The sequence below is a fragment of the Pseudomonas sp. H3_C08 genome (genome assembly GCF_054669455.1).
The window spans coordinates 2,803,790-2,860,413 of record NZ_CP162803.1; the positions used below are offsets into that span (position 1 = coordinate 2,803,790).

Sequence of the window (56,624 nt, forward strand, 5' to 3'; positions counted from 1 at the left end):
CAATGAAAAAGTGCAGCTTCTCGGTCACTGAACCCGGACTCATGTAGGCCTCGAATACCTTCTTCACATCGTGCACGCGATAACCGGTTTCCTCTTCGGCTTCATCGCGAATCCGCTGCTCCGGCGCAGCGCCCTCGAGCAAGCCTGCAGCCACCTCGATCAACAAACCATCATGACCATTGACGAATACCGGCAAACGAAACTGCCGGGTCAGTACCACCGTGCGCTTTTCACGGTTGAACAGCAGAATCGCTGCGCCGTTGCCTCGATCATAGACTTCACGAGTCTGACGCTGCCACTCGCCGTTGTTGCGGTGATAGTCGAAGGTGATTTTCTTCAGCAGGTACCAGTCGTGGGACAACACCTGAGTGTCGACGATGTTGACCCGCTCGGCTGTGTTGGACATGACGCTTGATCCTGTTTCCTGAATAAGCCGCCATGGTCGAATAATTGCGCCAACAAAAAAAGCCCGGCAGCGCTACCGGGCTTCTTTATTTGCAACTAACGAGCGACGTGCGACCGCGAGTCATCGACATCCTGCTCGACTGAACGAACCCCGTGAATCAACGGCCCATAACGCCGGCTGAACTCCCAGTTGTACGGCACGCCGTCCTTGCTGGTGCCGTTGTCCCAGTTTACCGACCAGGTCATCAGGCCTTTGATCGGCAGCCCTTTGATCGCCAGACGTTTGAGGACGTTACCGACCACGGTTTTGTCGATCACATAACCGGTTGCCGCCGCATCGTTGTTGGCCGGCAGGCCTATGACGAATTTGTCCGCCGCGATGCGGGTGAAGCCGCGTGTGCCGGTTACCAGACTTTCGGTCAGGTAGTAGAGGAAATCCTCTTTCAACGCATCGTTGTTCTGCGCAATCCACGCGCCCGCGCCGTTGTTGGCTTCCGGCACCCAGACTCCGTCACCGCCCTGGTTGTAGAACTGCGGGGCGATGAAGTCGTAGTAGCCTTCCAGCGCCTGCAGATAGCTCAGGTATTTGCCGGTGCTGGTCAGGTATGGAAACTCCGGGGCCATGCTGATGATGAAGTGCTTGCCTTGGCCTGCGTAGTGATCCTTGACCAGTTTCAGTGCGGTCGGCAGGACGGTCTTGTTGGCCGCGAAATCAATCGCGCTCTGTTCAAGATCGATGTCCAGGCCGTCGAAGCCGTAGGTTTCCACCAGACGGATGATTTCATTGGCCAGCGGTTGTTCCTGACCGCTGCGCAACTCGATGTGCGCATCGGCGCCACCGAGGGAGATCAACACGGCCCGCCCTTGGCTGTTGAGCACGCCGACCTGGCGGCGGAACTCGGCATCGGAAACGTTGAACGGCTTGAAGGTCGGAATGCCGCTGCCCTTCATAAAGGCTACCGCGACGACGTTGTATTCCTTGGGTACCTCTTCCAGCGACAGGCTGGCGAAGCGGCCCTGACGATAACCATCGCTCGGGCCTGCGGGCCAGTTGTGCCAGAAGCCCATGAGGATCTTTTTGCCGGCAATGCTCGGCATCAGCGAGGCGGCATCGCTCGCGGCGTTTTGCACTAAAGAGAAATCGATTTTTGACATGTTCTAATCCTTCAGAACGTGTGGGTTTGGCGGCGCAGCGCCGTTATTTGAAGTCGACGTCGAAGGCCTGATAGAAAGCGTTGCCGGTGTTGGCGACGATCCACATCAGCACGATCACGTGATGGCCTTTTTTGTTGGCCGGCAGTTTCACCGCGTGATTGACCTTGGCCTTCAGCTCATTCGGGTAGCTGTAATACGGCACCTGAGTGTAGAAGTCCTCGAAGAACGGTTGGCTTTCCAGTTGCGCACGGGTGATGCGCTGCTTCGAGTCCCAGCCGTCCTTGGTGATCAGCCAGCGATAGCCACGAGTGGTGTGCGGCGCGGTGTATTCCCACTTGATTTCGAGGGTTTGTCCCGGGGTGACATTGAGCAGCGGCCAGGTGAATGGACGACCGAGTTTCTTGCTCATTTCTTCATGGGTGAAGTTAACGCAGTCGCGGGCATCACTCTTGCCACCGCTGAGGATGTAGCCGTCGGCCGGTGGCGTGACACTGTCCGAGTCGCTCTGGTATGGCGCCGGAAACGGCCCCGCTGCCAGCGCCGGGAAATTTTTCCCGCCTTCCATTTCATTGACCTGCCAGGCACCGAGCAGTCCTTGCTCAATGGCCACCGCACCGCGGCTGGCAGGAGAGATGACGCGACCATGTCGCAGTTGGGTTTGTGCTTGTGGTTGATTCATGTTTTTCACTCCGTTGATTTAAGAACTCTCCTTTCCGAGGAGAGGCCTTCAAGCTAACGGAGGCGAATTTTTTGTCCATCGGCGGTTTTGTCGCAGTCAGCGGATGAAGGCCAGCAAAACACTGCAAATACTGGATGCATATCCAGTCATTTACGATAATACCCACCCGAGATGACGCCAAAAGATTACACGCCGATGCTGCAAAAACTGCCATTCAGTACTCACGGCAACTGTGCCTTGAACTCCTTTTCGTACTGCCCGGCGAGTTGTACTTTCTGTTTCTCGTTGAGCAATTTGCCAGCCATCTGGAAGAACTTCTGCTCTTCTTCCTTCAAATGATGATGAACCTTGTCCGACAGCTTCTTCGCGGTTGCCAACCACGCGGGACTGGACATCTCGGTCTCGTCGAGTTCTTCCATCATCTCGTCCATTTCATGGTGTTCAGCGATGGCATGGCGGCTCAGATCGACACCCTCGTCTAGCTCCATCAACGGAATGTAGAAATGGCGTTCTTCGGCGGTTTCGTGGGCTTGGAGTTCGGCTTTGAGTTGTTTGTACGCCTCGACCCGCTCCGGGGTGTCGCCGCTGGTTTCGATCAGGGTTTTGGCGTAGCTACGCTGGCGCTCATGGCTTTCGCGAAGGGCTTCGAAAATATTCATGGGGGATCCTCATCAACCGCGTGCTGGAATGACGCTGTAAAAGCTAGACCCCGGCGCGTGAGCGGCAGTTCCACCGGGTTGAGAGGGGCTTGGAAGATCACCGCCGGGCAGGATAGGCTGCGGGTTCAAACCACAAGGAAGTCAGGCATGAACTTGCGCATCGAGTTGTCACAACATTCCACAGAAGAAGAACGCCAAGCGATTCTCGCCCCCCTGCATGCCTATAACGTGGCCAAGGCCGGGATCGCGGTATCCGAACCGCTCACCCTGCTGGTGCGTGACGATCACGATCAGATTCTGGGTGGACTCTATGGCCGGCTGGTCTGCCAGTGGTTGTTCATCGATTTGCTGTCAGTGCCTGAAGCAGGCCGGGGCCAGGGTATTGGCTCGAAACTGATGCGCATGGCCGAAGAGCTGGCGCGGGAGAAAGGCTGCATCGGCGCATGGCTCGACACGTTCGACTTTCAGGCACCGGAGTTCTACAAGAAACTCGGGTACAGCCAGTTTGGTGAGATTGTCGATTATCCGCCGGGGCACAAGCGGCATTTTTTCCAGAAGCGACTTGTAGGTTGAATGTACCGACCCCTTCGCGAGCAGGCTCGCTCCCACATTTGGAATGCATTCCACGGTAGGATTGAGCCTGCTCCGGGCGGCGTTCCGACGATGCCGACAGCCACGTCAACGCATGATCAGAGGCAAGTCGCCAACGCGGCCAACCGGCGCTTGGCGACAAAATCATCCTTCTGCGCGTAGTAATTCAGCGTCGTCCCCGATGCTTCGGTGAGCACATCGACAAAAGACTCTGCCGAACGGGTATACACCGTCGTACCGCCCGATTTACGCGGTTCCAGATACGCCGCCGCATCCACGCCAAACACCGCTTCGTCCTGCCAGCCGAACTGCACACAACGCGCCACGTCTTTTTCGGCTTTGTCCGACGTCAATACCTTGTACGGGGTTTTCGTGCGAGCATCGTCCATCACCGAGCCTGCGCAACCGGCCAGCAGTGTCGCGGCCAGCGCTACCATCAGAATTCGCATTGCATTCGCTCATTCAGAAAAAAGCGGACTGTATCATCGCAGCAGCAGGAATCGTTCTGCTTTACTGCATTTATAGCGCGACAGGCGCAGGCCGCTGCGGCAACCTAAGGTCATCAGCCTCACAAGGAAAACACATGGCGCCTACCGACCAGCGACATGAACATGCCCTGAAAGTATTTCTCGACGCGCGTCCCGAACTGCGCGAATCCCTCGACCACCTCAACCCGCTACTGGCTCAGGCCAAAGGCGAAACTCAGGCGCAGTATCGTGAAGAGCGACTGCATGAAGCATTTGAGGCCGAGGCGGAAGAACAAGGTCTGTTTGCCTGGGAGCTGACACTGCTACTGACGGCCGCAACGCTTGAGGAATACCAAGCGCAGCGCCTTGAGGTGCATCGTGAAGTCGCAGAAATGGCTCATATGAGCTGGCTGGAATATTGCGATCTGTATGGCATAGAACCATAACCGCCGCCCAAGGACACTTCTACCGATGCTGCCATCCGCCTCGACTCACCGCGCCAGCCCCGGGCATCTGCACACTCAGAAGTGGCGCGGGCGGATTGGGCTGGCGCTGGTGGCCGGCCTCTCGGTACTGGCCGGCATGACCGACGCCATCGGCTTTATGGCCAGCGGCGACTTCGTCTCGTTCATGAGCGGCAACACCACCCGACTTGCCGTGGCGATCAGCGATGGTGATATCGGGCTGACCCTGCGTTTGTTGATCCTCGTCGCCACTTTTATAGCCGGGAACGCCTTGGGCGTTATCGTTGCCCGTTTCGGTGGCCGCCGGGCGCTGCCGTTGCTGCTGTGTATCGCCACCCTGCTGTGTGCGGCGGCCGCCTGGCCCTTCGACACACAACTGCCGGCGCTGATGGCGGCGATCATTGCGATGGGCATGCTCAACGCGTCGGTGGAAGAGGTGAACGGCTTGCCGGTCGGACTGACTTACGTGACTGGCGCATTGTCGCGGTTCGGCCGTGGTTTGGGACGCTGGATGCTCGGCGAACGACGCAGCGGCTGGCGGGTGCAACTGGTGCCGTGGAGCGGGATGTTTATCGGCGCGATTCTGGGAGCGGTGCTGGAACATCATTTGGGACTGAAGGCGATGTTTGTCAGCGGTTTGCTGGCGGCGGTGATCGGCTTGGTCTCGCTGAGAATCCCACGGCGCTGGCAGCTGGGCTATATGCCGCGCTAACCGAGGACAACAAAATCTTTGTAGGAGTGAGCCTGCTCGCGAAGACGCCGGCACATTCTTCATCTTCACCAACTGACAGACCGCTATCGCGAGCAGGCTCACTCCTACAAGGTTTCGCGGCTGTCGCGATAAAGCTTTATCATGGCCGCAGTTTTGCTGATCGAGTCCGTCATGAAGTTCGCCATTGCGCTGTTTTCCGCCGCCCATGCGCCCTCCTCGCGCCGCGCCCTGCTGTTTGCACAAGCCGCGCTGGCCGGCGGGCATGAAATTGTCCGGCTGTTTTTCTATCAGGACGGCGTTTACAACGCTTCGGACGCGGTGGTCACCCCGCAGGACGAACTGGACCTGCCCAAACAATGGCGCACCTTCATCACCGAACAAAAGCTCGACGGCGTGGTGTGCATCGCCGCCGCCCTGCGCCGTGGTGCGCTGAACGCTGAAGAAGCCAAGCGCTATCAGCGTGACGCCGTTTCCGTCAGCGCGCCGTGGGAATTGTCCGGCCTCGGTCAGTTGCATGACGCGGTACAAGACGCTGACCGCTTGATCTGCTTCGGAGGTGCGTAAGATGGCCAAGTCCCTGTTGATCATCAGCCGCCAGTCGCCGTGGTCAGGCCCCGCGGCCCGCGAAGCGCTGGACATCGTACTGGCCGGCGGCGCCTTCGATCTGCCCATTGGCTTGCTGTTTCTCGATGATGGCGTGTTGCAACTCGCCGCCGGGCAGAACGCCAAGGCCCTGCAACAGAAAGACCTCAGCGCCAACCTGCAGGCACTGCCAATGTTTGGTGTAGAAGAACTGTTTTACTGCGCCGACAGCGCCAGCACTCGTGGCCTCGGCACTCTGTCGCTGGACGAAGCGCAGCCGCTGGCCGCCGAGCAAATCACCGCCCTTATTGACCGTTACGACCAGGTGATCACCCTCTGATGTCGACTTTGCATGTGTTGTCTCATTCCCCGTTCGGCGATGATCGCCTGACCAGTTGCCTGCGCCTGATCGGCAGCGCTGATGCTGTGTTGCTGTCCGGCGACGCGGTCTATGCTCTGCAACCGGGCACCGCGCCGTTCACCGCCCTGCAAAGCCGTCAGATCAAATTATGGGTTCTGGCCGAAGATGCACAGGCTCGCGCCATCGAAGTCCCGGACTGGGCTGAGGCCATTGATTACCCGGCCTTCGTCGAGTTGTCGATCCATCACGACAAGGTCAACAGCTGGCTATGAATTCCATGACCGTCGGCGCCCGCGCCATCGAACTGGACAAGGACGGCTTTCTCGTCGACCTCAGCGACTGGTCTGCCGATGTTGCCAGCGCCCTCGCTGCCGCCGAAGAGATCGAGTTGACCGCCGAACACTGGGAAGTCCTCGAACTGCTGCGTAGCTTCTACGAAGAATTCCAGCTGTCCCCGGCCACCCGGCCGCTGATCAAGTACACCGCGTTGAAACTCGGCCCGGACAAAGGTAACAGCCTGCACCTCAACAGACTGTTCAAAGGCACCCCTGCCAAACTCGCCGCGAAACTGGCGGGCCTGCCCAAACCGACGAATTGCTTATGACCGACTTTCCAGCGCTTACCCTCGAAACGCCTGCCGAACACCCGTTCGCCCAATTCGTGCGCATTCTTGGCAAAGGCAAACGTGGCGCTCGCGACCTGACCCGCGAAGAGGCCCGCGAAGCCATGGGCATGGTGCTTGACGACAAGGTTGAAGACACCCAGCTCGGCGCTTTTCTAATGTTGCTGCGACACAAGGAAGAAAGCGCCGAGGAAATGGCCGGCTTCACCGAAGCCCTGCGCGAGCGCCTGCAGGCGCCGGCGCTGAACGTCGATCTGGACTGGCCGACTTACGCTGGCAAGAAGCGTCATCTGCCGTGGTATCTGCTGGCGGCCAAGTGTCTGGCACAGAACGGCGTGCGCATTTTCATGCACGGCGGCGGCGCACACACCGCCGGGCGTCTGTACAGCGAGCAATTGCTTGGGGAATTGAACATTCCGTTGTGCCGCACCTGGCAACAGGTCGGCGCAGCGCTGGACAACGGTGGCCTGGCCTTCATGCCGCTGGTGGACTGGGCGCCGCAACTGCAAAAGATGATCGATTTGCGCAACACCCTGGGCCTGCGCTCGCCGATTCATTCGCTGGCGCGGATTTTCAATCCACTGGGCGCGCGTTGCGGCCTGCAAAGCATTTTTCACCCTGGTTATCAGGCGGTACACCGCGATGCCAGCGGATTGCTTGGCGACACGGCGATTGTGGTCAAAGGCGATGGCGGCGAAATCGAGATCAACCCGGATGCCGACAGTCACTTGTACGGCACCACCGCCGGCGAGAGCTGGAACGAGGAATGGCCGCAATTGTCGGCGCAGCGCCACGTCAAACCGGCGACCCTGGACGTCGAACATCTGAAAGCCGTATGGCGTGGCGAGGTGGTCGACAGTTACCCGCAAATGGCGTTGATTGCGACCATGGCACTGGCCTTGCGCGGTCTCGGTCAAAGCCGTGAGCAAGCCTTCGCAACCGCCGAGCACTACTGGGCCGCGCGGAACAAATCGATTTAACCGATCATTCGCGCCTGATCTTTGCGCTTTTTGTTCGAACTCATCGGAATAGACTCGACTCCAACGATTATTGGTTTACGGAGTCTTGATCATGGGTTTACTCGTCGATGGCCACTGGCAGGACAAGTGGTACGAAAGCAGCAAGGACGGCGCCTTCCAGCGCGAACAGGCCAAGCGCCGCAACTGGGTAACCGCCAACGGCGAACCCGGCCCCAGCGGTGAAGGCGGTTTTGCCGCAGAGGCCGGGCGCTATCACCTCTATGTTTCGCTCGCCTGTCCGTGGGCGCATCGCACGCTGATCCTGCGCAAACTCAAAGGCCTGGAAAGTCTCATCGACGTCTCGGTGGTCAGCTGGTTGATGCTGGAAAATGGCTGGACCTTCGACACGGCGCTCGGCTCAACCGGCGACAAACTCGATGGGTTTGAATTCATGCATCAGCGCTATACCGCCGACACTGCCGATTACACCGGCCGCGTCACCGTGCCGGTGCTGTGGGACAAGAAGCTCAAGCGCATCGTCAGTAATGAATCGGCGGAAATCATCCGCATGTTCAACAGCGCGTTCGATGGTTTGACCGGCAGTGATCTGGATTTCTATCCGGCGCCATTACGCGGCGAGATCGATGCGCTGAACGAGCGGATTTATCCGGCGGTGAACAACGGCGTGTATCGCGCAGGTTTTGCGACGTCGCAACAGGCTTATGAAGAAGCGTTCGATGAGGTGTTTGCCGAGCTGGATCATCTGGAGCGGGTGCTGGGTGCCAATCGCTACTTGTCGGGTGAGTACTTGACGGAAGCGGACATCCGTTTGTTCACCACGATGATTCGTTTTGACGCGGTCTACCACGGCCACTTCAAGTGCAACCTGCGGCGGATTGCCGATTACCCGAATCTGTCAAACTGGCTGCGGGAGATGTATCAGATGCCGGGGATTGCCGAGACGGTGGACTTCCAGCACATCAAGAACCACTACTACGGCAGTCACAAGACCATTAACCCGACGGGAGTTGTGCCGAAGGGGCCGGAGCAGGATTTCAACGTCGTCCATGATCGGGCGCGGTTGAGCGGCAAAGGGGTTTGGCGAAAAGGTTGAGAGTTATAGGGTTTTGGAAGGCCTCTTCGCGAGCAAGCTCGCTCCCACACTGGATATGTGTCGTTCACAAATCCCCTGTGGGAGCGAGCTTGCTCGCGAATGGGTCAACTCGGTCTTTCAGACCTGTGCCTGAGCCCCTTCGAACCACGCCAGCTTCTCGCGCAGTTGCACCACTTCACCGACGATGACCAGTGTCGGCGCATGCACTTCATGCTCCGCCACCAGTCGCGGCAGATCAGCCAGCGTGCCGGTGAAGACGCGCTGATTGACCGTGGTGCCCTGCTGAATCAATGCCGCCGGGGTATCGGCTGAACGACCATGTTTGATCAGTTGTTCGCAGATGACCGGCAACCCGACCAGGCCCATGTAGAACACCAGCGTCTGCGCCGGCGCGACAAGGTCGGCCCAAGGCAGATCGGTGGAGCCGTCCTTCAGATGGCCGGTAACAAAGCGCACCGACTGCGCGTGATCACGATGCGTCAGCGGAATCCCGGCATATGCCGCGCAACCACTTGCCGCCGTGATACCCGGCACAACCTGAAACGGAATGCCGTGAGCGGCCAGCTCTTCGATCTCTTCGCCGCCACGGCCGAAGATAAACGGGTCACCGCCCTTCAACCGCACCACACGCTTGCCGGCCTTGGCCAGGTCGACCAATTGCTGGTTGATCTGATCCTGCGGCACAGCGTGATCAGACCGACGTTTGCCGACGTAGACCCGCTCGGCATCACGACGGCACAGCTCAAGAATCGCTGGCGCCACCAAGCGGTCGTACAGCACCACATCGGCTTGCTGCATCAGACGCAACGCCTTGAAGGTCAGCAGGTCCGGATCGCCCGGGCCCGCGCCGACCAGATACACCTCACCGGTCGTGACCATGGCTTCACCATCGATCTTGGCTTGCAGCAGACGCTCGGCTTCCGCGCCCTGCCCGGCCAGTTGCCGGTCGGCAATCGGCCCCTGAAACACGTCTTCCCAGAAACCACGACGCTGCTGCACATCCGGAAACAGGCTTTTCACCTGATTGCGGAAACGCGCGGCGAGCCCGGCCAATTGGCCGTAGGTCGATGGAATCCAGGTTTCGATCTTGGCGCGGATCAAACGCGCCAGCACCGGCGCATCGCCGCCGCTGGACACGGCAATGATCAGCGGCGAACGGTCGACGATCGCCGGGAAGATCACACTGCACAAGGCAGGCGCGTCGACCACGTTGACCGGCACGCAGCGCTTGTGCGCATCCGTGGAGACTTGGGCGTTCAGCGTCTCATCGTCGGTGGCGGCAATAATCAGCCCGCAACCGTCGAGATCCGCCTCGACGTAACCGCGCAACAGGCATTCACCGCCAGAGGCGACGACCAGTTCACGCAGTTGCGTTTCGATTTCAGGTGCGACCACCCGCAGCAGCGCACCGGCATCGGCCAGCAGGCGGGATTTGCGCAAGGCAATTTCCCCCCACCGACGACCAACACACGACTGCCGCGCAGGTTGTGAAACAGCGGCAGATATTTCATTTAGCCGATGACCTCAAGGCCACCCATGTACGGCTTGAGTACGTCCGGCACACGGATCGAGCCGTCGGCCTGCTGGTAGTTTTCCAGCACGGCGACCAGCGTACGGCCTACGGCCAGACCGGAACCGTTCAAGGTGTGCACCAGCTCAGGCTTGCCGGTTTCCGGGTTGCGGAAACGCGCTTGCATACGGCGGGCCTGGAAATCGCCGCAGTTCGAGCACGAGGAGATTTCGCGGTACTTGTCCTGGCTCGGGATCCACACTTCCAGATCGTAGGTCTTGACCGCGCTGAAACCCATGTCGCCGGTGCACAGCGCCAGGGTGCGGTAAGGCAGACCGAGCAGTTGCAGGACTTTTTCGGCGTTGGCGGTCAGGCCTTCCAGCGCTTCCATCGAAGTCGATGGCTCAACGATCTGGACCATTTCGACTTTGTCGAACTGGTGCTGACGGATCATGCCGCGCGTATCGCGACCCGACGCACCGGCTTCACTGCGGAAGCACGGGGTGTGAGCGACGAACTTGATCGGCAGCAGTTTCGAATCGACGATTTCGCCCGCAACGATGTTGGTCAGCGACACTTCAGCGGTCGGGATCAGGTACAGATCGGCTTCGCCTTCGCGCGCGATCTTGAACAGGTCTTCTTCGAACTTCGGCAGTTGACCGGTGCCTTGCAGCGCCGGCGCCTGAACCAGATAAGGCGTGTAAGCCTCTTCGTAGCCGTGCTCGTTGACGTGCAGGTTGATCATGAACTGCGCCAGGGCGCGGTGCAGACGCGCGATCGGGCCACGCAGCAGGGCGAAACGCGCGCCGGACAGCTTGGCGGCGGTTTCGAAGTCCAGCCAGCCGAACTTCTCGCCCAGGGCAACGTGGTCTTTCACTTCGAAGTCGAACGCGGTCGGCGTGCCCCAGCGGCGCACTTCGACGTTGTCGTCTTCGTCTTTGCCGACCGGCACGGATTCGTGCGGCAGGTTGGGGATACCGAGCAGGATCGAGTCCAGTTCGGTCTGGATCGCGTCCAGCTCGACTTTACCGGCACTCAGTTCGCCCGCCATGCGCTCGACGTCCGCCATCAACGGCGCGATGTCTTCGCCGCGCTGCTTGGCCTGACCGATGGATTTGGAACGCGCGTTACGCTCAGCCTGCAGTGCTTCGGTGCGGGTCTGGACGGTCTTGCGCTGTTCTTCCAGCGCTTCGATGCGCGCGGTGTCCAGGGCAAAGCCACGGGAAGCCAGGCGGTCCGCTACGTCCTGAAGGTTGCTACGTAACAGTTTGGAATCGAGCATGTCGGTTTCTCGTTATCAAAGTTTGGTCAAAGACAGGCCAGCCCACGTCGCGAGCAGCCCGCCGAATACGCTGAGTGCCGCATAGCCCAGAGCCAGCGGCACTTGCCCGCTTTCCAGCAGGCGCACCGTATCCAGTGAAAAGGATGAAAATGTCGTCAGCCCCCCAAGGAAGCCGACCATCAACCCGGCGCGTACCTCGATCGGCACTTCCGGGCGTATCAAAAACAGGCCGTACAACACGCCAATCAGCAGACAGCCCACGATATTAACGGCCAGCGTCGCGGTATAGAAGTGCCGCGGCCAATTGGCGTTGACCCAATTACCGGTGGCGAAGCGCAACAAGGTGCCGGCAACCCCGCCGGCGGAGACCGCAATGATCAATGGAAGCACTATTTTCTCCGCTGCCGAGGGCTTAAACGATCGAGTTGGGCGAGGTGGTTGAGCTTCTCGCCGATCTTCAATTCCAGACCGCGCGGCACCGGTTGGTAGAACGGGATGGGATCAAGCTCTTCCGGGAAATAGTCTTCGCCGGCGGCATAAGCGTCCGGCTCGTCGTGGGCGTAGCGGTATTCGTCACCGTAGCCCAATTGTTTCATCAGTTTGGTCGGTGCGTTGCGCAGGTGCAGTGGCACTTCCAGCGAGCCGTTTTCAGCGGCGGCGCGCAAAGCGGTTTTGAAGCCCATGTACACCGCGTTGCTTTTTGGCGCACAGGCCAGATAGGTGATGGCTTGGGCCACGGCCAACTCGCCTTCCGGGCTGCCGAGACGCTCCTGCACTTCCCACGCCGCCAGGCACAGGCTGAGGGCGCGCGGGTCGGCATTGCCGATGTCTTCGCTGGCCATGCGCACTACGCGCCGGGCCAGGTACAGCGGATCACAACCGCCGTCGATCATTCGCGCAAACCAGTACAGTGCACCGTCGGGGTTGGAGCCGCGCACGGACTTGTGCAGCGCCGATATCTGGTCGTAGAACGCTTCGCCGCCCTTGTCGAAACGCCGGCGGGTGTCGCCGAGCAGGCTCTGCAGCAGCTCGGTGCCGATTTCGCTGTTGTCTTCAGCCAGGTCCGAGGCGTTTTCCAGCAGGTTGAGCAGACGCCGGCCATCGCCATCGGCGGCGGACAGCAGCATCTGGAAGCCTTCATCGTTCAGCGTCAGGTTGCGCTTGCCCAGACCGCGCTCTTCGGTAAGCGCGCGGTGCACCAGTTTGCGCAGCGCCGCTTCGTCGAGGCTTTTCAGCACGTAGACGCGAGCACGCGACAACAAGGCGTTGTTGAGTTCGAACGAAGGGTTTTCGGTGGTGGCGCCGATGAAGATCAGCGTGCCGTCTTCAACGTAAGGCAGAAACGCATCCTGCTGCGACTTGTTGAAACGATGCACTTCATCGACGAACAAAATGGTGCGCTTGCCGTACTGGCCGGCCTGCTGCTTGGCGATTTCAACGGCCTGACGGATCTCTTTGACCCCGGCGAGCACCGCCGAGACCGTTTCGAAGTGCGCATCGGAGACTTCCGCGAGCAACCGCGCCAGGGTGGTTTTACCCACTCCGGGCGGGCCCCAGAAGATCATCGAATGCAGGGCACCCTGCTCCAGCGCCTCACGCAGAGGCTTGCCGCGAGCGAGCACGTGCTCCTGACCGACGTACTCATCCAGATTGGTCGCACGCAAACGCGCGGCCAGTGGCTGGGCAATCGGTGCACTGCGAAACAGATCCATCACGTAGCGTTGAAACCTCTATTTGATCAGGTCGATCATTTGCCCTTGTGGGAGCGAGCCTGCTCGCGAAAGCGGTGTATCAGCCACTATTAATGCTGGATGAAATATCGCTTTCGCGAGCAGGCTCGCTCCCACAGGGTTTACGTGTTTATTCCTGGATCACGTCGGCACCCTCGGGGATGTCGAACTTGAACTTCGATGCCGATACCGGCTCGTTGGCCTTGACCCCGGTAAACAGGATGTTGGTGCGCTGGCCGACGCTGTCGATCAGTTGCATATCGTTGAGCAGACCGTTGCGGAACGACAGACGCAGGTTATCGAACAGAGTGTCTTTGGTTTTCGGCTTGAGGGTGAAGTCGATCACGCCGCCCGCCTCTTTCGCGCTGATATCAAAGCTCTGGCTGATCTTCGACACATCACCGGACAGCAGCAGCGCCGGGGTTTGGGTCAGACGCTCGTCGAGCTTCTTGATGGTCGCCTGTTCCAGATCCGGGTCCCACAGGGTGACTTTCTTGCCATCGGAAACCATGGTCTGTTCGTTTGGCGCATTGGTGTGCCAGTAGAACAGGCCCGGACGCTGCAGGGTCATGTTGCCGGTGGTTTCCTGCAACTGCGTGCCGCTGCCGTCGAGGGTCAGCTGCGAGAAGTTCGCGCTCAGGGTCTTGGATGTTTCCAGCAATTGGGTCAGACGCGCCACGTCCTTGTCATCGGCGTGGGCCGTGAGAGTGGTCAGCGCCAGTACTGGCAGCAGCATGCGGATAAGACGCATGGGAGTCCTCTTGAATACTCGTTGGGAGAGCGGCGGCACATCATTGTCCCGCCTCTTGCGTTTGCAATCAGTCGCGTACCGGGCCCGGGGCCAGGACTTCACGGGAACCGTTGGTGTTCATCGAGGTGACGACCCCGGCCATTTCCATGGCTTCGATCATCCGAGCGGCGCGGTTGTAGCCGATCTTCAGCTTGCGCTGTACAGCGGAAATCGAGGCACGACGGCTTTCGAGAACGAACTGTACGGCTTCGTCATACAGCGCGTCGGCTTCCGGATCATCGCCGTCGCCGCCACCGCTGCTGCCTTCAAAACCGCTGCCAGCTTCTTCGACACCGTTGAGGATGTCATCGTTGTATTCCGGTGCGCCGCGCAGTTTCCACGCTTCGACCACACGGTGTACCTCATCGTCGGATACGAATGCACCGTGAACCCGAATCGGCAGGCTGGTGCCCGGCGGCATGTAGAGCATGTCACCGTGACCGAGCAGTTGTTCGGCGCCACCCTGGTCGATGATGGTGCGGGAGTCGATCTTGCTCGACACCTGGAACGCCATACGCGTCGGAATGTTGGCCTTGATCAGACCGGTGATCACGTCCACCGACGGCCGCTGGGTCGCGAGGATCAAGTGAATACCGGCAGCACGGGCCTTCTGGGCGATACGGGCGATCAGTTCTTCAACCTTCTTGCCGACGATCATCATCATGTCGGCGAATTCGTCGACCACCACGACGATGGTCGGCAGTTTCTGCAGCAGCGGCGCTTCGTCGTGAATGCTTTCACGCTTGTACAGCGGATCGCTCAACGGTTCGCCCGCGTCCTGGGCTTCCTTGACCTTGGCGTTGAAGCCGGACAGGTTGCGCACGCCCATTTTCGCCATCAGCTTGTAGCGGCGCTCCATCTCGGCAACGCTCCAGCGCAAGGCGTTGGCGGCGTCCTTCATGTCGGTCACGACCGGGCAAAGCAGATGCGGAATGCCTTCGTAGATCGACAGTTCCAACATTTTCGGGTCGATCATGATCAGCTTGGCGTCTTCCGGGCCGGACTTGAACAGGATCGACAGGATCATCGCGTTCACACCCACCGACTTACCGGAACCGGTCGTACCGGCCACCAGCAGGTGCGGCATCTTTGCCAGGTCAGTAATGACCGGCTTACCGCCGATGTCGTGACCCAGCGCCAGGGTGACCGGCGATTTGAAATTGTCGTATTCAGGCGTCGACAGCACTTCGGAGAAGCGCACGATCTGCCGGTCTTCGTTGGGAATCTCGATACCGACGGTGGTCTTGCCCGGAATCACCTCGACCACCCGCACACTGGTCACGGCCAGGGAACGTGCAAGGTCTTTGGCCAGGTTGGCGATGCGGCTGACTTTGACACCGGCGGCAGGCTGGATTTCGTAACGGGTAATCACCGGGCCCGGGTGAATCGAATCCACCGTGACCTCGACACCGAACTCCTTGAGCTTGATCTCCAGCAAATGGCCGACCGCCGCCAGGGATTCCGGTGAGTAATTGAGTTGTTTCTTTTCCGCAGGATCAAGAATCGAGATCGGCGGCAAGGTGCCTTCCACAGCGCTGTCGACGAACAACGGCACCTGCTTCTCTTTCTGCACGCGCTTGCTTGGCTCGGGCGCCTTGGCCGGCGCCGGGGCGATAACCGGCGGCACTTGTTTCTCGCGGTCGGACATGTGCTTGCTCAGGGCTTGCTCACGTTCGATCAGGCGTTCTTTGACTTTGGCTTGTTCGCGCTTGTCAGTGACCGTCGGCGCGACCACGTCATGCACGCGATCGTCGACTTCACGCAATTGCGCAACCAGTTGCTTGCGCTCGGTACGGGCCGACCACCAGCGATTGAGCGCGCCTTGAAACAGTTCGAACAGATCAAGGGTGATCTTGCCGGTGATATCCATCACCTTGAACCACGACAGATCGGTAAATACTGTCAGGCCAAACAGGAACAGCGCGATGAACAACAGGGTGCTGCCCTGAATATTCAGCGCATTCTTCGCCAGATTGCCGAGGCTTTCGCCCAGCGCGCCACCAGCCCCCGCGGGCAGGCCCGAGGCCGCGTGAAAGTGCAGATGCGCCAGCGCAGCGCCAGACAACACCAGAAACACCAGACCGATCAGACGCCACGAAAACAGCCAGCCGCTCCACTGCCACGGCTCGTGGCGCTGGCGGAAAATCTGGTACGCCTTGATCGCCAGCAGCAACGGGAAGATATAGGCGAAGTAACCCAGCACCATGAACAGGATGTCGGCGCTGTAGGAACCCGCCGGGCCGCCGAAATTCTGTACGTCATCGATCTTGCTGTTGTGGCTCCAGCCTGGATCGTCCTTGCCGTAGGTCAGCAAAGCCATCATCAGGAACAGGCACAAGGCGCCGATGGCGATCAATGCACCTTCCTTGAGCCGGTAGTGCAACTGTTGGCGCCAGAGCGGGACGACTGTTTTTGGTGCTTCGGTGGATTTCTTCAAAACGCTTCTTTTCCTGCGCCCAAGGCGCGTCCATCTATTGAATGACGATAAAAACTGCCCAATCCAGGCAGGTAAAAAAGTGAACGAGCGCAACTGAGACTACTTTTAACACTGTGCTGCCGCTTTTATAAATACAGCGCACGGCGAACATTCTGTAACAGCCCGGCATTGTACGGGTTTGTGCGTGCGATGCCATGCTTCAAGCCCCAGGATCGAGCATAGTCAAGCACACAGAAGCCGGGACTCAATTTGAGCATGCATTACCTTTTGTGACAAAGGCTTATGAGGTCTATTTGATGAACGTAGCGAAGCATTCACGCCTGATCATCCTCGGCTCCGGCCCGGCCGGTTACAGCGCTGCCGTGTATGCCGCCCGCGCCAACCTCAAACCCGTGGTCATCACCGGCCTGCAGGCCGGTGGCCAGCTCACCACCACCGTCGAGGTCGACAACTGGCCCGGTGACGTCGAAGGCCTCACCGGCCCGGTGCTGATGGAGCGCATGCAGAAACACGCCGAACGCTTTGCCACAGAGATCGTTTACGACCACATCCACACCGCCAAGTTGCAGCAGCGCCCGTTCGAGCTTGTCGGCGACAGCGGCACTTACACCTGCGACGCACTGATCATTGCCACCGGCGCCTCGGCGCAGTATCTGGGCTTGACCTCGGAAGAAGCCTTCGCCGGCAAAGGCGTTTCCGCCTGTGCGACCTGTGACGGCTTCTTCTATCGCAATCAAGTGGTCGCCGTGGTCGGCGGCGGCAATACGGCGGTTGAGGAGGCACTTTACCTGTCGAACATCGCCAGAGAGGTGCACCTGATCCATCGTCGCGACAAACTGCGTTCGGAGAAAATCCTTCAGGACAAACTGTTCGAGAAAGCTGCGAACGGCAACGTGCGCCTGCACTGGAACCAGAATCTCGACGAAGTGCTCGGCGATGCCAGCGGCGTCACCGGCGCGCGACTGCGGGACAGTCATACCGGCGAAACCCGCGAACTGGCGTTGGCCGGCGTATTCATTGCCATTGGTCACAAGCCCAACACCGACCTGTTCCAAGGCCAGTTGCCGATGCGCGACGGCTACTTGCGGGTCAAGGGCGGCAGCGACGGCGACGCCACCGCCACCGAGATTCCCGGGGTGTTTGCCGCCGGCGACGTGGCCGACCACGTTTACCGCCAGGCGGTAACGTCAGCCGGTGCCGGGTGTATGGCCGCACTGGATGCCGAGAAGTATCTGGACGACATTCCTGTCATTTAACGGCACACTTTATCGCGGGCCAGACGCCCCACCGCCCTCCCCTTCTGTAAGCCTGGATGCCATGCTGACTTGGTTACAACGTAATTCCCTGACTTTTCCGCCACTGGAAAAGGCCATGCGCGACCCCAACGGATTGCTGGCTGCGGGTGGCGATTTGTCGGCCGACCGGCTGATTCAAGCTTATCGCCATGGCTGCTTTCCATGGTTTTCCGAGGGTCAGCCGATTCTCTGGTGGTCGCCGGATCCGCGCACCGTCTTATTTCCCGACGAACTGCATGTCTCGCGCAGTCTCGGCAAACTGCTGCGTCAGGAACGCTATCAAGTCACCTTCGATCAGGATTTCGATGCCGTGATCCGCGCCTGTGCCGCACCACGGGATTACGCCGATGGCACCTGGATCACCGAGGCGATGCAGGACGCCTATGTCGAACTGCATCGTCGCGGCTTCGCGCATTCGGTGGAGGTCTGGGATCAGGGCGAACTGGTCGGTGGCCTGTACGGCCTGGCGATGGGCCAATTGTTTTTTGGTGAATCGATGTTCAGCCGCGCCGACAATGCCTCGAAATTCGGCTTTGCGACCCTGGTGCGGCATCTGAAAGACTCGGGATTCGTGCTAATCGATTGCCAGATGCCGACCGATCATCTGCACAGCCTCGGCGCCAGAGCCATTCCCCGCCAGGAATTCGCCGACTATCTGGCCCGCCATCTGGACCAACCCAATCGTGCCACCTGGGTTTGCTGAGCGACTTTTGCGCGCGTGGCTTACACTTAATTTACCAGCTTATCCCGAGGGTTGATCATGACCGAGTTGGCGCGATTGAAGTTCTATGCCACTCAGCCTCACTCTTGCAGTTATCTGCCCGAAGAGCAGGCCACGACCCTGTTTCTCGATCCGAGTCAGCCCATGGATGTGCATGTCTACGCAGACCTGTCGGAAATGGGCTTTCGTCGCAGCGGCGATCATCTGTACCGTCCGCATTGCCAGAACTGCAATGCGTGCGTGCCTGCGCGCATTCCCGTGGCGCAGTTCATGCCCAATCGTCAGCAGAAGCGGATTCTCAAGCGCAATACGGATTTGCAGGTGCGCCCGGCCAAACCGCAATTCAGCGAAGAATATTTCGACCTGTATCAGCGTTACATCGAACAGCGTCACGCAGACGGCGACATGTACCCGCCGAGCCGTGATCAGTTCGCGACGTTTCTGGTCCGCGACTTGCCGTTCTCGCGCTTTTACGAGTTCCGACTCGACGGACGGTTGCTCGCCGTGGCGGTCACCGATTTGCTGCCCAACGGTTTGTCAGCCGTGTACACCTTCTACGAACCCGCCGAAGAACGCCGCAGCCTTGGCCGATTTGCCATCCTCTGGCAAATCGCCGAGAGCCAGCGCCTCGGGCTTGAGGCGGTGTACCTCGGTTACTGGATCAAGAACTGCAAAAAGATGAACTACAAGACGCAATATCGCCCCATCGAATTGCTGATTAATCAGCGCTGGGTGATCCTCAACTAAACCCAAGCCGTAAACCCCTTGGCGTAAACCCCATTTTTCGGGCACAATGCACGCCGCTTTTGCCTGGCGCAGTTGCACCGGGCCATTCATTGGATACCGAGGGCTTTACTGCATGTCGAAAGAAGACAGCTTCGAAATGGAAGGCACTGTCGTCGACACCCTGCCCAACACCATGTTTCGTGTGGAGTTGGAAAATGGGCACGTCGTAACCGCGCATATTTCCGGCAAGATGCGCAAGAACTACATTCGTATTCTTACCGGTGACAAAGTGCGCGTCGAGCTGACGCCCTATGACTTGAGCAAAGGGCGCATCACTTACCGCGCTCGTTAATCAAGTCAATACAGAACGCCCGGTTTATGCCGGGCGTTTTTGTATGTGCGTTTTGGGTTTTTGGGTTTGGGGGCATATCCGTTTTTTTTGGGTGCGGCCGCTGGCGGTTTCGCTCTTACAGCGAGTCACCTTTTCCAAACGCCGAAAAGGTAACCCAAAAGGCTTTGCCCCGGCGTACGGCACTTCGCTGAGGCTCAGTGTTCCCTCGCTACGGTGTCCATCCGGGGGCATCGCCTACGGTTTGCTTCGCTGCACCTCCTCTCGATGTATGCGGCTTCGCCGCACGGCGCTGCGCGCCTAACCCCCGGATGAACACCTACGCTCGGCCTGCCGATGGGGCAAAAAATCAAAAGCCAAAGCAAGATCAAAAGCCAGATCAAAAGCCCCTCACCCTAGCCCTCCCGAAACGTCGGACCGCCCGTAGGGAGAGGGGACTGATTGAGGTGTTTGGGAGAGCTACGCCGACTTGAAATACCGAGTCGAACTCAGATTCTGGAACAGATCAAAAGCCCCTCACCCTAACCCTCTCCCAGAGGGAGAGGGGACTGACCGAGGTGTTTGGGAGAGTTACGCCGACGTGAAAGTCCGAGTTGAACGCAATTTTGAGAGGCCCACCATCGGCTCCCTCTCCCTCGGGAGAGGGCTGGGGTGAGGGGTGAATCCAACATCAATCCAAAGCCGAACACGCTGTTGCTCCTCACCACTCAACAGGATGAGCGTTAGCTCGGCTGAGGCTTTTGATCTGTAAGGCGACGTCGGAAGGCTGAGTGGAGGGATTGATCCGGGCGTGGGAGCGCAGCGACCGTTTGGCGAAGCCAAACACAGCGAGAGGAGGTGCAGCGAAGCAAACCGTAGGCGCTGCGCCCGGATCGATCCCGCAGCGAAGGAACCCCGAGCCCCAGCGAGCGGGCCGCACGTAGGAGCAAGCGTTTTTTGCTTACTTTTTTAGGCGCTTGTAAAAAAGTGAGTCGCCGTAAGGGCGAAACCGTAATAAGCCATCACCGCAGCAACGGATATTCACCCAAAAAAACCCAAACGACAAATAACAAAAAGGCGCCCGAAGGCGCCTTCCAAATCAACATCAAACCGTCAGGCCATCTCAGCCGTGGTCTCGAAGTCAAACGTCAACTCACCATCCTTGATGTCGATGTGCACCACACCGCCATGCTCGGCCAGCTCGCCAAACAGAATCTCCTCCGCCAACGGACGCTTGATCTTGTCCTGGATCAGACGAGCCATCGGACGCGCACCCATCGCCGAGTCATAACCACCCGCCGCCAGCCAACTACGCGCAGCATCAGTGACCTCAAGCAACACACGCTTGTCTTCCAACTGCGCCTGAAGCTCGGTAAGGAACTTGTCCACCACACTTTTGATGACCTCATGACTGAGGCGACCAAACTGGATAATGGTGTCCAGACGGTTACGGAACTCCGGCGTAAAGCTCTTCTTGATCACTTCCATCGCATCAGACGAGTGGTCCTGATGGGTGAAACCGATCGAAGCACGCGCTGCTGTTTCGGCACCAGCGTTGGTGGTCATGATCACAATCACGTTGCGGAAGTCCGCCTTGCGCCCGTTGTTGTCGGTCAGCGTACCGTGGTCCATCACCTGCAGCAGCAGGTTGAAGACTTCCGGATGCGCCTTCTCGATTTCATCAAGGAGCAATACGCAATGCGGCTGCTTGGTGATCGCCTCGGTCAACAGACCGCCCTGATCGAAACCAACATACCCAGGAGGCGCACCGATCAGACGCGATACGGTGTGACGCTCCATGTATTCGGACATGTCGAAGCGAACCAGCTCGATCCCCAAGGCCTTGGCCAATTGCCGCGCAGCCTCGGTTTTACCAACACCGGTCGGGCCTGCGAACAGGAACGAACCGACTGGCTTGTCGGGCGATTTAAGCCCGGCACGCGACAGCTTGATCGCGGTCGACAGCGAATCGATCGCCGCGTCCTGACCAAACACCGTCAGCTTCAGGTCGCGCTCCAGGTTACGCAGCAGCTCCTTGTCGGAACTGGTGACGTGCTTCGGCGGAATCCGTGCGATTTTCGCCACGATGTCTTCGACCTGTGGCACTTCGATGCGCTTCACGCGTTTTTCGACCGGTTGCAGACGCTGATAGGCGCCCGCCTCGTCGATCACGTCGATGGCCTTGTCCGGCATGTGCCGGTCATTGATGTAGCGCGATGCCAGCTCAGCAGCGGCGCGCAACGACTCATCGCTGTATTCGATGTTGTGGTGCTGCTCGAAACGCCCTTTCAGGCCGCGCAGGATACCGATGGTGTCTTCCACCGACGGCTCGACGACATCGACCTTCTGGAAGCGACGCGCCAGGGCACGGTCCTTCTCGAAGATGCCACGAAATTCCTGGAACGTGGTCGAGCCGATGCAGCGAATGTCGCCAGACGACAGCAGCGGCTTGAGCAGGTTCGAAGCATCCATCACGCCACCGGAAGCAGCGCCGGCACCGATGATGGTGTGGATTTCGTCGATGAACAGGATTGCCTGCGGACGTTTTTTCAGTTCGTTGAGCAGCGCCTTGAAGCGCTTCTCGAAATCACCACGATACTTGGTGCCCGCGAGCAGAGCGCCAAGGTCGAGCGAGTAAACAACGCTGTTGGCCAGCAGGTCCGGCACCTGATTATCAACAATGCGCTTGGCCAGGCCTTCGGCAATCGCGGTTTTACCCACGCCCGCCTCGCCTACCAGCAGTGGATTGTTTTTGCGCCGGCGCGCGAGAATCTGCGCGACACGCTCGACTTCCGATTCACGGCCGACTAACGGGTCGATGCGACCCTGGCGCGCGAGCTCGTTGAGGTTACTGGCATAAGCATCCAGAGGATTGCCTGAAGAAGAAGACTCACCGCCCTCGTCGTCCTGCATATCTTGTTCACCTTCAGAGTGATCGCCATGCCCCGGCACTTTGGATATGCCATGAGCGATGTAATTGACGACATCGATGCGCGCAACGCTCTGCTGTTTCAGCAGGAACACTGCCTGACTCTCTTGCTCACTGAAGATTGCGACCAGCACGTTGGCGCCAGTCACTTCGCGTTTGCCCGAGCTCTGTACGTGGAAAACAGCACGTTGCAGTACACGCTGGAAGCCCAGGGTTGGCTGGGTTTCACGATCTTCGTCATGAACGGGGATCAATGGCGTGGTGGAGTCGATGAACTCCTGCAGGTCATGCTTGAGTTTGTCGAGGTTTGCGCCACAGGCACGCAAAACGGTGGCGGCAGCCTCATTGTCCAATAGGGCCAGCAAAAGGTGTTCGACGGTCATGAATTCATGACGTTTCGAACGAGCCTCCTTGAAGGCTAGATTGAGGGTGACTTCGAGCTCGCGGTTTAACATAGCTTCACCTCATACCCAAGTGGTCGGCGATTAACCGTCCTTCTCGATTTCACAGAGTAGCGGATGCTGGCTTTCCCTGGCGTACTGGTTGACCTGCATGGCCTTTGTCTCGGCGATGTCGCGGGTAAACACTCCACATACTGCCCGCCCTTCTGTGTGGACGGCCAGCATGACCTTGGTCGCCAGCTCGCGATTCAGGTTAAAAAACACCTCGAGCACTTCGACGACGAAATCCATCGGTGTGTAGTCATCATTAAACAAAACCACCTTGTACATCGGCGGCGCCTGTAACGCAGGCTTTGCTTCCTGAACAGCAACGCCTGCCGAATCGTCGTCGTGCTCCTCTGGAAGATCCTTTTGGAGAAGCGGGCGATCCTGATTGAATGTTAGTCGAATCTGGCTGATTGCATGCATGGAAAGAAAGGTTCGTCAGTTGTGCAAATACAGTGGTGGGGGCGGCTGTCCACGTTTTCAACTCCGACTGCCCGGTCACCTTGACTATCGGGAAAACGGTGTTACAACCAATAGAACCCACAGTGGGTAAAAAAGATCCGCGGAGTCAATTCTTTTAACGAATAAGATTGCGGATGAATTGGATGATACTCCAGCGATGGAGTCTGTTGCAGAGGGATTTGAGCATGGCTGTCGGCAAGGTGAAATGGTTCAACAATGCCAAGGGATTCGGCTTTATCAATACCGACGCCCGCGAAGGCCGCGATGAAGACGGAAAAGAGATTGATTTCTTTGCGCACTACTCCGCCATTCAGATGGACGGGTATAGAACCCTCAAGGCTGGACAACTGGTGAGTTTTGAGATTGTTCAAGGCCCCAAGGGGCTGCATGCCCTAAAAATCACAAACGTCGTCATTGAACCATCCAGCCCCGCTGAGAGTGCTGCTTTTGGCGCTGCCGCTGCTGCCGCCGCCGCAACTGCCAAAGCGTGAGCTGACTGATCTTCACCTGAATACCCCAAGCAATAAAAAACCGCCTGACTCAATGAAGAATCAGGCGGTTTTTATGTGCCCGCGTTTTACATATGCGAAATCAGCGCATCGCCGAAGCCCGAAGACGAAACCAGCTTGGCCCCGTCCATCAGACGTTCGAAGTCATAGGTCACTGTCTTGGCACCAATGGCGCCGTTGGTGCCCTTGATGATCAGATCCGCCGCTTCGGTCCAGCCCATGTGGCGCAGCATCATCTCTGCAGAGAGAATCAGCGAACCCGGGTTGACCTGATCCTTGCCGGCGTACTTCGGCGCCGTACCGTGGGTGGCCTCGAACATCGCCACGGTGTCGGACAGGTTGGCGCCCGGCGCGATGCCGATACCGCCCACTTCCGCCGCCAGGGCGTCGGAGAGGTAGTCGCCGTTCAGGTTGAGGGTCGCGATCACATCGTATTCGGCCGGGCGCAGCAGGATCTGCTGGAGCATGGCGTCGGCGATGGCATCTTTGACCACAACGTTCTTGCCGGTTTTCGGGTTTTTGAACTGCATCCACGGACCGCCGTCGAGCAGAGTCGCGCCGAATTCTTCAGCGGCCACTTCGTAGGCCCACTCTTTGAAGGCACCTTCGGTGAACTTCATGATGTTGCCTTTGTGCACGATGGTCAGCGAATCGCGGTCGTTATCGACCACATATTGCAGGGCCTTGCGCGCCAGACGCTTGGTGCCTTCCAGCGAAACCGGCTTGACGCCGATGCCGCAGTTTTCGTCGAAACGGATCTTGGTAACGCCCATTTCTTCTTTAAGGAATTTGATGACTTTGGTGGCTTCCGGCGAACCGGCCTTCCACTCGATACCGGCATAGATGTCTTCGGAGTTCTCGCGGAAAATGGTCATGTCGACGTCGCCGGGCTTTTTCACCGGGCTTGGCACGCCTTCGAACCAGCGCACCGGGCGCAGGCAGACGTACAGGTCGAGTTGCTGACGCAGGGCCACGTTCAGCGAGCGGATGCCGCCACCGACCGGGGTGGTCAGCGGGCCTTTGATGGAAACCACGTAATCCTTGACGGCATCGAGAGTTTCCTGAGGCAACCAGGTGTCCTGATCATAAACCTGAGTGGCTTTTTCCCCGGCGTAGACTTCCATCCAGGAAATCTTGCGTTTACCGCCGTATGCCTTTTGAACTGCAGCATCGACAACCTTGATCATCACCGGGCTGATGTCGACACCAATGCCGTCACCTTCGATGAAGGGGATGATCGGGTTATCAGGAACATTGAGAGAATGGTCTGCATTGACGGTGATTTTGTCGCCGACGGCTGGAACCTGAATCTTCTTGTAACCCATGCTGAACTCCATTGTTTGGATTGAACATCTGGCTTGGTCCGAGCGTAACCCAGTTAAATCAACACGCAAACCCTCTGTTCGTGGCGCGCCTACATCTCGTTTCGTACAAGCCTGAAAGCAAAGGGAAAAGCGCCAAACTCAAGCATTCGCGACGACTCTACGCCCGACCCCGCCCTGCGACCTTTAGACCAATGGACGAGAATCGTTGCATATGAACCATCGGCAGATTGCCAGCTACCTATGTATAATGCCGCCCGCTGACCACAGGGTCACGACGGCTGGCCTCTCTAGCACGAGACTTTCCGCCTGATTGGTCGGGTTGTTACCGCAGTCCGACTGCTTGACGCTCTACTGATGCACCCAACATCACCGCGAAGAATCTCGACATTCGGTTCATGGATGACTTTGAACGAACGCGCTTACCCGGCGCCCCTCGAGTTTCTGCGCACGCTTTAGCAAAGAAGAGAGAGTTAATCCGAATATGCCCACCCGCTCGAAGATCATCTATACCTTCACCGACGAAGCTCCAGCCCTCGCCACCTATTCCCTGCTGCCGATCATCGAGGCTTACACCGCCTCGGCCGATATCGCCGTGGAAACCCGCGATATCTCTCTTGCAGCACGTATTCTGGCCAGCTTCCCCGAGCAACTGGGCGACAAAGCCGTAGCCGACCACCTCGCCGAACTGGGCGACCTGGCCGTTACGCCTGAAGCCAACATCATCAAGCTGCCGAACATCAGCGCTTCGGTGCCACAGCTGCAAGCCGCGATCAAAGAGCTGCAAGCTCAGGGTTACAACCTGCCGGACTATCCGGAAACCGTGACCAGCGACGCCGACAAAGACGCCAAGGCGCGTTACGACAAGGTCAAGGGCAGCGCCGTAAACCCGGTTCTGCGTGAAGGCAACTCCGACCGTCGTGCACCGCTGTCGGTGAAGAACTACGCGCGCAAGCACCCACACAAAATGGGCGCCTGGGCCAAAGACTCCAAATCCCACGTCGCTCACATGAGCACCGGCGATTTCTACGGCAGCGAAAAAGCTGCCCTGATCGACGCCGCTGACGCCGTGAAGATCGAGCTGATCGCCAAGGACGGTACCGCTACCGTTCTGAAAGAAAAAACCACCGTTCAGGCTGGCGAGATCCTCGACTGCGCCGTGATGAGCAAAAACGCCCTGCGCGCGTTCATCGCTGCTGAAATCGAAAGCGCCAAGGCCCAAGGCGTGCTGCTGTCGGTTCACCTGAAAGCGACCATGATGAAGGTCTCCGACCCGATCATGTTCGGCCAGATCGTTGCCGAGTTCTATAAAGACGCCCTGACCAAGCACGCTGACGTGCTGGCCGAGATCGGCTTCAACCTGAACAACGGCATCGGCGATCTGTACGCGCGCATCAAAGCTCTGCCGGCCGAGCAGCAAGCGCAGATCGAAGCCGACATGGCCGCCGTCTACGCTGCTCGTCCATCGCTGGCGATGGTCAACTCCGACAAAGGCATCACCAACCTGCACGTGCCGAGCGACGTGATCGTCGACGCCTCAATGCCGGCAATGATCCGTGACTCCGGCAAAATGTGGGGCACCGACGGTCAACTGCACGACACCAAGGCGGTGATCCCGGATCGTTGCTACGCGACCATCTACCAGGCTGTGATCGAAGATTGCAAAGCCAATGGCGCCTTCGACCCAACCACCATGGGCAGCGTGCCAAACGTTGGCCTGATGGCGAAGAAAGCCGAAGAGTACGGCTCGCACGACAAGACCTTCCAGATCAAGGCTGACGGCGTCGTTCGCGTCACCGACAGCAAGGGCAACCTGCTGATGGAACAGGCTGTTGAAGCCGGCGACATCTTCCGCATGTGCCAGACCAAAGACGCGCCGATCCAGGACTGGGTCAAACTGGCCGTCAACCGTGCTCGCGCGAGCAGCACGCCAGCGATCTTCTGGCTGGACCCGATGCGCGCTCACGATGGCGTAGTGATCGAGAAAGTTCAGGCTTACCTGAAGGATCACGACACCACCGGTCTGGACATCCAGATCATGGCGCCGGTCGACGCCATGAAGTACACCCTGCAGCGCACCCGCGAAGGCAAGGACACCATTTCGGTGACCGGCAACGTACTGCGCGACTACCTGACCGACCTGTTCCCGATCATGGAACTGGGCACCAGCGCCAAGATGCTGTCGATCGTGCCGCTGATGAACGGCGGTGGCCTGTTCGAAACCGGCGCCGGCGGTTCGGCACCGAAGCACGTGCAGCAACTGGTTGAAGAGAACTTCCTGCGCTGGGATTCGCTGGGCGAGTTCCTCGCACTGGCAGCGTCCCTTGAGCACCTGGGTGTGAACTACAACAACCCGAAAGCCTTGGTGCTGTCGAAAACCCTGGATCAGGCCACCGGCCAGTTCCTCGACAACAACAAGTCGCCATCGCGCAAAGTCGGCAACATCGACAACCGCGGCAGCCACTTCTATCTGGCGATGTACTGGGCCCAGGCCCTGGCTGCCCAGACTGAAGACGCTGCACTGCAAGCGCAGTTCGCGACCTTGGCCAAAACCCTGACCGAGAACGAAGCAACCATCGTTGCCGAGCTCAACGCCGTTCAGGGCAAGCCAGTCGACATCGGCGGTTACTACCACGCCAATGCCGAGCTGATCAGCAAGGCCATGCGCCCAAGCGCAACCCTCAACGCGGCGATTGCTGCGCTGGTTTAAGGTTGTAAAGGGAACATCACAAACCCCGGCCTCGTGCCGGGGTTTGTGTTTCCAGAGTTGACACTTCCCCTGTGGGAGCGAGCTTGCTCGCGAAGGCGGCGGGTCAGTCAATGAAAATGTTGAATGATAAACCGCATTCGCGAGCAAGCTCGCTCACACAGGGGATTGGGTTTCAACCAATAGATTGAGGAAGGTTTTATGGAATGGCTCCCCCACATCACCGTCGCCACCATCGTCGAGGACAACGGCCGCTTCCTGATGGTCGAGGAACACAAGGCTGGGCGTAACGTGCTCAACCAGCCCGCCGGCCATCTCGACCCGGACGAAACCCTGATCGACGCCGCCGTGCGCGAGACCCTCGAAGAAACCGGCTGGGACGTCGAACCTACCGGCGTGATCGGCATTTACTTGTACACCGCACCGAGCAACGGCGTGACTTACCAGCGCGTGTGCTTCAGCGCCAAAGCCGTGCAACACCACCCCGACTACCAGCTCGATGACGGCATCGTCGGCGCCAAGTGGCTGACCCGTGACGAATTAATGGCTCAACGCGACAACTGGCGCAGCGAGCTGATCATCCGTTGCATCGACGATTATCTGGCCGGCCATCACTTCAGCCTCGAACTGATCCGCCCTTCTCTTTAGCCTTGAGGCCGCGAGCCTGCTAGAATCGCGTCCTTTTTCAAGACACTCATTGAATCCCTATGCGTGATCCAGCCCCTTCTGACACATCCAAGAAGCGCGTCATTGTCGGCATGTCCGGCGGCGTGGACTCTTCCGTTTCCGCTCTCCTGCTGATCGAGCAGGGCTTTGAAGTGGAAGGCCTGTTCATGAAGAACTGGGAAGAAGACGACGGAACGGAATACTGCACCGCCATGGACGACCTGGCGGATGCTCAGGCTGTCTGCGACAAGATCGGCATCAAGCTGCACACTGCCAACTTCGCCGCCGAGTACTGGGACAACGTGTTCGAGCATTTCCTCGCCGAATACAAGGCCGGCCGTACGCCGAACCCGGACATCCTCTGCAACCGCGAGATCAAGTTCAAGGCGTTCCTCGACTACGCCATGATGCTCGGCGCCGACCTGATCGCCACCGGTCACTACGTGCGTCGTCGCGACATCGATGGCCGCACCGAACTGCTCAAAGGCCTCGATCCGAACAAGGATCAGAGCTACTTCCTGCACGCCGTTGGCGGCGAACAGATCGCCAAGACCCTGTTCCCGGTCGGCGAACTGGAAAAGCCGGAAGTGCGCGCCATTGCCGAGAAATACGAGCTGGCCACCGCCAAGAAAAAGGACTCCACCGGAATCTGCTTCATCGGCGAGCGGCGCTTCAGCGACTTCCTCAAGCAATACCTGCCGGCGCAACCGGGCGAAATCAAAACCACCGAAGGCGAAGTCATCGGCCGCCACCACGGTTTGATGTACCACACCATCGGTCAGCGCCAAGGTCTGGGCATCGGCGGTTTGAAAGATGCCGGTGACGAGCCGTGGTACGTGCTGCGCAAGGATCTCGACACCAACGAGCTGATCGTCGGCCAGGGCAACAACCATCCGTGGCTGTTTTCCAGCGCCCTGCTCGCTTCGGAAATCTATTGGGTCAACCCGATCGACCTGAGCCAGCCGCTGCGCCTGACCGCGAAAGTGCGTTATCGCCAGAGCGATCAAGCCTGCACCCTGGAAAAAACCGCCAGCGGTTACCGCGCCGTTTTCGACGAGCCGCAACGCGCGGTGACGCCGGGCCAATCGGTGGTGTTCTACGACGGTGAAATCTGCCTCGGTGGCGGCGTGATCGAAGTGGCCGAGCCGTGGAGCGGCCAGGCATGAGCCCGACTCAGGAGCAACTGACGGCGCTCGGCGGCGTGTTTCTCGCCGCCGTGCTGGTCGACCGGATCGCCAAGACCGGCCAGACCAGCGAGGCCGGCCTGAGCTGCATGCTCGGCAGCCTGCTCGTGCGCGACCCGAAGGATACGCTGGACGTGTACGGCGGCGACGACATCAATTTGCGCGAAGGTTACCGTGCACTGATTGGCGCCCTTGAACGCGACCCGAGCACGCTGCAACGCGAGCCGCTGCGTTATGCCCTGTCGATGCTCGGCCTGGAACGTCAACTGGCCAAGCGCAACGACATGCTCGACATCATCGGCAAGCGCTTGCCGCAGATCCAGTCGCAAGTCGAGCATTTCGGCCCGGCCCACGAAAACGTGGTCGCGGCTTGCGGCGCGCTGTACCAGGACACCCTGAGCACCTTTCGCCAACGCATTCAGGTGCATGGCGACATGCGCAATCTGCAGCAGCCAAGCAACGCCTCGAAGATTCGCGCCCTGCTCCTCGCCGGCATTCGTTCAGCGCGCCTGTGGCGGCAGCTCGGCGGCCATCGCTGGCAGTTGGTGATCAGCCGGCGCAAGCTGCTCAAAGAGCTGTATCCGTTGATGCGCAGCGAGTAAATCGCCGCGCAATAAAAGCTTTGTAGTCTGTAACGCGTAATACGCCGGTCAGTTGGCAACGGACCGGCGGATTTTTTCATGTATGATACGCGCCCCATTTCGTTGCCCGACTGTCCGAGAACACCCCATGCAGCTTTCTTCGCTCACTGCGGTTTCCCCTGTTGACGGCCGCTACGCCGGCAAAACCCAGGCCCTGCGCCCGATTTTCAGCGAGTACGGCCTGATCCGTGCCCGTGTTCTGGTTGAAGTGCGCTGGCTCCAGCGCCTGGCCGCCCACGCTGGTGTCCCTGAAGTGCCAGCCTTCTCCGCCGAGGCCAACGCCGTTCTCAATGAACTGGCTGAAAACTTCTCGCTGGAGCACGCCGAGCGCGTCAAAGAGATCGAGCGCACCACCAACCACGACGTCAAAGCGATCGAATACCTGCTCAAGGAGCAGGCGGCCAAGCTGCCGGAGCTGGCCAAGGTCAGCGAGTTCATCCACTTTGCCTGCACCAGTGAAGACATCAACAACCTGTCCCACGCCCTGATGCTGCGCGAAGGCCGTGACGACGTGATGCTGCCGCTGATGCGCCAGACCGCCAACGCCATCCGCGAACTGGCCATCCGTTTCGCTGACGTGCCAATGCTGTCGCGCACCCACGGTCAACCGGCCTCCCCGACTACTTTGGGGAAAGAGCTGGCGAACGTGGTTTACCGTCTCGAGCGTCAGATCGCTCAAGTCGCTGCCGTGCCGCTGCTGGGCAAGATCAACGGCGCTGTCGGTAACTACAACGCACACCTGTCGGCCTACCCGCAGATCGACTGGGAAGCCAACGCCCGCGCCTTCATCGAAGACGAACTGGGCCTGGGCTTCAACCCGTACACCACGCAGATCGAACCGCACGACTACATCGCCGAGCTGTTCGACGCCATCGCGCGCTTCAACACCATCCTGATCGACTTCGACCGTGACATCTGGGGCTACATCTCCCTGGGTTATTTCAAGCAGCGCACCATCGCTGGCGAAATCGGTTCGTCGACCATGCCGCACAAGGTCAACCCGATCGACTTCGAAAACTCCGAAGGCAACCTGGGCATCGCCAACGCACTGTTCCAGCACCTGGCGAGCAAACTGCCGATCTCCCGCTGGCAGCGCGACCTGACCGACTCCACCGTACTGCGTAACCTCGGTGTCGGCTTCGCCCACAGCGTGATCGCGTACGAAGCCAGCCTCAAAGGCATCAGCAAACTGGAGCTCAACGAGCAGAAGATTGCCGCTGACCTCGACGCTTGCTGGGAAGTGCTGGCTGAGCCGATCCAGACCGTGATGCGCCGCTACAACATCGAAAACCCGTACGAGAAGCTGAAAGAACTGACCCGCGGCAAGGGCATCAGCCCTGAAGCGTTGCAGACTTTCATCGATGGCCTGGACATGCCTGCCGAAGCGAAAGCCGAGCTCAAGCAACTGACCCCGGCCAACTACATCGGCAACGCTGTAGCGCAAGCCAAACGCATCTGATCGACCGCTTGATCCGTTTGAGACGCCCGGCCGCGCCGGGCGTTTTTATTCCCGTCTGAAAAGTGCTTTTTTTCAATAGGTTACATATGAATTCCGATATTCCTCTTCAACTTCTGGGCGGCCTCACAGCACGCGAATTCCTGCGCGACTACTGGCAGAAAAAGCCACTGCTGATCCGTCAGGCGATTCCTGACTTCGAAAGCCCGATCGACGCCGACGAACTGGCCGGCCTGGCCCTGGAAGAAGAAGTCGAATCGCGCCTGGTGATCGAGCACGGCGAGCGTCCATGGGAACTGCGTCGCGGCCCGTTCGCAGAAGACGAATTCAGCAAACTGCCGGAAAAAGAGTGGACCCTGCTGGCTCAAGCCGTCGACCAATTCGTCCCGGAAGTCAGCGAACTGCTGGAAAACTTCCGTTTCCTGCCGAGCTGGCGCGTCGACGACGTGATGATCAGCTTCGCCGCCCCAGGTGGCAGCGTCGGCCCGCACTTCGACAACTACGACGTGTTCCTGCTGCAAGGCCACGGCAAGCGCAACTGGAAAATCGGCCAGATGTGCGATTCCGAGAGCCCGCTGCTGCAACACGCGGACCTGCGCATCCTCGCTGAATTCCACGAGACCGAAGAATGGGTCCTGGAACCGGGCGACATGCTCTACCTGCCGCCGCGCTTGGCGCACTGCGGTGTCGCGGTCGATAACTGCATGACCTACTCGGTCGGCTTCCGCGCACCAAGCGCTTCCGAAGTGCTGACTCACTTCACCGACTTCCTCAGCCAGTTCCTGACTGATGAAGAGCGCTACACCGACGCCGACGCACAGCCTGCAGCCGATCCACACCAGATTCAGCACGATGCACTGGATCGCCTGAAAGCCCTGCTTGCCGAACACATGAGCGACGAGCGCCTGCTGCTGACCTGGTTCGGCCAGTACATGACCGAGCCGCGCTACCCGGAACTGGTGGCCGGCCCGGAAGAAATCGAAGAAGAAGATTTCCTCGCGGCCCTGCAGGATGGCGCCATTCTGATCCGCAATCCGAGCGCACGCCTGGCCTGGTCGGAAGTCGATGACGACCTGCTGCTGTTCGCCAGCGGCCAGAGCCGTTACCTGCCGGGCAAGCTGCGCGAGTTGCTGAAGCTGATCTGCGCCGCCGACGCCCTGCACACCGACAACCTCGGCGAGTGGCTGAACGACGAAGACGCTTGCAGCCTGCTGTGCCAGCTGGTCAAGCAAGGGAGCCTGGGGTTCGCCGATGAATAAGATTCGCGTACGTGTCGCAGACTGGCAGAAGGACATCGCCGAGATCCGGCGCATTCGTGAAACGGTGTTCATCGCCGAGCAATCGGTGCCACCTGAGCTGGAATGGGACGCGGACGACGCGACCGCCGTGCATTTTCTGGCGTTTGAAGGCGACTTTCCGATCGGTACTGCGCGCCTGCTGCCTGACGGGCACATTGGCCGCGTTTCGGTACTGAAAGACTGGCGCGGGATGAAGGTCGGTGATGCGCTGATGCAAGCAGTCATCGCTGAAGCTGAAGCGCGTGGCTTGAAGCAGCAAATGCTCAGCGCTCAGGTGCAGGCCACGGCGTTCTATGAGCGCCTCGGCTTCAGCCTGATCAGCGAGGAATTCCTCGAAGCCGGGATTCCGCATGCCGACATGGTTCGGCATTCGGGTTGAGCTCTGCCCTGATCGTTCCCACGCTCTGCGTGGGAATGCCTCTCGGGACGCTCCGCGTCCCTTGCGGCATGTGACGCAGAGCGTCACTGGCTGCATTCCCACGCAGAGCGTGGGAACGATCACGCCCCGACATCAACCGATGCCGGGGCGTTTTGCTGTCTACGATTCAACTTGCCCCACCCAAGGCCGACAAACTGGCAATATCAAGACTTTCGAAAGCGGAGATAACGGACATGTCCCTACGCACCCTGCTCACCACCCTGCTGCTCGGTTGCAGTTTTTCGGTGATGGCAGCCACAGAAATCGTGCCCCTCAATTACCGCACCAGTACTGACATGCTGCCGATGGCGCAAGACTTCCTCGGCAAGGACGGTCAGGTCAGCGCCTATGGCAACCAACTGATCATCAAGGCTGAGCCGGACAAGATCCAGGAGCTCAAGGCGCTGATCACCCAACTGGACACGGCGCCCAAGCGTCTGCTGATCACCGTCGACACCAATGAAAACAATGGCCGTGGCGACGAAGGTTATTCGGTCAACGGCGCCCAGCCGAACCAGACCCGCATCATCAGCCGCAGCACCGCCAGTCGCGACGGCGGCGTGCAGCAGGTGCAGGCCACCGACGGCATGCCGGCGCTGATTCAAGTCGGTCAAAGTGTGCCGATCACCAGCAGCCAGACCAATTCCTATGGCGATTACAGCAGCCAGACCCAATACCGCAACGTCACCCAGGGTTTCTATGTCACCGCCAGCGTCACCGGCGACATCGTTCACCTGGCAATCAGTACCAACCGTGACCGCATGAGCCAGGAACGTCCCGATGTAGTGAACGTGCAAAGCACCGACACAACGGTCAGCGGGCGCCTCGGCGAGTGGATCACCCTCGCCGGCGTCAATCGCCAGACTCAGGCCGACAAACAGGGCCTGACCCGCAGCTACTCGACTCAAGGCCGGGATGACATGACCTTGCGGGTCAAAGTCGACGCCTTGGACTAAAGCACCGAAAACTGACTGATTAGTCGTATTAGACGAAAGATGTAGTGCTTGAAAAAAAGCACTACAAAACGTTTGACGGGGTAAAAAAGCGAAGGCATGATGGCCTCGCTCCCGCTAATCAGAGGCCCTGGCAAGGGCCTTCGAAGCGATGTTCGCACCTACCCCGCGAACCGCTTCGTGTCTGTACCGCCCACAAGGTGTGTTTGACGAGGTTGCCGACTGGAACGAAGTTGTCCCGAGGGACGGAAGCGTAATTAGGTAACCCGGCTTCACACTGTAGACCGTATAAAGGCCCACGACGCCCGAATGCGCCCGCAGTCCGCCACTACCTGCTCACTTCCCCTCGAGCCTATCGTTCATCCCGTCGCCTACCCCGCCGAATCCGACTTGACCACCTAAGCTTCTGGTCAGCGAGCGCAGGAATTTTCCACCGCAGAACAACTTTTCATAAAGACGCGACGAGGTTTATCTCCATGGCACTGACACGCGAACAGCAAATTGCAGCCCTCGAAAAAGACTGGGCTGAAAACCCGCGCTGGAAAGGCGTGACACGCACTTACTCCGCTGCTGACGTCGTCCGTCTGCGTGGCTCGGTTCAACCTGAGCACACCTTTGCAAAAATGGGCGCCGAGAAGCTGTGGAACCTGGTCACCCAGGGTGCCAAGCCTTCCTTCCGTCCTGAGAAAGATTTCGTCAACTGCATGGGCGCCCTGACCGGTGGCCAGGCTGTTCAGCAGGTTAAAGCCGGCATCCAGGCGATCTACCTGTCGGGCTGGCAGGTTGCTGCGGACAACAACTCCGCAGAATCCATGTACCCGGACCAGTCGCTGTACCCGGTGGACTCGGTGCCAACCGTGGTCAAGCGCATCAACAACTCGTTCCGTCGTGCTGACCAGATCCAGTGGAAAGCCGGCAAGAACCCGGGCGACGATGGCTACATCGACTACTTCGCACCGATCGTGGCTGACGCCGAAGCCGGTTTCGGCGGCGTGCTGAACGCCTACGAGCTGATGAAGAGCATGATCGAAGCAGGCGCCGCCGGCGTTCACTTCGAAGACCAACTGGCTTCCGTAAAAAAATGCGGTCACATGGGCGGTAAAGTACTGGTCCCTACTCAGGAAGCCGTACAGAAGCTGACCGCTGCTCGCTTGGCTGCTGACGTTGCCGGTACCCCGACCATCATTCTGGCCCGTACCGACGCGAACGCTGCTGACCTGCTGACATCCGATTGCGACCCGTACGACCAGCCGTTCGTGACTGGCGAGCGCACTCAGGAAGGTTTCTACAAGGTTCGTGCTGGCCTGGATCAAGCCATCGCCCGTGGCCTGGCTTACGCGCCATACGCCGACCTGATCTGGTGCGAAACTGCCAAGCCGGATCTGGACGAAGCTCGTCGCTTCGCCGAAGCGATCAAAAAGGAATACCCGGACCAACTGCTGTCGTACAACTGCTCGCCTTCCTTCAACTGGAAGAAAAACCTCGACGACGCGACCATCGCCAAGTTCCAGCGCGAACTGTCCGCCATGGGTTACAAGCACCAGTTCATCACCCTGGCCGGCATTCACAACATGTGGCACAGCATGTTCAACCTGGCGCACGACTACGCCCGCAACGACATGACTGCCTACGTGAAGCTGCAGGAGCAGGAATTCGCTGACGCCGCCAAGGGTTACACCTTCGTGGCTCACCAGCAGGAAGTGGGCACCGGCTACTTCGACGACATGACCACTGTGATTCAAGGTGGCTCGTCCTCGGTAACCGCACTGACCGGCTCGACTGAAGAAGAACAGTTCCACTGATTCTGCTTCGCTGAGCAAACGGCCTTTGCGGATCGTATAGAAAGCTAACCGCAGAGCCGCAAAACTGACGCCCCGACTGGTTCGGGGCGTTTTTTTGCCCCGATTTAATGAACACCACAAATCCCTGTAGGAGTGAGCCTGCTCGCGATAGCGGTGGGTCAGTCACCGCATGCGCAAGCTGACGCACCGCTATCGCGAGCAGGCTCACTCCTACAGGGATCGGCGCAGCCCAGACAAAAACATTGATCCAGAGCGGTACAACCGTCAGAAAAATCCGCTAAAACGGGCGCCGTCGCTAATTGCAGTAACGTGCAAGTAAGACAACTTCCCAACTGACATCCCGTTAAACAGTTACAAAACGCCCGCAAACGATATCAATTATCATTTAGCCGCAACTATGTTCGTTACATTCCCTACAAAACATTATTTGCATAAACCCGCCTAATGCCCACAACGCATGGGCTGCAGGGCATTGGAGATGCGCTATGTCCTTATTCCAATAAATAATTTCGCTATAGGAATTTTACTTGCAGGGTGTTTAGCCATAAAATCAGCGCGATTGATTGCTGCGACATATCGTCACTGCCTATTTCTTTATCAAGCTCAGAGACCTTTGCTCTCTGTTAAGGATTACCAGCATGCCCGAAGCGACAGGACTCATGGCCCACAACTGGGGCTTTGCCATTTTCCTTCTGGGTGTCGTCGGCCTGTGTGCCTTCATGCTTGGCGTCTCCAGCCTCCTCGGGTCAAAAGCCTGGGGCCGCAGCAAAAACGAACCGTTCGAGTCGGGCATGCTACCTACCGGTGGCGCCCGCTTGCGGCTCTCAGCCAAATTCTATCTGGTCGCGATGCTCTTCGTGATCTTCGATATCGAAGCCCTCTTTCTCTTTGCATGGTCTGTGTCCGTCCGCGAAAGCGGCTGGACCGGATTCGTCGAAGCTCTCGTTTTCATAGCAATTCTGTTGGCAGGTCTTGTCTACCTGTTCCGAGTGGGCGCCCTTGACTGGGCTCCGGAAGCTCGTCGCAAGCGGCAGGCGAAGCTGAAACAATGAGGCTTTGGCAATGCAATACAATCTCACCAGGATCGACCCCGATGCTCCTAACGAGCAATATCCGATTGGCGAACGGGAAACCGTTTCCGATCCGTTAGAAGATCAAGTTCACAAAAACATTTTCATGGGCAAGCTGGAAGACGTGCTGAGTGGCGCGGTCAACTGGGGACGTAAGAACTCCCTGTGGCCGTACAACTTCGGCCTGTCGTGCTGCTACGTGGAAATGACCACCGCCTTCACGGCGCCCCACGACATTGCGCGCTTTGGCGCCGAAGTGATCCGGGCATCGCCGCGTCAGGCCGACTTCATGGTTATCGCCGGTACCTGCTTCATCAAGATGGCGCCGATCATTCAGCGTCTCTACGAGCAAATGCTCGAACCAAAGTGGGTTATCTCCATGGGTTCGTGCGCCAACTCCGGCGGCATGTACGACATCTACTCTGTGGTTCAAGGGGTGGACAAGTTCCTGCCCGTGGACGTCTACGTACCTGGCTGCCCGCCCCGTCCGGAAGCATTTCTGCAAGGCTTGATGCTGTTGCAGGAATCGATTGGACAGGAGCGTCGTCCGCTTTCCTGGGTCGTTGGTGATCAAGGCGTGTATCGCGCCGACATGCCTTCGCAGAAGGAACAGCGCCGCGAACAGCGAATCGCAGTCACCAACCTGCGCAGCCCTGACGAAGTCTGATCCAGATCTGTTCTGAAATAGAAACGAGAAGCTGGCTTCATTCTTTACGTTGACCGAAAGCGAAAAAATAACCATGACTACAGGCAGCGCTCTGTACATCCCGCCTTATAAGGCAGACGACCAGGATGTGGTCGTCGAATTGAACAACCGTTTTGGCCCGGAGGCGTTCACCGCCCAGCCGACCCGCACCGGCATGCCGGTGCTGTGGGTGGCGCGTGCCAGACTCGTCGAAGTCCTGACTTTCCTGCGTAACCTGCCCAAGCCGTACGTCATGCTCTATGACCTGCACGGCGTGGACGAGCGTCTGCGCACCAAGCGTCAAGGGCTGCCATCGGACGCCGAGTTCACCGTGTTCTATCACCTCATGTCGCTCGAGCGTAATAGTGACGTGATGATCAAGGTTGCCTTGTCCGAGAGCGACCTCAGCTTGCCGACCGTCACCAGCATCTGGCCGAACGCCAACTGGTACGAGCGTGAAGTCTGGGACATGTTCGGCATCGACTTCAAAGGTCACCCGCACCTGTCGCGCATCATGATGCCGCCGACCTGGGAAGGTCACCCGCTGCGCAAGGACTTCCCGGCGCGCGCCACCGAATTCGATCCGTACAGCCTCAACCTCGCCAAGCAACAGCTTGAGGAAGAAGCCGCGCGCTTCCGTCCGGAAGACTGGGGCATGAAGCGTTCCGGCCCGAACGAGGACTACATGTTCCTCAACCTCGGCCCGAACCACCCTTCTGCGCACGGTGCGTTTCGCATCATTCTGCAACTGGACGGTGAAGAGATCGTCGACTGCGTGCCGGACATCGGTTACCACCACCGTGGTGCCGAGAAGATGGCCGAGCGTCAGTCGTGGCACAGTTTCATCCCGTACACCGACCGTATCGACTACCTCGGCGGCGTGATGAACAACCTGCCGTACGTGCTCTCGGTCGAGAAGCTGGCCGGCATCAAGGTGCCTGAGAAGGTCGACGTCATCCGCATCATGATGGCCGAGTTCTTCCGGATCACCAGCCACCTGCTGTTCCTCGGGACTTACATCCAGGACGTCGGCGCCATGACTCCGGTGTTCTTCACCTTTACCGACCGCCAGAAGGCGTACACGGTGATTGAAGCCATCACCGGTTTCCGTCTGCACCCGGCCTGGTACCGCATCGGTGGCGTCGCGCACGACCTGCCGCGCGGCTGGGAAAAACTGGTGAAAGACTTCGTTGAATGGCTGCCAAAACGCCTCGACGAATACACCAAGGCTGCCCTGCAGAACAGCATCCTCAAGGGTCGTACCATCGGCGTCGCCCAGTACAACACCAAAGAAGCCCTGGAATGGGGTGTCACCGGTGCTGGCCTGCGTTCGACCGGTTGCGATTTCGACCTGCGTAAAGCGCGTCCGTACTCGGGCTACGAGAACTTCGAATTCGAAGTGCCGCTGGCCGCAAATGGCGATGCCTACGACCGCTGCATGGTTCGCGTTGAAGAAATGCGCCAGAGCATCAAGATCATCGACCAGTGCATGCGCAACATGCCGGAAGGCCCGTACAAGGCGGATCACCCGCTGACCACGCCGCCGCCGAAAGAGCGCACGCTGCAGCACATCGAAACCCTGATCACGCACTTCCTGCAAGTTTCGTGGGGCCCGGTGATGCCGGCCAACGAATCCTTCCAGATGATCGAAGCGACCAAGGGCATCAACAGTTATTACCTGACGAGCGACGGCGGCACCATGAGCTACCGTACCCGGATCCGCACTCCAAGCTTCCCGCATCTGCAACAGATCCCTTCGGTGATCAAAGGCAGCATGGTCGCGGACATGATTGCGTACCTGGGTAGTATCGATTTCGTTATGGCCGACGTGGACCGCTAAGCATGAACAGCACGCTTATCCAGACAGACCGTTTCACCCTCAGTGAAACCGAGCGCTCGGCCATCGAGCACGAGCTGCATCACTACGAAGACCCGCGCGCGGCGTCGATCGAAGCCCTGAAGATCGTTCAGAAAGAACGCGGCTGGGTGCCGGATGGCGCCTTGTACGCGATCGGCGAGATCCTCGGCATCCCGGCCAGCGACGTTGAGGGTGTGGCGACGTTCTATAGCCAGATTTTCCGTCAGCCGGTTGGCCGTCACATCATTCGCGTCTGCGACAGCATGGTCTGCTACATCGGTGGCCACGAGTCGGTGGTCAGCGAAATCCAGAACAATCTGGGCATCGGCCTGGGTCAGACCACCACCGACGGTCGTTTCACCCTGCTGCCTGTCTGCTGCCTCGGCAACTGCGACAAGGCACCGGCGCTGATGATCGACGACGACACCTTTGGTGATGTGCAGCCTGCTGGCGTCGCCAAACTGCTCGAGGGCTACGTATGACCCTGACATCTTTCGGTCCTGCCAACCGCATTCAGCGTTCGGCCGAGACTCACCCGCTGACCTGGCGTCTGCGTGACGACGGCGAAGCCGTGTGGCTCGACGAATACCAGGCCAAGAACGGTTACGCCGCGGCGCGCAAAGCCTTCGCCGACATGGATCAGGACGCCATCGTCCAGACCGTGAAAGACGCCGGCCTCAAAGGTCGCGGCGGTGCAGGCTTCCCCACGGGCGTGAAGTGGGGCCTGATGCCCAAAGACGAATCCATCAACATCCGTTACCTGCTGTGCAACGCGGATGAAATGGAGCCGAACACCTGGAAAGACCGCATGCTGATGGAGCAACTGCCCCATCTGCTGATCGAAGGCATGCTGATCAGTGCCCGCGCACTGAAAACCTACCGTGGCTACATCTTCCTGCGCGGCGAATACACCACCGCCGCCAAGCACCTCAACCGTGCCGTGGAAGAAGCCAAGGCTGCTGGCCTGCTGGGTAAAAACATTCTCGGCAGCGGCTTCGATTTCGAGCTGTTCGTCCACACCGGCGCCGGGCGTTACATCTGCGGTGAAGAAACCGCACTGATCAACTCCCTCGAAGGCCGCCGCGCCAACCCGCGCTCCAAGCCGCCCTTCCCTGCCGCCGTCGGCGTGTGGGGCAAGCCGACCTGCGTGAACAACGTCGAAACCCTGTGCAACGTGCCGGCGATCATTGCCGACGGCGTTGACTGGTACAAATCGTTGGCGCGCGAAGGCAGCGAAGACATGGGCACCAAGCTCATGGGCTTCTCCGGCAAAGTGAAAAACCCGGGCCTGTGGGAGCTGCCATTCGGCGTCACCGGTCGCGAGTTGTTCGAAGACTACGCCGGCGGCATGCGCGACGGCTTCAAGCTCAAGGCCTGGCAGCCAGGTGGCGCCGGTACCGGTTTCCTCCTGCCAGAACACCTCGACGCACAGATGTACGCCGGCGGCATCGCCAAAGTGGGCACACGTATGGGTACCGGCCTGGCCATGGCGGTGGATGACAGCGTCAACATGGTCTCCTTGCTGCGCAACATGGAGCAGTTCTTCGCTCGCGAGTCGTGCGGTTTCTGCACCCCATGCCGCGATGGTCTGCCATGGAGCGTCAAGCTCTTGATGGCCATCGAACAAGGTCGCGGTCAGCCAGGCGACATCGAGACCCTGCTGGGTCTGGTCAACTTCCTCGGCCCGGGCAAGACCTTCTGTGCTCACGCACCGGGTGCCGTGGAACCGTTGGGCAGTGCCATCAAATACTTCCGTCCAGAGTTCGAAGCCGGTATCGCGCCAGTCAGCGCCGCCGTCCCGCCTCTGGCAAGGCCGATCGTAATCGGCGCGTAAACGCTTAAAAAGGCGAAGGGTCCGTGCCCTTCGCCTTTCGTCCGATGACGCCTTTCGGGGCTGACTGGATTCGGACGAATAACAAGATTCCATTAGCCACGCCCGCTGACACCGGGCCAACGAAGACCTTTGAACCATGGCCACTATCCACGTAGACGGCAAAGCGCTCGAAGTCGACGGGGCAGACAACCTGTTACAGGCATGTCTGTCGCTGGGCCTCGACATCCCTTATTTCTGCTGGCACCCCGCGCTTGGTAGCGTCGGGGCTTGCCGCCAGTGCGCGGTCAAGCAGTACACCGACGAGAACGACACCCGTGGTCGCATCGTCATGTCCTGCATGACCCCGGCCACCGACAACACCTGGATCTCCATCGACGATGAAGAATCCAAGGCGTTCCGCGCCAGTGTTGTTGAATGGCTGATGACCAACCACCCGCACGACTGCCCTGTGTGCGAAGAAGGCGGTCATTGCCACCTGCAAGACATGACAGTGATGACCGGCCACAACGAGCGCCGTTATCGCTTCACCAAACGCACCCACCAGAACCAGCAACTGGGCCCGTTCATTTCCCACGAAATGAACCGCTGCATCGCTTGCTACCGCTGCGTGCGTTTCTACAAGGATTACGCTGGCGGCACCGACCTCGGTGTGTTCGGCGCCCATGACAACGTGTACTTCGGTCGCGTTGAAGACGGCACCCTCGAAAGCGAGTTCTCCGGCAACCTCACCGAGGTCTGCCCGACCGGTGTGTTCACCGACAAGACTCACTCCGAGCGCTACAACCGTAAGTGGGACATGCAGTTCGCACCGAGCATCTGCCATGGCTGCTCGAGCGGTTGCAACATCTCCCCGGGCGAGCGTTACGGCGAACTGCGTCGCATCGAAAACCGTTTCAACGGTTCGGTGAACCAGTACTTCCTGTGCGACCGTGGCCGTTTCGGTTATGGCTACGTCAACCGCACCGACCGTCCACGTCAGCCACTGCTGGCCGACGGCACCAAGCTCGGTCTGGATGCTGCACTGGATAAAGCCGCTGACCTGCTGCGCGGGCGCAACATCGTCGGTATCGGTTCGCCGCGTGCCAGCCTTGAAAGCAACTATGCGTTGCGCGAACTGGTCGGCGCCGAGCACTTCTACTCGGGTATCGAAGCGTCCGAACTGGAGCGCATCCGTCTGGTCCTGCAAGTGCTGAAAGACAGCCCGCTGCCTGTGCCGAACATGCGCGACATCGAAGACCACGATGCAATTTTCGTCCTCGGTGAAGACCTGACCCAGACCGCTGCCCGTGTGGCGCTGTCGCTGCGTCAATCGGTCAAAGGCAAAGCTGAAGACATGGCCGAAGCCATGCGCGTTCAGCCTTGGCTCGACGCGGCGGTGAAGAACATCGGTCAGCACGCGCTGAACCCGCTGTTCATCGCCAGCCTGGCGGAAACCAAGCTCGACGACGTTGCTGAAGAATGCGTACACGCCGCTCCGGATGATCTGGCACGCATCGGTTTCGCCGTGGCTCACGCTCTGGACGCCAGCGCCCCTGCCGTTGAAGGTCTGGACGCTGAAGCACTGGAACTGGCCAAGCGCATCGCCGACGCCCTGCTCGCGGCAAAACGTCCGCTGATCATCGCTGGTACTTCGCTGGGCTCCAAAGCCTTGATCGAAGCCGCCGCCAACATCGCCAAGGCGCTGAAGCTGCGCGAGAAGAACGGTTCGATCAGCCTGATCGTCCCGGAAGCCAACAGCCTTGGTCTGGCCATGCTCGGTGGCGAATCGGTGGATGCTGCGCTGCAAGCTGTCATCGACGGTAAAGCCGACGCCATCGTTGTGCTGGAAAACGATCTGTACACCCGCACTGCCAAAGAAAAAGTCGATGCCGCACTGAACGCTGCGCAAGTGGTGATCGTTGCTGACCATCAGAAAACGGCTACCAGCGACCGCGCGCACCTGGTTCTGCCAGCCGCAAGCTTCGCTGAAGGCGACGGTACTTTGGTCAGCCAGGAAGGTCGCGCCCAGCGCTTCTTCCAGGTTTTCGACCCGCAATACATGGATGCGAGCATCCTCGTTCACGAAGGCTGGCGCTGGCTGCACGCCCTGCGCGCGACCCTGCTGAACCAGCCAATCGACTGGACGCAACTCGACCACGTCACCGCTGCCGTTGCTTCGAGCACCGAGCAACTGGCGCGTATCGTCGACGCTGCACCATCGGCGGCGTTCCGCATCAAGGGTCTGAAACTGGCGCGTGAGCCGCTGCGTTACTCCGGTCGCACCGCGATGCGCGCCGACATCAGCGTTCACGAACCGCGCACCCCGCAAGACAAAGACACCGCGTTTGCCTTCTCCATGGAAGGTTACTCGGGCTCTGCCGAACCGCGTCAGCAGGTGCCGTTCGCCTGGTCGCCGGGCTGGAACTCGCCACAAGCGTGGAACAAGTTCCAGGACGAAGTCGGTGGTCACATTCGCGCTGGCGACCCGGGCACCCGCCTGATCGAAAGCACTGGCGATTCGCTGAACTGGTTCGCCGCTGCGCCACGTGCGTTCAACCCGGCGCCGGGCACCTGGCAAGCCGTGCCGTTCTTCCACCTGTTCGGCAGCGAAGAGAACTCTTCGAAAGCCGCCCCGGTGCAAGAGCGCATTCCGACTCCGTACGTTGCTCTGGCCAAGTCCGAAGCGGATCGTCTGGGCGTCAACGACGGTGCGCTGCTGAGCCTGAACGTGGCCGGCCAGACCCTGCGTCTGCCGCTGCGCATCAATGAAGAACTGGGCGCCGGTCTGGTGGCATTGCCTGCGGGCATCGCCGGCATTCCACCGGCATTCGCCGGCGTATCCGTCGACGGTCTGCAGGAGGCAGCGCAATGACCTGGTTCACCCCTGAAGTGATCGATGTGATCCTCTCGGTCGTCAAAGCCATCGTGATTCTGCTGGCCGTGGTGGTCGCAGGCGCGTTGCTCAGCTTTGTCGAACGTCGCCTGCTGGGCTGGTGGCAGGACCGTTACGGTCCGAACCGCGTTGGCCCCTTCGGTATGTTCCAGATCGCCGCCGACATGCTGAAGATGTTCTTCAAGGAAGACTGGACCCCGCCGTTTGCCGACAAGGTGATTTTCACCCTGGCACCGGTGGTGGCCATGTCGGCCCTGCTGATCGCCTTCGCGATCATCCCGATCACCCCGACCTGGGGCGTCGCGGATCTGAACATCGGCCTGCTGTTCTTCTTCGCCATGGCCGGTCTGTCGGTCTACGCGGTGTTGTTCGCCGGCTGGTCGAGTAACAACAAGTTCGCCCTGCTCGGCAGCTTGCGTGCATCGGCGCAGACCGTGTCCTACGAAGTGTTCATGGGCCTGGCCCTGATGGGCATCGTGGTCCAGGTCGGCTCGTTCAACATGCGCGACATCGTCGAGTACCAGGCGCAGAACCTGTGGTTCATCATTCCGCAGTTCTTCGGCTTCTGTACCTTCTTCATCGCTGGCGTCGCCGTGACTCACCGTCACCCGTTCGACCAGCCGGAAGCGGAACAGGAACTGGCCGACGGTTACCACATTGAATACGCCGGTATGAAATGGGGCATGTTCTTCGTCGGTGAATACATCGGCATCATCCTGATCTCGGCGCTGCTGGTCACCCTGTTCTTCGGTGGCTGGCACGGTCCGTTCGGCATCTTGCCGCAACTGGCGTTCGTCTGGTTCGCACTGAAGACCGCGTTCTTCATCATGCTGTTCATCCTGCTGCGCGCTTCCATTCCGCGTCCGCGTTATGACCAGGTGATGGATTTCAGCTGGAAATTCTGCCTGCCACTGACCCTGATCAATTTGCTGGTGACCGCTGCGGTCGTGTTGTGGAACACGCCTGCAGTCGCGGTTCAGTGAGGATTTGACCCATGTTCAAATATATTGGCGACATCGTTAAGGGTACTGGTACCCAGTTGCGCAGCCTGGTCATGGTCTTCGGCCATGGCTTTCGCAAACGCGACACCCTGCAATACCCGGAAGAAGCGGTCTACCTGCCACCACGCTACCGTGGTCGCATCGTCCTGACCCGCGACCCCGATGGCGAAGAGCGTTGCGTTGCCTGCAACCTCTGCGCTGTGGCTTGCCCGGTGGGTTGCATCTCGCTGCAGAAAGCGGAAACCGAAGACGGTCGCTGGTACCCGGACTTCTTCCGTATCAACTTCTCGCGCTGCATTTTCTGCGGTCTCTGCGAGGAAGCCTGTCCGACCACCGCGATCCAGCTGACGCCGGATTTCGAGATGGCCGAGTTCAAACGTCAGGACCTGGTGTACGAGAAAGAAGATCTGTTGATCTCCGGCCCCGGCAAAAACCCTGATTACAACTTCTATCGTGTTGCAGGTATGGCAATCGCTGGCAAGCCGAAAGGCTCCGCGCAGAACGAAGCCGAACCGATCAACGTGAAGAGCTTGCTGCCTTAAGGAAGAACGATGGAATTCGCTTTCTATTTCGCATCGGGTATCGCTGTTGTGTCCACGCTTCGCGTAGTCACCAACACCAACCCTGTGCACGCCCTGCTCTACCTGATCATCTCGTTGATCGCCGTGGCCATGACTTTCTTCGCACTCGGCGCGCCGTTCGCCGGCGTGCTGGAAGTGATCGCCTACGCCGGTGCCATCATGGTGCTGTTCGTGTTCGTGGTGATGATGCTGAACCTCGGCCCGGCCTCGGTTCAGCAAGAACGCGTCTGGCTCAAGCCCGGCATCTGGGCCGGTCCGGTGATTCTCGCCGCCTTGCTGCTGGCCGAACTGCTGTATGTGCTGTTCGCTCACCAGAGCGGCCAGGCCATCGGCCACACCACCGTAGACGCGAAAGCCGTGGGCATCAGCCTGTTCGGCCCGTACCTGCTGGTGGTCGAACTCGCCTCGATGCTGCTGCTCGCTGCAGCCGTCACGGCGTTCCATTTGGGCCGTAACGAGGCGAAGGAGTAAGACATGCCTGCTATCCCTCTCGAACATGGTCTGGCAGTTGCCGGCATCCTGTTCTGCCTTGGTCTGGTCGGCCTGATGGTCCGCCGCAACATTTTGTTCGTGTTGATGAGTCTGGAAGTGATGATGAACGCCTCTGCACTGGCGTTCATTGTTGCTGGCGCCCGTTGGGGCCAGCCGGATGGACAGATCATGTTCATCCTGGTGATCAGCCTTGCAGCCGCCGAGGCCAGTATTGGTCTGGCGATCCTGCTGCAACTGTATCGCCGCTTCCACACGCTCGATATCGACGCTGCCAGTGAGATGCGCGGATGAATCTTATCTTTCTGACTTTCGTATTCCCTCTGATCGGTTTCCTGCTGCTGTCGTTCTCCCGTGGACGCTGGTCGGAAAACCTCTCGGCGCTGATCGGCGTGGGTTCCATTGGCTTGTCGGCGATTGTCGCCGCCTACGTCATCTGGCAATTCAACGTCGCACCACCCGAAGGCGGTCACTACACGCTGGTACTGTGGAAGTGGATGGCGGTCGAAGGCTTCAAGCCTGACTTCGCCCTCTACGTCGACGGCCTGTCGATCACCATGCTCGGCGTGGTTGTCGGTGTAGGTTTCCTGATCCACCTGTTCGCATCCTGGTACATGCGCGGTGAAGCGGGTTACTCGCGCTTCTTCTCGTACACCAACCTGTTTATCGCCAGCATGCTGTTCCTGGTACTCGGCGATAACCTGTTGTTCCTGTACTTCGGCTGGGAAGGCGTGGGCCTGTGCTCGTACCTGTTGATCGGTTTCTACTACAGCAACCGCAACAACGGTAACGCCGCGCTCAAGGCCTTCATCGTGACCCGGATCGGCGACGTGTTCATGGCCATCGGCCTGTTCATCCTGTTCCAGCAAGTGGGCACGCTGAACATCCAGGAACTGCTGGTGCTGGCACCGCAGAAATTCCAGGTCGGCGACTTCTGGATCACCCTGGCGACCCTGATGCTGCTGGGTGGCGCGGTCGGTAAATCGGCACAACTGCCGTTGCAAACCTGGCTCGCGGACGCGATGGCTGGCCCTACTCCGGTTTCGGCACTGATCCACGCCGCGACCATGGTGACCGCCGGTGTCTACCTGATCGCCCGTACCCACGGTCTGTTCACCCTGGCGCCGGAAATCCTCCACCTGGTCGGCATCGTTGGTGGCGTGACCCTGGTTCTGGCCGGTTTCGCCGCACTGGTACAGACCGACATCAAACGTATCCTCGCCTACTCGACCATGAGCCAGATCGGCTACATGTTCCTGGCGCTGGGCGTTGGTGCATGGGATGGCGCGATTTTCCACCTGATGACCCACGCCTTCTTCAAGGCCCTGCTGTTCCTTGCTTCCGGTGCGGTGATCGTTGCCTGCCACCACGAGCAGAACATCTTCAAGATGGGCGGTCTGTGGAAAAAACTGCCACTGGCCTACGCCAGCTTCATCGTCGGTGGTGCTGCGCTGGCCGCTCTGCCACTGGTTACCGCAGGCTTCTACTCCAAGGACGAAATTCTTTGGGAAGCGTTCGCCAGCGGCAACCACGGTCTGCTTTACGCAGGTCTGGTCGGCGCGTTCATGACGTCGCTGTACACCTTCCGCCTGATCTTCATCACGTTCCACGGTGAAGCCAAGACCGAAGCCCACGCCGGTCACGGCATCTCGCACTGGCTGCCACTGTCGGTGCTGATCGTGCTGTCGACTTTCGTCGGCGCCATGATCGTGCCACCGCTGCACGGCGTACTGCCGGAAAGCGTTGGCCATGCCGGTGGCGAAGCCAAGCACAGTCTGGAAATCGCTTCGGGCGCCATTGCCCTGGCCGGTATCCTGCTGGCAGCGCTGCTGTTCCTCGGCAAGCGTCGCTTCGTCACGGCCATCGCCAATAGCGGCATCGGCCGTTTCCTTTCGGCCTGGTGGTTCGCTGCCTGGGGCTTCGACTGGATCTACGACAAACTGTTCGTCAAGCCTTACCTGGCGATCAGCCACGTACTGCGCAAAGACCCGCTCGACCAGACCATCGGTCTGATCCCGCGTATGGCCAAGGGTGGTCACACCGCCCTAAGCCGCACCGAGACCGGTCAACTGCGTTGGTACGCTGCTTCGATGGCTGCTGGTGCCGTGCTGGTTATCGGCGCCATCGTGCTGGTAGCGGTCTGATATGAACCTTGCGAATTTGCGAAAGGAAACGAGCCCGTCATGATTCTGCCTTGGCTAATCCTGATCCCCTTCATCGGCGGCCTGCTGTGCTGGATGGGTGAGCGCTTCGGCGCTACCCTGCCCCGCTGGATTGCGCTGTTGACCATGACCCTGGAACTCGCCCTCGGCCTCTGGCTGTGGGCCCACGGTGACTATTCATTTGCGCCGGCGCCTGGCGCCGATCCGACCTGGGCGCTTGAGTTCAAGCATGTCTGGATCCAGCGTTTCGGCATCAACGTGCACCTGGCCCTCGACGGCCTGTCGCTGTTGATGATCCTGCTGACCGGTCTGCTGGGTATCCTCTCGGTACTCTGCTCGTGGAAAGAGATTCAACGTCACGTTGGCTTCTTCCACCTGAACCTGATGTGGATCCTGGGCGGCGTTGTCGGCGTGTTCCTCGCCCTCGACCTGTTCATGTTCTTCTTCTTCTGGGAAATGATGCTGGTGCCGATGTACTTCCTCATCGCGCTCTGGGGTCACAGTTCTTCGGACGGCAAGAAAACCCGGATCTACGCAGCGACCAAGTTCTTCATCTTCACTCAGGCTTCCGGCCTGATCATGCTGGTGGCGATCCTCGGTCTGGTACTGGTCAACTTCAACAACACCGGCGTGATTACTTTCAACTACGCCGACCTGTTGAAAACCAAGATGTCGATGACCACCGAGTACATCCTGATGCTCGGCTTCTTCATCGCCTTCGCGGTCAAGCTGCCAGTTGTTCCGTTCCACTCGTGGTTGCCTGATGCCCACGCCCAGGCGCCGACTGCCGGTTCCGTCGACCTCGCCGGTATCTTGCTGAAAACCGCTGCCTACGGTCTGCTGCGTTTCGCCCTGCCGCTGTTCCCGAACGCTTCGGCCGAGTTTGCGCCGATCGCCATGACCCTCGGTCTGGTCGGGATCTTCTACGGTGCGTTCCTCGCTTTCGCCCAAACCGACATCAAGCGTCTGATCGCCTTCTCTTCCGTTTCCCACATGGGTTTCGTGTTGATCGGCATCTACTCCGGCAGCCAATTGGCCCTGCAAGGTGCAGTGATCCAGATGCTGGCGCACGGCGTGTCGGCGGCGGCACTGTTTATCCTCAGCGGTCAGTTGTACGAGCGTCTGCACACTCGTGACATGCGTGAGATGGGCGGTCTGTGGTCGCGTATCGCTTACCTGCCGGCGATCAGCCTGTTCTTTGCGGCCGCCTCCCTGGGCCTGCCGGGTACCGGTAACTTTGTCGGTGAATTCCTGATCCTGATCGGCACTTTCGCCAGCGCTCCATGGATCACCGCGATTGCCACTTCCGGTCTGGTGTTCGGTTCGGTCTACTCGCTGATCATGATCCACCGTGCCTACTTCGGTCCGTCGAAATCGGATTCGATCCTGCACGGTATGGACGCTCGCGAACTGATCATGGTGCTGGGCCTTGCGGTGCTGCTGGTTTACCTCGGCGTCTACCCGCAACCGTTCCTCGACACCTCTGCCGCCACGATGCATGGCGTGCAGCAGTGGCTCGGCACCGCCTTCACTCAACTCGCTTCGGCCCGGTAAGAGCGCTATGGAATTCACGATTCAACACTTTATTGCGCTTGCGCCACTGTTGATCACCAGCCTCACCATTATCGTGGTGATGCTGGCAATCGCCTGGCGCCGCAACCACTCGCAGACCTTCCTGATCTCGGTCGCCGGTCTGAACCTGGCCTTGCTGTCGATCCTGCCAGCCCTGAAAGTCGCGCCTCTGGCCGTGACTCCACTGCTGCAGATCGACTCGTTTGCCTGTCTGTACATGGCGCTGATCCTGGTCGCCACCCTTGCTTGCGTTACCCTCGCCCACGCCTACTTGGGTGATGGCGGTTCGGGTTACCCGGGCAACCGTGAAGAACTGTACCTGCTGATCCTGATGGCCGCCGCCGGTGGTCTGGTTCTGGTCAGCGCGCAGCACCTGGCCGGTTTGTTCATCGGTCTGGAACTGTTGTCGGTACCGGTTTACGGTCTGGTGGCCTACGCCTTCTTCAACAAGCGTTCGCTGGAAGCCGGCATCAAATACATGGTGCTGTCGGCTGCCGGTTCCGCGTTCCTCTTGTTCGGTATGGCGCTGCTGTACGCAGACTCGGGTTCGCTGAGCTTCGTTGGCATCGGTCAGGCTCTGGCTGCGACTGGCCTGCCTAGCTCGCTGGCACAACTGGGCCTGGGCATGATGCTGATCGGCCTGGCGTTCAAGTTGTCGCTGGTGCCGTTCCACCTGTGGACGCCGGACGTTTACGAAGGTGCTCCGGCACCGGTGGCCGCGTTCCTCGCCACTGCGTCGAAGGTTGCGGTGTTTGCGGTGATGGTGCGTCTGTTCCAGATCTCCCCTGCTGCCAGCAGCGGCGTCCTGAGCGACGTGCTGACCGTCATCGCCATCGCCTCGATCCTGTTCGGTAACCTGCTGGCCCTGACCCAGAGCAACCTCAAGCGTCTGCTCGGTTACTCGTCCATCGCGCACTTCGGCTACCTGCTGATCGCCCTGGTGGCGAGCAAGGGTCTGGCGGTGGAAGCCATCGGCGTGTACCTGGTGACTTATGTGATCACCAGCCTCGGCGCCTTCGGCGTGATCACCCTGATGTCCTCGCCGTACAACGGCCGTGACGCGGACGCCCTGTACGAATACCGCGGCCTTTTTTGGCGCCGTCCGTACCTGACCGCAGTCTTGACCGTAATGATGCTGTCGCTGGCGGGTATCCCGCTGACTGCTGGCTTCATCGGCAAGTTCTACATCATCGCTACCGGTGTCGAGTCGCACCAATGGTGGCTGGTCGGGTCCTTGGTACTGGGCAGCGCCATCGGCGTCTTCTACTACCTGCGCGTGATGGTCACCCTGTACCTGATAGAGCCAAACCTGCGTCGCCACGACGCCCAACTGCACTGGGAACAGAAGGCAGGCGGCGTGATGCTGCTGGCTATCGCCCTGGTCGCATTCTTCCTGGGTGTGTACCCGCAGCCATTGCTGACTCTGGTTCAGCAGGCGGGTCTGGCGGGCTGATTGCTCCGTCGCTTTTAGCTACAAATAGAAACGGCACCTTCGGGTGCCGTTTTTATTTTTGCGGGCAAGCCCGGCTCCCACAGGTTTCGATGGTGTTCACAAAGTCTGTAACCACCCTGGATCACTGTGGGAACGAGCCTGCTCGCGAAGGCGTCGGCACATTCAACCTCTTCTTCGCCTGACACCCCGCCGCTATCACCATTCGGCGTTGGGCACTGCTTGCGGGACTGTTCCGACTCGGCAGCTGCGAAGCGTCTTCATAGATCAATCGAACGTTCTCACCACACGCGGCGATTCGTCCTACAGGTGTTTTTACGAGCGGCGTCTACCGTTGAAAAAGGGACGAAAAGCAAGGCCAGGAGGCCTTGACCGATTCGATTATCGAGACAACACTATACGTAGGTAGCGTACAGAACATGGATGCTCTATTTATCGAATTGCCTGTATTTCAGAAGCACCGAGACGACTATCTGGATGACGATCTGTTTCGCAGCTTTCAACTGGAGTTGCTGAAAAATCCGGAAGCGGGCGATCTCATCGAGGACACAGGCGGGCTTCGTAAAATTCGCTTTGGCGACCAACGAAGAGGGAAAGGTAAGCGCAGCGGATTACGAGTGATTTATTACTGGTGGTCAGGCTTCGATCAGTTCTGGCTCTTTACCGTCTACAACAAAAACGAGCAGGACGATTTGACGCCTGCCCAGAAAAAACTTTTCAGAAAAACGCTGGATAGAGAACTCAACGCGAGAACCCACTATGAAACGTGACATTTTTTCCGAACTGATGGATGGACTGGAAGCACTGGCAGATGAACGCCAAGGCAAAATCACCTTGCGTACCCACAAAGTTCAACTGCCAAAACTGATGCCGATCACTGCTGAAAAAGTGATAGCCATCCGTCAGCAACTTAATCTTTCCCGGTCAGTATTCGCGATGTATCTACGCACCAACACGCGAACGCTCGAAAACTGGGAGCAAGGACGAGCAACGCCCAATGCTCAGGCCACAACCCTGATCCGTCTGGTCGAGCGTTTTCCACAGACAATCGAACAACTCGCAGCCCTGACCTGACACTGGGTTCTAATTCCAGCCACATGACGAAATTGTAATTCCCTCATCACCTTGGCGTTATCCGCAGCTTGCAACGATGTGACCCGGCGACCAATGCCGGCGGGCCCTGCCCCGCCGAACAATAAAACCCACGCCGAAGCACGTTCCCGTTCTGCCGAACCCAAGGAGTGTTTGATGGTTAACAATTCGAAAATATCGATGGCCGCTCTAGCAGTGGTGGTCGGCGCCGGGCCGTCCACGGTGTTTGCTGAAGACAAGCCTGAAGGCTTTGTCGAAGGCAGCAGCCTGACGGTGCTCAACCGTAACTTCTACTTCAATCGTGATCATCGCAATGGTCAGTCCAGTCCGACCGGCAACGGCTATTCAGAAGCCTGGTCGCATGCGGTGATCAGCAAGTTCGAGTCCGGTTTCACCCAAGGCACCGTCGGGGTCGGTGTCGATGCATTTGCGATGATTGGTCTGAAACTCGATACCGGTGACGGACGCAACGGTGGGCGCAGTTCGTTTGATGTGTTGCCGGTCAACAGCGACGGCGAGGCGCGGGACGAATACACCAAGGTCGGCGGCGCCGCGAAAATCCGGGCGTTCGATACGGTGGTCAGGGTGGGGGATGTGTTCCCGGCCAACCCGATGGTCGCGGCCGGTGACTCGCGCTTGCTGCCGGAGAGCTTTCGCGGGGTGACGGCGACCAACACCAGCATTGAAGGTCTGTCGGTGCAGGGTGGCCGGTTGCATGCGATGAGCCAGCCGGCGTCCAGCGACATGCGTGAGAACTTCGCGACCTTCTATGCAGGTCCGGTCAATTCGCCGTGGATCGCTTATGGTGGCGGTGATTATGTGCTGAACAAGAATCTCAGTTTCAGTCTGTATTCCAGCCGTCTCAAGGATGCGTGGAATCAGTACTACGCCGGCACCGCCTGGACCTATCCGCTCTCGGATGACCTATCGCTGTTCGGTGGCCTGAACTATTACAAGGCCGTCGACGAGGGCAAACAACTGCTCGGCGAGTTCGACAACAACATCTGGAGCGGCCGCGTTGGCGTCAAGCTTGGAGCCCACTCTGTCGCCCTCTCCCACCAGCGCAACAACGGTAATGACGACTTCGACTACCTGCGCCAGTCCGACTCGATCTTCCTCGACAACTCGATCCAGTACAGCGACTTCAACTCGCCGAAAGAACGTTCGTGGATGGTGCGCTATGACCTCGACATGAGCACCTATGGCGTACCGGGTCTGTCGTTCATGACCCGTTACGCACGCGGCACCGACGCTGATTATTCAAACGCTAACGCCGTGTATATGCGCCGCGATGCCGAGGGCAATCCGCTGACCGATCAGAAACGTTGGGAGCGTGATATCGAAGTCAAATACGTGGTGCAAAGCGGTTCGATGAAAGATCTGTCACTGCGCTTGCGCCAAGCCACAACCCGCGCCACGGCGTTCGAGTCGGATCTGGATGAAGTGCGGGTGATTGTCGAGTATCCGCTGGCGATTCTTTGATTGCGCGGCTGATGCAAATTCACCTTTAGAAGCTCCTTGCTCCTTTGGTAAGAGGTGAATCTTTTGGCGTCCTTCGGGGCGCCTTTTTTTGCTTTGCGGTCGCGACATAATCAACCCGCTATCAAGACAACCTAGCGGGTAGCTGATTAAGCCGAGCTTTAGCGTAAAGGCAGCATCAGGGTAATGGGGGAAATGCCGGGGCACGGAATGAAACCTGCGTACTTGATATAAAAGCTCGACAGCCGATCATTCAAGGGATGAACAATTATCGCGCTGGATCCGATCGACTGAGACGCGTTGAGGGCTCTTTCAATCGCATCTTGCAGTAAATCGACAGCGAAACCTTGGCCCTGAGCTTCGCGCGTTACCCCCATACGCCCCAATAGAGTGACCGGATGGACACTGGGCGAATTGCGTTGACGGCTTTTCGGCATGACGCTGGCACGGGCGACTGATCCGCTGGAGAGCGTGTAGTAGGCCATCACATTCGACGTGCCTTTGAGGCAACTGACGTACACAACAGCCTGCTTGGTGGATTGGGCTTTTCGCGCCTTCCTCTGCAGGTAATGGTCAATGGTCACCTCACCAGAATCGAAAGCATCGAGTTCGTGTAGGTCGTTGAGCTTCTCGGGGGCGGTCAACTCCAACGTTTTGGACGTGCGAGCAGTTGGTGCAGGCATTCGTTACCTCGAGCCGGATTGGCTTCAATAGCTTGTTCGAATGCGTCAAATGCGCTGTCGTCGAGAAGGAACAGTCGTTTATCCAGAATCACCTCTTCAGCTTTTTGGCAGGCAGCTTCCAGGATAAAACTTGTGCGATCACGACCAGACATGGCGGCTGCCAAATCGATCAGATTACGTTTCTTTTCGTCCGCTCTCATGTTGATTGGAACGGGTTTGGATTTTTCAACGCTTTCAGTTGTGGACATTTGTTCTGTTTCCCATCTGGGTAGGTGATGTTGGAACTGGAGCCTCCTTATGGCGTTAGCACATCAGCTTTTGCTTACTTTTCATTTTCTGACTCCTTGAGTGGCCCGGAGAGGTTTAGGCCATGCTCTTAACGTGAGATCTAACGTTTGAGGTACGAAGCCATGAGAGCGGCTTCGGAGTCGATTCTATACCGACCGTGTAGCCAATGCATATACGCGTATAGCTTTCAGATACACGGTCATTTATTTAGGCCTGGCGAGAAAAAGATCCTCGCCAAAGGACCTTCGCCTACGTCGTGACCTCCACGTTATCCAGAGCTTTGTTCACCGCTAATTCACCAAGCATGACGACCTGCGCGATGCCGAGCAGAGTCTTGCGATGGGTGCCGTTCAGCAGCGCAGCGAAGTCACCGAGCATCACCGTGGCCGAGGCCAGGGATTCGCTGGCGTTGGCCAGTAATGATTCGGTGTCGGCTTTGGGATTGACCAGGAACATCTGGTTGGGGATGTACGGCGCGGACATGATGGCGGCTGAGGGTTTGAGGTAGAAATCGAGGGCGCGGTCGGCGGCTTCGTGGAGTTTTCGGGTGTCGACGGAGGCGTAAGGCGATGTTGAGTTGGCGTCGGGGATGGCGTCTGTTTCGGGGGGATTCGGGGTTGGCTTTTTCATAATGTTTTACTCAGCTTGAAGGTGGAGCTGGCCCTTTCGGTTCCACGCGAAAGGGTGGCAGCTGTACGCAGGTTGGAACCCGGGCAACTGAGCAAACCCGACAGACTCGAAGTCTCCCGCGCACAGCCGCCATAACGGAGTGCACACATGAAAGTGCGCAAGCATACGTCATGAACAGTGCGTCTTGCTTCAGTTGATCCGCGGGGTTCCAATCCCGATCGCTGAATTGGCAGCGACCCCCACAGGCTAGAGAGCTGACGTCCGACGGACAACCTGAAAACATTGTGGGAAGGTTCTGCACTTCACACACAACCTTTAAACATCACGAATTGAAATACGCAGCGTGATATTGCAATTCGGCCCCTGTAGGAGCTGCCGAAGGCTCGGGCCGCGTTTCGCCGTAAAGGATTCAGCTCCCGCCGTTGCGACACACGCCCATCACGTTGTACTTGATGGTGTTGAGCTGCCCCTTGGAGTCCTCGTAGGTCATGGCCGT

55 protein-coding genes and 3 pseudogenes (2 of these 58 running past the window's edge) are annotated in these 56,624 nt (G+C 58.9%); 40 read left to right on the forward strand and 18 right to left on the reverse strand.

The window, feature by feature from the left end:
* The 4 genes and pseudogenes from AB4N74_RS12850 to AB4N74_RS12865 all read right to left on the reverse strand — a co-directional run.
* On the reverse strand, positions 1-406 hold the 5' portion of the coding sequence (locus AB4N74_RS12850; protein ID WP_460100591.1) for an NUDIX domain-containing protein. The gene continues 182 nt to the left of window position 1, outside the view; only the first 406 of its 588 coding nucleotides appear in the window; its start codon is at positions 404-406; its stop codon lies beyond the left edge, outside the window.
* Between the two features lie 152 nt (positions 407-558).
* Positions 559-1,560, reverse strand: a pseudogene (locus AB4N74_RS12855) (chitinase); the annotation flags it as partial.
* Between the two features lie 43 nt (positions 1,561-1,603).
* Complete coding sequence (locus AB4N74_RS12860) at positions 1,604-2,239, reverse strand: lytic polysaccharide monooxygenase auxiliary activity family 9 protein (protein ID WP_460100594.1); 636 nt, start codon at positions 2,237-2,239, stop codon at positions 1,604-1,606.
* 221 nt (positions 2,240-2,460) lie between these two features.
* Entirely contained in the window at positions 2,461-2,898 is a 438-nt protein-coding gene (locus AB4N74_RS12865) for a hemerythrin domain-containing protein (RefSeq protein WP_093434348.1), read from the reverse strand.
* Positions 2,899-3,045: 147 nt separating this feature from the next.
* On the opposite strand from AB4N74_RS12865, the gene AB4N74_RS12870 reads away from it, so the two are divergent.
* Positions 3,046-3,471, forward strand: coding sequence for a GNAT family N-acetyltransferase (locus AB4N74_RS12870; RefSeq protein ID WP_095048058.1), 426 nt, complete (start codon positions 3,046-3,048; stop codon positions 3,469-3,471).
* Positions 3,472-3,587: 116 nt separating this feature from the next.
* Here the strand turns inward: AB4N74_RS12870 and AB4N74_RS12875 are convergent, their stop codons facing one another.
* Positions 3,588-3,938: a hypothetical protein gene (locus AB4N74_RS12875; RefSeq protein ID WP_093434342.1), complete on the reverse strand. Its 351-nt coding sequence runs from the start codon at positions 3,936-3,938 to the stop codon at positions 3,588-3,590.
* Between the two features lie 134 nt (positions 3,939-4,072).
* Between AB4N74_RS12875 and AB4N74_RS12880 the strand changes: the two genes are divergently transcribed.
* From AB4N74_RS12880 to AB4N74_RS12915, 8 genes are all read left to right on the forward strand, one after another.
* Complete coding sequence (locus AB4N74_RS12880; protein ID WP_427120366.1) at positions 4,073-4,402, forward strand: DUF6388 family protein; 330 nt, start codon at positions 4,073-4,075, stop codon at positions 4,400-4,402.
* A 25-nt stretch (positions 4,403-4,427) separates the two neighbouring features.
* Positions 4,428-5,132 carry a YoaK family protein gene (locus AB4N74_RS12885; protein WP_257355500.1) on the forward strand — a complete coding sequence of 235 codons (705 nt, stop codon included), beginning with the start codon at positions 4,428-4,430 and terminating at the stop codon, positions 5,130-5,132.
* Positions 5,133-5,303: 171 nt separating this feature from the next.
* On the forward strand, positions 5,304-5,696 hold the full coding sequence (gene tusD, locus AB4N74_RS12890; protein ID WP_093434386.1) for a sulfurtransferase complex subunit TusD: 393 nt from the start codon (positions 5,304-5,306) through the stop codon (positions 5,694-5,696).
* A 1-nt stretch (position 5,697) separates the two neighbouring features.
* Positions 5,698-6,054, forward strand: a complete 357-nt coding sequence (tusC, locus tag AB4N74_RS12895) for a sulfurtransferase complex subunit TusC (protein ID WP_093434336.1) — start codon at positions 5,698-5,700, stop codon at positions 6,052-6,054.
* On the forward strand, positions 6,054-6,347 hold the full coding sequence (gene tusB / locus AB4N74_RS12900; RefSeq protein WP_116256748.1) for a sulfurtransferase complex subunit TusB: 294 nt from the start codon (positions 6,054-6,056) through the stop codon (positions 6,345-6,347). Before tusC ends, tusB begins: the two co-directional genes overlap by 1 nt.
* Positions 6,344-6,679 carry a TusE/DsrC/DsvC family sulfur relay protein gene (locus AB4N74_RS12905; protein WP_095118237.1) on the forward strand — a complete coding sequence of 112 codons (336 nt, stop codon included), beginning with the start codon at positions 6,344-6,346 and terminating at the stop codon, positions 6,677-6,679. Before tusB ends, AB4N74_RS12905 begins: the two co-directional genes overlap by 4 nt.
* The gene (locus AB4N74_RS12910; protein WP_460100602.1) at positions 6,676-7,677 is read left to right on the forward strand and encodes a glycosyl transferase family protein; all 1,002 of its coding nucleotides are present in this window, start codon (positions 6,676-6,678) and stop codon (positions 7,675-7,677) included. The genes AB4N74_RS12905 and AB4N74_RS12910 overlap by 4 nt, the downstream gene beginning before the upstream one ends.
* 91 nt (positions 7,678-7,768) lie before the next feature.
* On the forward strand, positions 7,769-8,770 hold the full coding sequence (locus AB4N74_RS12915; protein ID WP_116256746.1) for a glutathione S-transferase family protein: 1,002 nt from the start codon (positions 7,769-7,771) through the stop codon (positions 8,768-8,770).
* A 117-nt stretch (positions 8,771-8,887) separates the two neighbouring features.
* Here AB4N74_RS12915 and cysG read toward each other — a convergent pair.
* From cysG to AB4N74_RS12945, 6 genes and pseudogenes are all read right to left on the reverse strand, one after another.
* Positions 8,888-10,281: pseudogene (gene cysG, locus AB4N74_RS12920) on the reverse strand (siroheme synthase CysG).
* Positions 10,282-11,562, reverse strand: coding sequence for a serine--tRNA ligase (gene serS, locus AB4N74_RS12925; protein WP_007908080.1), 1,281 nt, complete (start codon positions 11,560-11,562; stop codon positions 10,282-10,284).
* Positions 11,563-11,577: 15 nt separating this feature from the next.
* Complete coding sequence (crcB, locus tag AB4N74_RS12930) at positions 11,578-11,952, reverse strand: fluoride efflux transporter CrcB (RefSeq protein WP_007908079.1); 375 nt, start codon at positions 11,950-11,952, stop codon at positions 11,578-11,580.
* A complete protein-coding gene (locus tag AB4N74_RS12935; protein WP_034155144.1) occupies positions 11,952-13,274 on the reverse strand; it encodes a replication-associated recombination protein A in 1,323 nt (440 codons plus the stop codon). The genes crcB and AB4N74_RS12935 overlap by 1 nt, the downstream gene beginning before the upstream one ends.
* Positions 13,275-13,422: 148 nt before the next feature.
* Positions 13,423-14,043 (reverse strand): outer membrane lipoprotein chaperone LolA, encoded by a 621-nt coding sequence (gene lolA / locus AB4N74_RS12940; protein ID WP_186622500.1) that lies wholly within the window; start codon positions 14,041-14,043, stop codon positions 13,423-13,425.
* Positions 14,044-14,110: 67 nt separating this feature from the next.
* The gene (locus tag AB4N74_RS12945; protein WP_034155142.1) at positions 14,111-16,519 is read right to left on the reverse strand and encodes a DNA translocase FtsK; all 2,409 of its coding nucleotides are present in this window, start codon (positions 16,517-16,519) and stop codon (positions 14,111-14,113) included.
* Positions 16,520-16,815: 296 nt separating this feature from the next.
* Here AB4N74_RS12945 and trxB point away from each other — a divergent pair, with 296 nt between their 5' ends.
* The 4 genes from trxB (at position 16,816) to infA (ending at position 19,613) form a co-directional block, all read left to right on the forward strand.
* A complete protein-coding gene (trxB, locus tag AB4N74_RS12950; protein WP_116256743.1) occupies positions 16,816-17,775 on the forward strand; it encodes a thioredoxin-disulfide reductase in 960 nt (319 codons plus the stop codon).
* A gap of 61 nt (positions 17,776-17,836) precedes the next feature.
* Positions 17,837-18,517 (forward strand): leucyl/phenylalanyl-tRNA--protein transferase, encoded by a 681-nt coding sequence (gene aat, locus AB4N74_RS12955; RefSeq protein ID WP_093434297.1) that lies wholly within the window; start codon positions 17,837-17,839, stop codon positions 18,515-18,517.
* Between the two features lie 57 nt (positions 18,518-18,574).
* Complete coding sequence (locus AB4N74_RS12960) at positions 18,575-19,282, forward strand: arginyltransferase (RefSeq protein WP_093434294.1); 708 nt, start codon at positions 18,575-18,577, stop codon at positions 19,280-19,282.
* Positions 19,283-19,394: 112 nt separating this feature from the next.
* The gene (gene infA, locus AB4N74_RS12965) at positions 19,395-19,613 is read left to right on the forward strand and encodes a translation initiation factor IF-1 (RefSeq protein WP_002553999.1); all 219 of its coding nucleotides are present in this window, start codon (positions 19,395-19,397) and stop codon (positions 19,611-19,613) included.
* A 1,089-nt stretch (positions 19,614-20,702) separates the two neighbouring features.
* Here infA and clpA read toward each other — a convergent pair.
* Complete coding sequence (gene clpA, locus AB4N74_RS12970; RefSeq protein WP_016987404.1) at positions 20,703-22,973, reverse strand: ATP-dependent Clp protease ATP-binding subunit ClpA; 2,271 nt, start codon at positions 22,971-22,973, stop codon at positions 20,703-20,705.
* Between the two features lie 30 nt (positions 22,974-23,003).
* Positions 23,004-23,387 carry an ATP-dependent Clp protease adapter ClpS gene (gene clpS, locus AB4N74_RS12975; RefSeq protein WP_016987405.1) on the reverse strand — a complete coding sequence of 128 codons (384 nt, stop codon included), beginning with the start codon at positions 23,385-23,387 and terminating at the stop codon, positions 23,004-23,006.
* A 224-nt stretch (positions 23,388-23,611) separates the two neighbouring features.
* On the opposite strand from clpS, the gene AB4N74_RS12980 reads away from it, so the two are divergent.
* Positions 23,612-23,917, forward strand: a complete 306-nt coding sequence (locus tag AB4N74_RS12980) for a cold shock domain-containing protein (protein ID WP_093434375.1) — start codon at positions 23,612-23,614, stop codon at positions 23,915-23,917.
* Positions 23,918-24,003: 86 nt separating this feature from the next.
* On the opposite strand, the gene icd is transcribed toward AB4N74_RS12980, so the two are convergent.
* A complete protein-coding gene (icd, locus tag AB4N74_RS12985; RefSeq protein ID WP_034155137.1) occupies positions 24,004-25,260 on the reverse strand; it encodes an NADP-dependent isocitrate dehydrogenase in 1,257 nt (418 codons plus the stop codon).
* A 481-nt stretch (positions 25,261-25,741) separates the two neighbouring features.
* Here icd and AB4N74_RS12990 point away from each other — a divergent pair, with 481 nt between their 5' ends.
* The 26 genes and pseudogenes from AB4N74_RS12990 (at position 25,742) to AB4N74_RS13115 (ending at position 54,530) form a co-directional block, all read left to right on the forward strand.
* The gene (locus tag AB4N74_RS12990; RefSeq protein WP_095124498.1) at positions 25,742-27,967 is read left to right on the forward strand and encodes an NADP-dependent isocitrate dehydrogenase; all 2,226 of its coding nucleotides are present in this window, start codon (positions 25,742-25,744) and stop codon (positions 27,965-27,967) included.
* Between the two features lie 71 nt (positions 27,968-28,038).
* Positions 28,039-28,137, forward strand: a pseudogene (locus AB4N74_RS12995) (metal ABC transporter ATP-binding protein); the annotation flags it as partial.
* A 28-nt stretch (positions 28,138-28,165) separates the two neighbouring features.
* A complete protein-coding gene (locus AB4N74_RS13000; RefSeq protein WP_093434285.1) occupies positions 28,166-28,612 on the forward strand; it encodes an NUDIX hydrolase in 447 nt (148 codons plus the stop codon).
* Positions 28,613-28,671: 59 nt separating this feature from the next.
* On the forward strand, positions 28,672-29,796 hold the full coding sequence (gene mnmA, locus AB4N74_RS13005) for a tRNA 2-thiouridine(34) synthase MnmA (RefSeq protein ID WP_458831575.1): 1,125 nt from the start codon (positions 28,672-28,674) through the stop codon (positions 29,794-29,796).
* The gene (gene hflD, locus AB4N74_RS13010) at positions 29,793-30,416 is read left to right on the forward strand and encodes a high frequency lysogenization protein HflD (protein ID WP_460100616.1); all 624 of its coding nucleotides are present in this window, start codon (positions 29,793-29,795) and stop codon (positions 30,414-30,416) included. The genes mnmA and hflD overlap by 4 nt, the downstream gene beginning before the upstream one ends.
* 127 nt (positions 30,417-30,543) lie before the next feature.
* Entirely contained in the window at positions 30,544-31,914 is a 1,371-nt protein-coding gene (gene purB / locus AB4N74_RS13015) for an adenylosuccinate lyase (protein ID WP_257355509.1), read from the forward strand.
* An 86-nt stretch (positions 31,915-32,000) separates the two neighbouring features.
* The gene (locus tag AB4N74_RS13020) at positions 32,001-33,170 is read left to right on the forward strand and encodes a ribosomal protein uL16 3-hydroxylase (protein WP_460100619.1); all 1,170 of its coding nucleotides are present in this window, start codon (positions 32,001-32,003) and stop codon (positions 33,168-33,170) included.
* A complete protein-coding gene (locus AB4N74_RS13025; RefSeq protein ID WP_460100622.1) occupies positions 33,163-33,588 on the forward strand; it encodes a GNAT family N-acetyltransferase in 426 nt (141 codons plus the stop codon). Before AB4N74_RS13020 ends, AB4N74_RS13025 begins: the two co-directional genes overlap by 8 nt.
* A gap of 233 nt (positions 33,589-33,821) precedes the next feature.
* Positions 33,822-34,583: a secretin N-terminal domain-containing protein gene (locus tag AB4N74_RS13030; protein WP_116256078.1), complete on the forward strand. Its 762-nt coding sequence runs from the start codon at positions 33,822-33,824 to the stop codon at positions 34,581-34,583.
* A gap of 473 nt (positions 34,584-35,056) precedes the next feature.
* Positions 35,057-36,382, forward strand: a complete 1,326-nt coding sequence (gene aceA / locus AB4N74_RS13035) for an isocitrate lyase (protein ID WP_093434273.1) — start codon at positions 35,057-35,059, stop codon at positions 36,380-36,382.
* 638 nt (positions 36,383-37,020) lie between these two features.
* Positions 37,021-37,434 carry an NADH-quinone oxidoreductase subunit A gene (locus AB4N74_RS13040; protein ID WP_003223812.1) on the forward strand — a complete coding sequence of 138 codons (414 nt, stop codon included), beginning with the start codon at positions 37,021-37,023 and terminating at the stop codon, positions 37,432-37,434.
* A 10-nt stretch (positions 37,435-37,444) separates the two neighbouring features.
* Positions 37,445-38,119: a NuoB/complex I 20 kDa subunit family protein gene (locus tag AB4N74_RS13045; RefSeq protein WP_003223809.1), complete on the forward strand. Its 675-nt coding sequence runs from the start codon at positions 37,445-37,447 to the stop codon at positions 38,117-38,119.
* Between the two features lie 73 nt (positions 38,120-38,192).
* Positions 38,193-39,977 (forward strand): NADH-quinone oxidoreductase subunit C/D, encoded by a 1,785-nt coding sequence (nuoC, locus tag AB4N74_RS13050; RefSeq protein ID WP_093434270.1) that lies wholly within the window; start codon positions 38,193-38,195, stop codon positions 39,975-39,977.
* Positions 39,978-39,979: 2 nt separating this feature from the next.
* Positions 39,980-40,477, forward strand: coding sequence for an NADH-quinone oxidoreductase subunit NuoE (gene nuoE, locus AB4N74_RS13055; protein ID WP_007920186.1), 498 nt, complete (start codon positions 39,980-39,982; stop codon positions 40,475-40,477).
* On the forward strand, positions 40,474-41,829 hold the full coding sequence (gene nuoF, locus AB4N74_RS13060; RefSeq protein ID WP_007920184.1) for an NADH-quinone oxidoreductase subunit NuoF: 1,356 nt from the start codon (positions 40,474-40,476) through the stop codon (positions 41,827-41,829). The genes nuoE and nuoF overlap by 4 nt, the downstream gene beginning before the upstream one ends.
* A gap of 136 nt (positions 41,830-41,965) precedes the next feature.
* Positions 41,966-44,680: an NADH-quinone oxidoreductase subunit NuoG gene (nuoG, locus tag AB4N74_RS13065; protein ID WP_460100629.1), complete on the forward strand. Its 2,715-nt coding sequence runs from the start codon at positions 41,966-41,968 to the stop codon at positions 44,678-44,680.
* Positions 44,677-45,684 (forward strand): NADH-quinone oxidoreductase subunit NuoH, encoded by a 1,008-nt coding sequence (gene nuoH, locus AB4N74_RS13070; RefSeq protein WP_007920179.1) that lies wholly within the window; start codon positions 44,677-44,679, stop codon positions 45,682-45,684. Before nuoG ends, nuoH begins: the two co-directional genes overlap by 4 nt.
* 11 nt (positions 45,685-45,695) lie before the next feature.
* Positions 45,696-46,244, forward strand: coding sequence for an NADH-quinone oxidoreductase subunit NuoI (gene nuoI / locus AB4N74_RS13075; protein ID WP_007920177.1), 549 nt, complete (start codon positions 45,696-45,698; stop codon positions 46,242-46,244).
* Between the two features lie 9 nt (positions 46,245-46,253).
* Positions 46,254-46,754 carry an NADH-quinone oxidoreductase subunit J gene (gene nuoJ / locus AB4N74_RS13080; protein WP_007920176.1) on the forward strand — a complete coding sequence of 167 codons (501 nt, stop codon included), beginning with the start codon at positions 46,254-46,256 and terminating at the stop codon, positions 46,752-46,754.
* Positions 46,755-46,757: 3 nt separating this feature from the next.
* The gene (gene nuoK, locus AB4N74_RS13085; RefSeq protein ID WP_003223790.1) at positions 46,758-47,066 is read left to right on the forward strand and encodes an NADH-quinone oxidoreductase subunit NuoK; all 309 of its coding nucleotides are present in this window, start codon (positions 46,758-46,760) and stop codon (positions 47,064-47,066) included.
* On the forward strand, positions 47,063-48,916 hold the full coding sequence (gene nuoL / locus AB4N74_RS13090; RefSeq protein WP_007920175.1) for an NADH-quinone oxidoreductase subunit L: 1,854 nt from the start codon (positions 47,063-47,065) through the stop codon (positions 48,914-48,916). Before nuoK ends, nuoL begins: the two co-directional genes overlap by 4 nt.
* Positions 48,917-48,955: 39 nt before the next feature.
* Positions 48,956-50,488 (forward strand): NADH-quinone oxidoreductase subunit M, encoded by a 1,533-nt coding sequence (nuoM, locus tag AB4N74_RS13095; protein ID WP_077573624.1) that lies wholly within the window; start codon positions 48,956-48,958, stop codon positions 50,486-50,488.
* 7 nt (positions 50,489-50,495) lie between these two features.
* Complete coding sequence (gene nuoN, locus AB4N74_RS13100) at positions 50,496-51,959, forward strand: NADH-quinone oxidoreductase subunit NuoN (protein WP_008082842.1); 1,464 nt, start codon at positions 50,496-50,498, stop codon at positions 51,957-51,959.
* A gap of 416 nt (positions 51,960-52,375) precedes the next feature.
* Positions 52,376-52,726 (forward strand): type II toxin-antitoxin system RelE/ParE family toxin, encoded by a 351-nt coding sequence (locus AB4N74_RS13105; protein WP_093434372.1) that lies wholly within the window; start codon positions 52,376-52,378, stop codon positions 52,724-52,726.
* Positions 52,716-53,030 (forward strand): helix-turn-helix domain-containing protein, encoded by a 315-nt coding sequence (locus AB4N74_RS13110; protein ID WP_460100636.1) that lies wholly within the window; start codon positions 52,716-52,718, stop codon positions 53,028-53,030. Before AB4N74_RS13105 ends, AB4N74_RS13110 begins: the two co-directional genes overlap by 11 nt.
* A 174-nt stretch (positions 53,031-53,204) precedes the next feature.
* The gene (locus AB4N74_RS13115; protein ID WP_257355518.1) at positions 53,205-54,530 is read left to right on the forward strand and encodes an OprD family porin; all 1,326 of its coding nucleotides are present in this window, start codon (positions 53,205-53,207) and stop codon (positions 54,528-54,530) included.
* A gap of 158 nt (positions 54,531-54,688) precedes the next feature.
* Here the strand turns inward: AB4N74_RS13115 and AB4N74_RS13120 are convergent, their stop codons facing one another.
* From AB4N74_RS13120 to AB4N74_RS13135, 4 genes are all read right to left on the reverse strand, one after another.
* Entirely contained in the window at positions 54,689-55,210 is a 522-nt protein-coding gene (locus tag AB4N74_RS13120; RefSeq protein ID WP_093434262.1) for a hypothetical protein, read from the reverse strand.
* On the reverse strand, positions 55,168-55,458 hold the full coding sequence (locus AB4N74_RS13125; RefSeq protein WP_041073246.1) for a type II toxin-antitoxin system TacA family antitoxin: 291 nt from the start codon (positions 55,456-55,458) through the stop codon (positions 55,168-55,170). The genes AB4N74_RS13120 and AB4N74_RS13125 overlap by 43 nt, the downstream gene beginning before the upstream one ends.
* A gap of 289 nt (positions 55,459-55,747) precedes the next feature.
* Entirely contained in the window at positions 55,748-56,128 is a 381-nt protein-coding gene (locus AB4N74_RS13130) for a DUF6124 family protein (RefSeq protein ID WP_099756649.1), read from the reverse strand.
* Between the two features lie 409 nt (positions 56,129-56,537).
* Positions 56,538-56,624: the end of a DUF2790 domain-containing protein gene (locus AB4N74_RS13135; RefSeq protein WP_460100641.1), read on the reverse strand. 246 nt of this gene lie beyond the right edge of the window; 87 of the gene's 333 nt are visible here — the last part of the coding sequence; the start codon falls outside the window, past its right edge; it ends in the stop codon at positions 56,538-56,540.

Excerpts from the sequence above, each read along its gene's own strand:
- AB4N74_RS12860 (WP_460100594.1), bottom strand. The coding sequence starts at position 2,239 with ATGAATCAACCACAAGCACAAACCCAACTGCGACATGGTCGCGTCATC.
- AB4N74_RS12865 (WP_093434348.1), bottom strand. The coding sequence starts at position 2,898 with ATGAATATTTTCGAAGCCCTTCGCGAAAGCCATGAGCGCCAGCGTAGC.
- AB4N74_RS12870 (WP_095048058.1), top strand. The coding sequence starts at position 3,046 with ATGAACTTGCGCATCGAGTTGTCACAACATTCCACAGAAGAAGAACGC.
- AB4N74_RS12875 (WP_093434342.1), bottom strand. The coding sequence starts at position 3,938 with ATGCGAATTCTGATGGTAGCGCTGGCCGCGACACTGCTGGCCGGTTGC.
- AB4N74_RS12880 (WP_427120366.1), top strand. The coding sequence starts at position 4,073 with ATGGCGCCTACCGACCAGCGACATGAACATGCCCTGAAAGTATTTCTC.
- AB4N74_RS12885 (WP_257355500.1), top strand. The coding sequence starts at position 4,428 with ATGCTGCCATCCGCCTCGACTCACCGCGCCAGCCCCGGGCATCTGCAC.
- tusD (WP_093434386.1), top strand. The coding sequence starts at position 5,304 with ATGAAGTTCGCCATTGCGCTGTTTTCCGCCGCCCATGCGCCCTCCTCG.
- tusC (WP_093434336.1), top strand. The coding sequence starts at position 5,698 with ATGGCCAAGTCCCTGTTGATCATCAGCCGCCAGTCGCCGTGGTCAGGC.
- tusB (WP_116256748.1), top strand. The coding sequence starts at position 6,054 with ATGTCGACTTTGCATGTGTTGTCTCATTCCCCGTTCGGCGATGATCGC.
- AB4N74_RS12905 (WP_095118237.1), top strand. The coding sequence starts at position 6,344 with ATGAATTCCATGACCGTCGGCGCCCGCGCCATCGAACTGGACAAGGAC.
- AB4N74_RS12910 (WP_460100602.1), top strand. The coding sequence starts at position 6,676 with ATGACCGACTTTCCAGCGCTTACCCTCGAAACGCCTGCCGAACACCCG.
- AB4N74_RS12915 (WP_116256746.1), top strand. The coding sequence starts at position 7,769 with ATGGGTTTACTCGTCGATGGCCACTGGCAGGACAAGTGGTACGAAAGC.
- serS (WP_007908080.1), bottom strand. The coding sequence starts at position 11,562 with ATGCTCGATTCCAAACTGTTACGTAGCAACCTTCAGGACGTAGCGGAC.
- AB4N74_RS12935 (WP_034155144.1), bottom strand. The coding sequence starts at position 13,274 with ATGGATCTGTTTCGCAGTGCACCGATTGCCCAGCCACTGGCCGCGCGT.
- lolA (WP_186622500.1), bottom strand. The coding sequence starts at position 14,043 with ATGCGTCTTATCCGCATGCTGCTGCCAGTACTGGCGCTGACCACTCTC.
- trxB (WP_116256743.1), top strand. The coding sequence starts at position 16,816 with ATGAACGTAGCGAAGCATTCACGCCTGATCATCCTCGGCTCCGGCCCG.
- aat (WP_093434297.1), top strand. The coding sequence starts at position 17,837 with ATGCTGACTTGGTTACAACGTAATTCCCTGACTTTTCCGCCACTGGAA.
- AB4N74_RS12960 (WP_093434294.1), top strand. The coding sequence starts at position 18,575 with ATGACCGAGTTGGCGCGATTGAAGTTCTATGCCACTCAGCCTCACTCT.
- infA (WP_002553999.1), top strand. The coding sequence starts at position 19,395 with ATGTCGAAAGAAGACAGCTTCGAAATGGAAGGCACTGTCGTCGACACC.
- clpA (WP_016987404.1), bottom strand. The coding sequence starts at position 22,973 with ATGTTAAACCGCGAGCTCGAAGTCACCCTCAATCTAGCCTTCAAGGAG.
- clpS (WP_016987405.1), bottom strand. The coding sequence starts at position 23,387 with ATGCATGCAATCAGCCAGATTCGACTAACATTCAATCAGGATCGCCCG.
- AB4N74_RS12980 (WP_093434375.1), top strand. The coding sequence starts at position 23,612 with ATGGCTGTCGGCAAGGTGAAATGGTTCAACAATGCCAAGGGATTCGGC.
- icd (WP_034155137.1), bottom strand. The coding sequence starts at position 25,260 with ATGGGTTACAAGAAGATTCAGGTTCCAGCCGTCGGCGACAAAATCACC.
- AB4N74_RS12990 (WP_095124498.1), top strand. The coding sequence starts at position 25,742 with ATGCCCACCCGCTCGAAGATCATCTATACCTTCACCGACGAAGCTCCA.
- AB4N74_RS13000 (WP_093434285.1), top strand. The coding sequence starts at position 28,166 with ATGGAATGGCTCCCCCACATCACCGTCGCCACCATCGTCGAGGACAAC.
- mnmA (WP_458831575.1), top strand. The coding sequence starts at position 28,672 with ATGCGTGATCCAGCCCCTTCTGACACATCCAAGAAGCGCGTCATTGTC.
- hflD (WP_460100616.1), top strand. The coding sequence starts at position 29,793 with ATGAGCCCGACTCAGGAGCAACTGACGGCGCTCGGCGGCGTGTTTCTC.
- purB (WP_257355509.1), top strand. The coding sequence starts at position 30,544 with ATGCAGCTTTCTTCGCTCACTGCGGTTTCCCCTGTTGACGGCCGCTAC.
- AB4N74_RS13020 (WP_460100619.1), top strand. The coding sequence starts at position 32,001 with ATGAATTCCGATATTCCTCTTCAACTTCTGGGCGGCCTCACAGCACGC.
- AB4N74_RS13025 (WP_460100622.1), top strand. The coding sequence starts at position 33,163 with ATGAATAAGATTCGCGTACGTGTCGCAGACTGGCAGAAGGACATCGCC.
- AB4N74_RS13030 (WP_116256078.1), top strand. The coding sequence starts at position 33,822 with ATGTCCCTACGCACCCTGCTCACCACCCTGCTGCTCGGTTGCAGTTTT.
- aceA (WP_093434273.1), top strand. The coding sequence starts at position 35,057 with ATGGCACTGACACGCGAACAGCAAATTGCAGCCCTCGAAAAAGACTGG.
- AB4N74_RS13040 (WP_003223812.1), top strand. The coding sequence starts at position 37,021 with ATGCCCGAAGCGACAGGACTCATGGCCCACAACTGGGGCTTTGCCATT.
- AB4N74_RS13045 (WP_003223809.1), top strand. The coding sequence starts at position 37,445 with ATGCAATACAATCTCACCAGGATCGACCCCGATGCTCCTAACGAGCAA.
- nuoC (WP_093434270.1), top strand. The coding sequence starts at position 38,193 with ATGACTACAGGCAGCGCTCTGTACATCCCGCCTTATAAGGCAGACGAC.
- nuoE (WP_007920186.1), top strand. The coding sequence starts at position 39,980 with ATGAACAGCACGCTTATCCAGACAGACCGTTTCACCCTCAGTGAAACC.
- nuoF (WP_007920184.1), top strand. The coding sequence starts at position 40,474 with ATGACCCTGACATCTTTCGGTCCTGCCAACCGCATTCAGCGTTCGGCC.
- nuoG (WP_460100629.1), top strand. The coding sequence starts at position 41,966 with ATGGCCACTATCCACGTAGACGGCAAAGCGCTCGAAGTCGACGGGGCA.
- nuoH (WP_007920179.1), top strand. The coding sequence starts at position 44,677 with ATGACCTGGTTCACCCCTGAAGTGATCGATGTGATCCTCTCGGTCGTC.
- nuoI (WP_007920177.1), top strand. The coding sequence starts at position 45,696 with ATGTTCAAATATATTGGCGACATCGTTAAGGGTACTGGTACCCAGTTG.
- nuoJ (WP_007920176.1), top strand. The coding sequence starts at position 46,254 with ATGGAATTCGCTTTCTATTTCGCATCGGGTATCGCTGTTGTGTCCACG.
- nuoK (WP_003223790.1), top strand. The coding sequence starts at position 46,758 with ATGCCTGCTATCCCTCTCGAACATGGTCTGGCAGTTGCCGGCATCCTG.
- nuoL (WP_007920175.1), top strand. The coding sequence starts at position 47,063 with ATGAATCTTATCTTTCTGACTTTCGTATTCCCTCTGATCGGTTTCCTG.
- nuoM (WP_077573624.1), top strand. The coding sequence starts at position 48,956 with ATGATTCTGCCTTGGCTAATCCTGATCCCCTTCATCGGCGGCCTGCTG.
- nuoN (WP_008082842.1), top strand. The coding sequence starts at position 50,496 with ATGGAATTCACGATTCAACACTTTATTGCGCTTGCGCCACTGTTGATC.
- AB4N74_RS13105 (WP_093434372.1), top strand. The coding sequence starts at position 52,376 with ATGGATGCTCTATTTATCGAATTGCCTGTATTTCAGAAGCACCGAGAC.
- AB4N74_RS13110 (WP_460100636.1), top strand. The coding sequence starts at position 52,716 with ATGAAACGTGACATTTTTTCCGAACTGATGGATGGACTGGAAGCACTG.
- AB4N74_RS13115 (WP_257355518.1), top strand. The coding sequence starts at position 53,205 with ATGGTTAACAATTCGAAAATATCGATGGCCGCTCTAGCAGTGGTGGTC.
- AB4N74_RS13120 (WP_093434262.1), bottom strand. The coding sequence starts at position 55,210 with ATGCCTGCACCAACTGCTCGCACGTCCAAAACGTTGGAGTTGACCGCC.
- AB4N74_RS13125 (WP_041073246.1), bottom strand. The coding sequence starts at position 55,458 with ATGTCCACAACTGAAAGCGTTGAAAAATCCAAACCCGTTCCAATCAAC.
- AB4N74_RS13130 (WP_099756649.1), bottom strand. The coding sequence starts at position 56,128 with ATGAAAAAGCCAACCCCGAATCCCCCCGAAACAGACGCCATCCCCGAC.